Consider the following 57,671-nt stretch of genomic DNA (forward strand, 5'->3'; position numbering starts at 1 on the left):
CTTTGTCGTATAAAGTTGGGAAAGCCTTTGGTCGTAAGATCGGAGGCTTTTTTGTTTTAGGCGGATAAATGCTAACGCTTCGCTTACCGCATTTTCCCGCTTCCTATGGGTCACGCATCAGGTCGCGAGCTCGCAGTCGCAAGCCAATGCTGCTTTGTGCTCCGCTGGCATTGACCATTGAATGTATTCACTGTCGTATATTAGTTGAATGAGTAAGAAGCTCGGATCGTTAAGGTTCGGGCTTTCTTTATGTACGGAATGTATTTTCGAATTGGATCAGTAACCTTTTGCGGAATACGTTCCCAACGGAAGCGAAGCCCACGAGGGCGTAGCGCGCGAATCGGGACATGGACGTCCCGTGAGCAGGAGTTGGGAAGGGATGGAGCTTTGGCTTTCCCTAATTTGTTAAAGGATTAGGAAAGTGAAAAGGAGGGAAGAGGTGGTGAAGATCAGCAAGCAAGAAATACTTTGTCGTATAACATGTTGGAAAAGCCTTTGGTCGTAAGATCGGAGGCTTTTTTGTTTCCAGAGGGGGGAGCTAAATAATTCGAATAAAAAGCGCGAAGGTTTATTTGAATATAAATTTTAATTAGATTAGAATAATTTGTCCGACGGATAATTTAAAATAATTCATTGTAGTAAGGATCGGTGGTTTTAGGTGAATGTAATTGAATTCACTTAACATTTGCTTTTTGTTATTTAAATAAAATCAAATCAATTGACTTTATAGTAAAGTTTGTAAGAGTTAAGCGAAAATTAGTAACTTTAGAATAATTCTAGTTTGGAAAATTAAATGGTCACTGAGTTAGATATCGAACATAAGCTAATTGAAAAACTTGGTGATTTAAAATATACATATAGACCAGAAATTCGAAATAAGGAAACTCTTGAGCAGAACTTCCGAAGACATTTCGAAGAATTAAATAAAGTCAATTTAACTGACTCCGAATTTGCCCGCCTTAGGGATGAGATCGTCAATGCTGACGTTTACTTTTCTTCAAAACTACTTAGAGAAAGAAATACCTTTGAGAGAGAGGACGGAACCCCACTTCATTATACTCTTGTAAATCTCAATGATTGGTGCAAAAATAATTTTGAGGTCATCAATCAGTTTAGAATCAACACAGAAAAAAGTTATCATCGGTATGATGTTATAATATTGTTAAATGGAATTCCGATCACTCAGATTGAACTCAAAACTTTGGAAATCAGTCCACGAAGAGCCATGCAACAGATTGTTGACTATAAAAATGATCCCGGTAACGGGTATACGAATTCTCTTCTTTGTTTTATTCAATTATTCATCGTTAGTAATCAATCAAACACATACTATTTTGCAAATAATCAGAACCAACATTTTAGTTTTGATGCGGATGAACGTTTTTTACCTATCTATCAATTTGCGACAGAAGATAATAAAAAAGTTACTCACTTAAATGAATTTGCACAAAAATTCCTGCCTAAATGCACATTGGCCCAACTCATTAGTCGTTATATGGTTCTGGTTGCAAGTGAACAAAAATTGATGGTCATGCGTCCATACCAAATCTATGCGGTGAAAGCGATTGTGGATTGCATCGAGCAGAACCGAGGAAACGGATACATTTGGCATACTACGGGTAGTGGAAAAACACTTACTTCTTTCAAAGCCTCTACTTTGTTAAAAGATAATCCTAACATTGAAAAATGTTTATTTGTGGTGGATCGTAAGGATTTGGATCGGCAGACGAGGGAAGAATTTAATAAATTCCAAGATGGTTGTGTTGAGGAAAACACAAATACAGAAACATTAGTTAAACGACTTCTTTCTACAGACTATGCGGATAAAGTGATAGTAACTACCATTCAAAAATTGGGTCTTGCTCTTGATGGGACACAAAGAAACAACTATAAAGAAAGATTGGAGCCATTCCGCGACAAACGTATTGTATTTATTTTTGATGAATGCCATCGGTCTCAGTTTGGTGAAAATCACAGTGCGATTAAAGATTTTTTCCCCAAGGCGCAATTGTTTGGGTTTACGGGGACACCTATTTTTAGTGAAAATTCCAGTTACTTGCAGGTGCAAGGGGATCAGGCTTCTTATATTACAACGGAGGATGTGTTTCAAAAAAGGCTTCATGCGTATACGATCACGCATGCGATTGATGATAGAAACGTATTGCGCTTTCATGTAGATTATTTTAAAGAAGAATTGAGAGGGCAAAAAGGCGTAAAAGTAACAGATGCAGCTGCCTGGAAGGCTGTTGTTGAGGCTATCTTAGAAAAACACGATACAGCAACTCACAATAGAAGGTTTAATGCAATTTTCGCAACAGCTTCCATCAATGAGGCAATTGCATACTATGGGCTTTTTAAGGAGATCCAGAGTCAAAAAAAAGTGGAGGATGAAAATTACTCCCCTCTTCTAGTTTCTTGTGTCTTTTCGCCTCCAGCGGAAGGGAATAGAGACGTCCAGCAAATCCAAGAAGATTTACCTCAAGAGAAAGAGGATAATAAGGAGGCACCAGAAGAAAAGAAGGCCGCCTTACTTGCGATTATTTCGGATTACAACAAACAATACGACACCAATCACAAAATGGGTGATTTTGATTTGTACTACCAAGATGTTCAGAAGAGAATCAAAGATCAAAAATACTCTAACAAAGATTATCCGCGTCACAATAAAATTGACGTTGTGATTGTTGTGGATATGTTGCTTACAGGTTTTGACTCTCAATACCTAAATACTCTGTATGTTGATAAAAACTTACGATACCACGGACTCATCCAGGCCTTTTCTCGAACCAATCGAATACTCAATGATACAAAACCTTATGGGAATGTATTGGATTTTAGAAACCAAAAGAATGCGGTCGATGATGCCATTGCCCTTTTTTCAGGAGAAGAGGCCAAACGAGCCAAAGAAATTTGGTTAGTTGATCCAGCGCCTGTCGTCATTACCAAGTTCGAAAATGCAGTTTCTAACTTGAATGAGTTTATGAAGTCGCAAGGTTTGTCTTTTGCACCGGAACAGGTAAATAATTTGCAGGGGAATGAGGCAAGAAGTCAATTCATCAATCTTTTCAAAGAAGTGCAAAGAATCAAAACACAACTGGATCAATATACCGATATTTCCCATGAACAAACGGAAGCCATTGAAAAAGTGATTTCGCAGGATACACTTCGTGGTTTCCGGGGGGTATATTTAGATACTGCGCAGAGGTTCAAAGTTGAACAAAGACCTAACGAACTGGAGACGGTGATCCATCAATTGGATTTTGAATTTGTCCTTTTTGCATCTGCTATCATCGACTATGATTACATCATGGGGCTGATTGCAAGATACACACAAAAAACATCCAAACAAAAAATGAGTAGGGAGCAGCTCGTTGGTCTACTTTCTTCTAGCTCCAATTTGATGGAAGAACGTGACGAAATCATTGAATATATCGGAACTTTAAAAGCGGGCGAGCCTCTGAGCGAAGAGGAAATTCGAAAAGGATACATCCAATTTAAAGCAAACAAATTCCAGAACCAACTGGCAAGGACTGCAAAAGATCACGAACTAGAACCAGCCGCCTTACAAGGATTTGTAAAATCCATTATGGATCGGATGATTTTTGATGCGGAAGTTTTGAGTGATTTGATGGCTCCTTTTGAGTTGGGTTGGAAAGAAAGAACTAAAAAGGAGCTGGCACTTATGGAAGACCTGGTTCCTTTGCTAAAGAAGTTAGCCCAAGGAAGAGAGATATCGGGACTCTCTGTGTATGAGTAGGAATACCGAATATGCATAGAAAAAAGGGAAAATTATACAGAATCTGTTTGATATGTATAGAAAACGATGTTTTTTATACATATAGGGGTTTCTTGTGAATGCAGGTTTTGTTTTAGAAAAGTTACCTCCGTCCTTCGAATTAGAGACCAAGGCAGTTCTTCGGAAAGTGCCATCAGCCCAGAGATACTTAGCAGAATTGAAAGGAGTTTCCTCTAGCATTCCGAACCAGACCATTTTGATCAATGCTCTCTCCTTACAAGAGGCTAAGGATAGTTCCGCTGTAGAAAATATCATCACCACAGACGACGAACTTTTCAAAGAAGAATTATTTCCCGAGGAGACGAACCACCCGGCGGCAAAAGAAGTCGGGAACTATGCGACTGCTCTTCGAAAAGGATTTGCTCTCGTCAAAGAATCCAAACTTTTAACTGGAAATCATGTTTTGGAAATCCAAGAAATCTTGGAAAAAAATAAGGCAGGCTATCGAAAATTACCTGGAACGGATCTCAAAAACCAACTGACAGGAGAAGTGGTTTATACACCACCTCAAAGGTTGGATGAGATCGAAATCTTTATGAAAAATTTAGAGGCTTATATCAATGATGACAGTCTGTCCGAGGTGGATGATTTAATCAAAATGGCTGTGATTCATTATCAATTTGAAAGCATACATCCGTTTTACGATGGAAATGGAAGGACAGGAAGGATCATTAATATTCTTTATCTTGTATTGAAGGATCTTCTTACGCTTCCTATCTTGTATTTGAGTCGTTATATTATTAAAAATAAAATGCAATACTACGAACTCTTACAAGGTGTGAGAGACAAAAATGATTGGGAGTCTTGGATTTTATTTATACTCACTGGTGTAGAAGAAACTTCTAAACAAACCATCGAAACCATACAGTCCATCAAACTGGTGATGTTGGATTATAAACATAGAATCCGCACCTCTTGTAAATTTTATAGCCAGGATCTTATAAATAATTTATTTTATCATCCCTATACAAAAATTGAATTTATTGAAAAGGATTTAGGAGTGACTCGTCTTACTGCCGCTAAGTATCTAGAAGAACTTTGCAAACAGGGATTTCTCAAAAAACAAAAAATGGGACGAACCAATTACTATATCAATTTGGGACTCTTTCAGGTGTTAGCAAAGTGAGTAGGAATACTGCTGCCATCAATCCAAATTTGATCACTTGGGCACGGAAGGAGAAAGGCAAACTTTCTGTAACTTCGGTCGCTAAAAATATATGAAAAGATTGATTGGCCTGTTAGGTGGCATTGTATGAAACAAAAAGAAAAAATATCCCAAAAACAAAAAGTGCCTGATTTGCGGTTTCCTGAGTTTAAGGATGCGAGGGAATGGGAGGAGGTTAGCGGAGATTTTCTTTTTGCTTCAATTACAAATAAAAATCATGATTCAAATTTGCCTATACTTGCTATTACACAAGAGTATGGAGCAATCCCGCGTCATCTAATTGATTATCAAATTTCAGTCACAGAAAAGAGTATCGAGAGCTACAAGGTTGTCGAACCTGGTGACTTTATTATAAGTTTGCGATCATTCCAAGGTGGAATTGAGTATTCGAATTACCTGGGGATATGTAGTCCAGCTTACATTATACTAAGAAAAATTAAACCATTATACGATCACTTCTATAGGCATTTTTTTAAGACACCTAAGTATATTCAAGGACTGAATAAAAATATCGAAGGGATTCGTGATGGTAAAATGGTTAGCTTCAAGCAGTTTTCTGAATTGCATATTCCATTCCCCGCCTTCCCCGAGCAACAAAAAATCGCCGATTGCCTTTCCTTGTTAGATGAAGTGATCTCACTCGAATCCCGAAAATTAAAGTCGCTTCAGTCGTATAAGAAAGGTTTATTGCAAAAGTTGTTTCCTGCAGAAGGGGAAACAGTTCCTGAATTGCGGTTTCCAGAGTTTCAAGATGCAGGGGAATGGGAGAAGAGGAAGTTAGGGGAGGTGTGTGTCATGAAGGCAGGTCAGTTCGTCTCTGCAACGGAGATTAAAGAATTTTTTATCGAAGGTCTTTTTCCTTGCTATGGTGGAAATGGAATACGAGGATTTACTAAGACTTATACACATGATGGTTCTTATAGTTTAGTAGGAAGACAAGGTGCCTTGTGTGGAAATGTTAACTATGTAAAAGGTAAATTCCATGCAACGGAACATGCATTGGTGTGTGTTCCTGGCTTAGGCATTAATAATTTATGGTTATATTATCAGCTATTTAAAATGAATCTAAATCAATATGCTACCGGACAAGCTCAGCCAGGACTATCCGTGGATAATCTTGTAAAAATTTCAGTTTTTTCTCCGACAAACATACTTGAACAACAAAAGATCGCCGATTGTCTTTCTTCTTTGGATGCATTGATCCAAGAGCAGTCGCAGAAATTGGAAGGGTTGAAGTCACATAAGCAGGGTTTGTTGCAGGGTTTGTTCCCGGTGATGGGGGAGTGAGGGAATGGATCATAAAGAACTTGCTCAAACATTAGTTCATTCTTCAGAAAACATCATTTTGATTTATGCTTTCAATTCTACTGGAAAGACAAGGCTATCGATTGCTTATAAGGATGAAACCAAGCGTGAGGATGGTAGCAATACTGGTGTCTATTATAACGCGTTTAGTGAGGATTTATTTGTTTGGGATAATGACTCGGCAAATGAAGGGCGAAATGTTCAGTTAAAAGTGCAAAATAGCATATTCAATCGGTTCCATAGTTCACTCACTGAGGATCTAATTAGCGAAAATTTAAGAGCTTATTTACCAAAGTATAGATTTCGTTTTAATTTTAATGAAAATCCAGAACAAGGAATAGAATCTGTTTCTTTTTTCCCAATTCTACCGCAGAAAAAAAAAGACAATGAGGAAGAAATAAATCAAATTGAAATAGATGAGGAAGAGCCTGAGTTCCCGATAAAAATCTCTAGAGGCGAAGAAAGAATATTTGTCTGGTGCTTCGTATTAGCACTTTTTGAAATCGGAGAATTTTTCGACAATCAATCCGAATTTATTTTCATTGATGATCCCGTTTCGAGCTTAGATGAGCACAATATTTTTGTTACAGCAAATTTGATTTTTGAATTAATTCAAAATCATTTTAAAGAAAGGAAAGTAATCATCACCACTCACCACGCTGGGTTATATTCAATCTTGAATGATTGGCTAAAGAAAGGAGATCAAAAGCAAAAATTTGAAAATAAGTTTCAAACATTGATACTTAGGCAGGACCCATCCGCAAATCTGAAAATTGTGAAAGATAATAAAGATACTTTTCTTTATCATCTCAAACTATTTCAATTGCTGAATGAAGCAAAAGTAAGTAACGAAGTATCGCCATTTCATTTCGCCTTATTGCGCCAGTTGCTAGAAAATGTATCCTCATTCCTTGGAAAGGGATATTTTAGCTACGTTCTCGATAAAATTGAAATTGAAGATGTCAGTCAAACAGCAGATCGAGTGAATGCGCTTTCCCATAAGAAATTTTATACCGAAACATCATCCTTGCTAAACAATGATGATCGACGTATATTTGATGAAATATTAAGTAAATTAAAAACAAAATTCGATTTTTCTATTAGTTAATGGAAAGAAACTCTAAAAGTTTTCAATAAAAAGTAAATATTAACAACCATGACAGAACCTCAACAAAATCAACTCGGCAAAACTCTTTGGAACATCGCAGACCAACTACGTGGTTCTATGAATGCGGATGACTTCCGCGATTATATGCTTTCGTTTTTATTTTTGCGTTACCTATCGGACAATTATGAGGCTGCAGCAAAAAAGGAATTGGGAAAGGATTACCCAAAACTAGAAGCAGGTGACAATAGCACTCCTTTGAATGTATGGTATGAGGCCAATCCCAAAGATACCAAAGATTTTGAAAAACAAATGCGCCGAAAACTCCACTATGTAGTGGAACCTCAATTTTTATGGAGCCATATTGGGGAACTAGCCCGCACGCAAAACAAGGATTTGTTAAAAACATTACAGGCTGGCTTTAAATACATTGAAGAAGAATCGTTTGCGAGTGCCTTCCAGGGACTATTTTCTGAAATCAATCTTAGTTCTGAAAAACTTGGGCGAACCTACGATGAAAGAAATAAAAAACTTTGTGTCATCATTACAAAAATAGCAGAAGGAATCAGGCAGTTTTCTTCCGACTTGGATATCTTAGGTGATGCTTACGAGTATTTGATCGGGCAGTTTGCTGCAGGCTCGGGAAAAAAAGCGGGAGAGTTTTATACACCACAACAAATATCCAGTATTCTTTCTGCCATTGTCACTCTGGACAGCCAAGATCCAAGCACGGGTAAAAAGAAAAAACTAGAGAACGTTTTGGACTTTGCCTGCGGTTCCGGTTCCTTATTATTAAATGTGCGAAACCAAATTCTAAAAGAAGAAGGTAGTATTGGAAAGATATTCGGACAAGAAAAAAACATCACTACCTTCAACTTGGCAAGAATGAATATGCTCCTCCATGGGGTGAAAGATACTGAATTTGAAATCCACCATGGCGATTCTTTGTTAAACGACTGGGAATTACTGAATAACCCAAATCCGGCAAAGAAGATGCATTTCGATGCCATTGTGGCCAACCCTCCGTTTAGTCTGCGATGGGAGCCATCTGAGTCGTTAGGGGAAGATTTTCGGTATAAGAGCTATGGTCTTGCACCGAAATCGGCGGCAGACTTTGCCTTTTTACTCCACGGGTTTCATTTTCTAAGCGATGAAGGCACCATGGCCATCATCCTTCCGCATGGGGTTCTTTTTCGAGGAGGTGCGGAAGAAAAAATCCGTACCAAACTCATACAAGATTCGCATATTGATACTGTGATTGGTTTACCAGCTAACTTATTCTATTCGACTGGAATTCCTGTTTGTATCCTCGTTTTGAAAAAATGTAAAAAATTTGATGATATTTTGTTTATCAATGCGAGCGAATATTTTGATAAGGGTAAACGGCAAAATCAACTTTCGTTAGAACATATTGAAAAGATAGTTTCGACCTACCAATTCCGAAAAGAAGAAGATAAGTATTCGCGTCGTGTAGGAATGAAGGAAATTGAAAAGAACGATTATAATTTAAATATTTCTCGTTATATCAGCACTGCAAAGACAGATGAAGCCATTGAACTTGATCAGGTACATGCGGAACTTGTGGAGCTCGAAAAAAAGATTCTTGAGGCAAAGAAGAAACACAATGGATTTTTGAAGGAGTTGGGATTGGACGAGTTGCCGTAGGGGAATTTATTTTTGTTACAATAGATTAAAACCCGCTTAGTATTCCTAAGTTTTGAAGACGTAGAGTCATAGTCATCGGGCTTACCTGGAAAGATTTGGCAAGATTACTGATTAAATCTTTGCCATTATCGAGTGATTCCTCAAATACGCCGGCGCCATTTTCTTCGATAAACTTTTCGATTTCCTGGATTACTAAATCTTTTGGCATCAAAAGGGCAGCGGCAAATCAATTGGCTTCAATCTCTAGTCTGTCTAGAGCAGTAGAGGATAGAGGCGAACGGTAAAAAGACATTTTATCCACATGAATGGATTCCGGTTTGTGTAAAATGTAGTGACCCAATTCATGTGCTATTGTGAATCTTTTTCTATGATCGTGGTGGTCTTGATCCACGACGATAGAGTATAAATTGCCTTCGACATTGAGAATCCCTGAGACATCTTGGTGATTATCCTGGATGCCACACAATGGAAAAAGGGGAGGGATCTCTAAAAAATCTGGTTCCCGTTCGCTGGGGGCTATTCGCCTTCGTGAGTTTTTCTTCGGTTCCATTCTTATATTTCGAATACGGTTACATAATTTTTAGATACTTCCAAAAATCTATTCAGAGGGTCGAGTTACTTTAACAGCAGTAATGCTATTTTGTAAGGATATTAATATTAGAATAAGTAACCCTTAGCGAACTACGCTCCCAACGGAAGCGAAGCCACGAGGGCGTAGCTCGCGAATCGGGACAGGACGTCCCGTGAGCAGGAGTTGGGAATGTAGTTCGCTTTACGTAGGCTTTAATAACAATCGATCAAGTTCCAGGTAGCATTCTGACATGCCTTCGCAAGCGCCACCTTCAAGCATCATCTTGCGCACTTCGGCGGAAGCATATCTGCATACATGTGTTAGCAGCGTTGCATTGCCTTCGGTTGTGAAAGTACGCGACTCGACGGTAGCGTTCGGATCCTCGGGACCATTCGGATGGAAAGTCGATATGTCCATGACGTAATTTTCGGTATTGGCGACTTTTTCAGGCACCAGCACCTCCAGAAATTTCCCATAAACGCCAGATTTGTTTCCCTTTGCGTCCGCATAGAGATAGAGGTATTTGCCACCGACTTTAAGATCTTGCTCGCAAGTTTCCAATACCATGCCTTCGGGACCGATCAGCCATCGGCGCATCAGCTCGGGCTTGGTATGGCAGTCGAACACCAATTCACGCGGCGCGGCGAAATAGCGTGTAAACACGGCTTCGGTTTCACCTCGAAGTTCTACTTTCACTTCTTTTTGGTCTGTTTTCATTTTTGTTAATCTCCTTTTGTTTGTATCGTCTTCAGTTCTTCGAGCAATCCATCCAGTGCCTGGTATCGTTTCTCCCACATCTGGCGGTATTTTTCAATCCAATCGGTAGCGTTTTTGAGTGGTACGGTTTCGAGCCTACGCGGTCTTTCTTGCGCACGGATTGTTGTTGAGACAAGGCCAGCTTTTTCCAAAACCTTTAAGTGCCGCGAAATGGCGGGCTGGCTCATATGGAACGGTTTTGCGAGTTCCATGACCGTTGCATCTCCTTCTGCGAGTCGCATAAGGATAGCTCTTCTGGTCGAGTCGGCGAGAGCGGCAAATGTGGAATCGAGGGCTAGCATAAATGATACGTTATATAACGTATATGTTATATAACGAGAATGGTCAACCTTTTTTTATACTTTTATGTCTTACGGCTTTCTACTTGGTCGTGCTGAAAAATAGGCTATACCATCGAAAAGTCAAAGATCCTTGGGCAGCTCACAGTGTTTTGTGGTTTATCCGATGAATCAAAACTCTGCAATTTGATAGCTTAGAAAAGAAATTTTGTCGCCCTGGGACGGAAATCGGAAGACATTGATTCTTTATAATTCAAAAAGTTAATGTTTGTTAATCGGAAGTGACTTCCCGCGTTAGGGATACGGAGGGCGTAAGGTCCCGAAGGGACGGGAGCGTAAGCGCACCCCGAAGTAGCCCGACCCATTCTTGAGTAATTTTCACCTAACTGAAGATAACCGGGAACGCCCGAGCAAATCTTTAAAATTACCCCTTCACTATTTTACAATCCATCCGCGCCTTAAGTAACAACTAACGTATGTTTGCTTTTGTAGATAGAACCAGGAAGGAAAATTTTGGAGCTTGGGGCTAGCGTCCATGGATGGACGCGGTAGCGAATTCCGACCCGGATGGGAGGATGAGCGAGCCACAAGATACAAAATTGGACTGACTGTGAACTAAAGCAAACCGAAGTTCTACGGTTTCATTCCAAGATAAAGATGTTCAATCATATCATTCGTTATTGTTTTCGCATTTTTAAAATCAATTTTTCGAAACATCATCTGTTTACCAGAGAGTAGAACGGCAATTCCCTGAACCTATTTGATCTTGGACGGATCGGCATGAGGAATCTAATATTTTACCCAGCGAAGAGTTTGTCATAGTCATTTTATAAATCAATTAGTACGTCATACAATCCTAAAAGTTAAGTTCTGTTTCTGGAATATCATAAAACAGAGTTCAATCGTTCTACAAAACCGTATGTTTATACACAGTTTTATAAATGAAAACGGTTTTATGTTGGACTATACTCAATTCACCATTCTAAATTAGTAATGAAACAATCACCTTTGAATCCGCCAGTTTTTGATATAAGGATACGGGTGGGTTGCCATCTGGTTTATGAAGCTACCGGACCGTCGACTTTGTTACTTAACATTCAGCCATTACGTGATCGTCAGCATCTGATCATTGCTGAAACGTTAAACTTGGGCTCTGACCAGTCAGTGGAAGAATATGTTGATTCACACGGTAACCGCGTATATCGACTTGCACTGCGTCCTGGTAGTAACATCATTCATCACGATGCGATAGTTGCAGTTGTTTCAATGCCAGATAACTATGATTTTACGGATAGCTCTCCAGTTGCGGTTGAAGAACTCCCTCCTGAATTGTTACGCTACACTTTGCCAAGTCGCTACTGTGACTCCGACAAACTGACTAATTTTGCTTGGGAAAAATTTGGTCATATCGAACATGGTCTACCGCGAGTTCAAGCTATCAGTCGGTGGTTACATGATAATATTCAATATACTTACTTCTCTGGTCGTCCCGATTTGTCGGCGGGAGATGTGTTGAATCGCGGTTATGGTGTTTGTCGAGATTTCGCACATTTAGCCGTAGCTCTGAATCGTACTTTCAATCTGCCTGCTCGATATGTTACTGGTCATCTTCCGGACATCGGATTCCCTGATGTAAAAGGGCACATGGACTTTCATGCCTATGCCGAAGTTTATTTAGGTGGTCGTTGGTATATAAGTGACCCGCGGTTTCACGTGCCGCGCATCGGTCGAGTCAAAGTTTCTTGCGGCTTGGATGCTGTTGACGGAGCGTTTTCTACAATTTATGGTGGAGCGACTTTAAGTCACTTCGAGATATGGGCCTATCAAATTACAAAAGGTTCTGTTAATGTCGGCGATCCGATTGATCTTTCGCAACGCCTTGATAACCAATGGACGGTGCAAACGGATGTTAAACCTTAAATGAAGGTCCTTCTTACCTGCGAACATGCAAGAAATAGTTTTCCTCCCGATATGGAAAATATTTTTAAAGGGAAACAGAGACTACTACAATCCCATCGCGGGTGGGATGAAGGCGCTCTAGAAATGGCACGCGGATTGAAACGCAAGCTGAAAGCACCTTTATTGGAAGGTAGTCATTCAAGGCTTGTTATAGATCTCAATCGCTCGATCAATCATAGAAAAGCATTTTCAGAAATTACGAAACGCCTCCCTCAGGAAACAAAAGATAAAATTATCTCGACGATTCATCGTCCATTTCGTGAAAATGCAAGGGTAATTGTCGAAAAACAATCTCAAGTTTTGCACCTGTCCATTCATTCGTTTGTACCTATTCTTGATGGTAAAAAAAGAAACTGTGAAATTGGAATCCTCTACGATCCGCGTAGGCCACTTGAGACGAACGTTGCTAAACAACTCAAACTGTCTTTTCAAGCGAACGATCCAAATGTCATTATAAAAATGAACTATCCGTATCGAGGTACTTCTGATGGACACACAACTCAATTAAGACGTACATTCTCGCCTAAAAAATATCTAGGAATTGAACTTGAGTTCAATCAGGCCTGGCTAAAGAAATTAAAAAACAAAAATCGCGTGATAGAATGGATCGCTGACTCAATTCAAAACAGTCTTCTATGATAGATATGGATGCGTTAGGGAGCGACCGCATAGCCAACTCGCCAGTCCCTTCATTGCCTCCAAAAGCGTATCATGGATATAAGTTGCTTCTTTTGTTGGTTTCGTGATGATGACAGCTCCGTGTGCGAGGGCAAGTTCTAATACCTCATCTAAGTTGGAAACATAGACTTGCAAAAAGCTAGGTGTCAGCCTCCATTCTTTTTTTCTATCGGCTAACATAATGGTTGTGTTACCCCCGCACCTCGCTGTATAAGACCAAACCGTCGTCATCGTATATGAGTGCTTCTTTTGATTCGACTCCGCCAAAAACTTCTGTGATAAATTGAATCACAAGAGTTGCCTTGTCAGTAATCATGAAAGGATTCACCGTATTGTAACCTTCTGGGATGCTTAAGGATTTTTGTTTTTCCATAATTCAAACTCTCTTATTTGTTATGCTGGTATCATAACTAAGGAAAAAGAAATCGTCTTGAATAAAAACGACAAAGTTCTAATTCGGTGGTTGGATTTGCTCGGATTTTTTGCGGGTTAACACAACGGTGTTGCGGTAATGGCACTGGTTACTTCACCCCAATACTCATCTCCTATTTTGCTATCTAATACTCGATGGCCAAATGAGAAGGGCCGACCAATTCCGCTCGCCCCGGCTCGTTTCATAAATGCAAGGCCCCAGGTTTCCTTGGAAGGGTCCTCATACTCTCCTTCGGAAACAACAATCGCATGCCAAATGCATTGTATGGTAACCACCAAGGGTATGATTAACCGCTTAGGAAATTTCTTCGACTTTAGGTAAGACCGACCGATCCAAATTCATAAGGACCTATATTCAAAACAGATTCCTCATTAGAGGAAGCGAATTGGCTTAAAGGGAACTTTATTTTTGAAAAAATCGATAAAAAATTTCCACAGTTTTTCTTTTCAAACAGTTATTTTTTTCCTCCAAAAAATACTGTTTAAATAAGCAACAATGTACATCAGCGCCCCATAAATCATAATTCCTAAACTGATAGCAGAATCATCCCAAAGGAACTCAGCCAACACAAGGGCAATGGTTAAATTTCGAATTCCAGTAACTGCTGAGATGGCGGATTGAAGATTCATGGGAAGTTTATAAAATAAAAGTCCCGAGTTGGATGCAATAGAAGTGAGAATTAGAATAGTAAGGGTCACGTCCCAGCTAATTTCCAATAGGTGTCTATAGTTTTCAATGCTTAAACTCAGAATACAAAATAGTAAAAGTAAATTGGCAAATTGATTCAATTTGTGTGACCAAACGCTATGGTTGATATCCAATTTGTTCCGAACTAAAACTCCAAATAAAAGTGGTAGTCCTTGGATACCAATTCCAATGGACAATAGTTTTAAGATTATGAGATAGGAATCCTCTGCATTTAGATTCAAAGACAAAGAAACAATGATTGGGATAAAGATTGAACCAATTGTATTCAATCCTAGGATCAAAATACCTCCCAGGAATGGATCCCCCTTTGACTTTATGATGAATATTGCACCTGAAGTTCCTCCAGGAGAAATGGCACAGAGTAAGATGGCGATTTGATAAACATCTTCCAATTGAAATACCTGAATCAATAGATAAGCTATGCCAGGTATTAGAATCAAATTTAAAATGATTGCAAACAATGCTAAATTCTTATCTAATATTGTTTTTTTGTCCTTAGAAAATTGAAGACCAATTGAAAACATGGAAATCAGCGAAAGCACAATAAGCGGAATCTTTATTATCATGACTTTTGTTTATGAATTTATGATAGGATTAATTCAACCCAGGTAATGTTAGGCGGAATCGGAAATATTTTTCCCATCCGTGATCCTTGGTAAAATAAGGATGAAGAAGAATGATATGCAAAGTCCCAATGATAAAAGCACCTGGTAGTAAATTCCAAGCAATGAAGAAAGAGAGAGAATAATCTAAAAAGGCAATCCCCCCTTTAAAGCTTTGGAAATGGTTATTTTCTAAATGATAAAGAACAAACAAAGTCAAGAATACGGAGTGTAAAGATATTAAGATTCCATGGATTGTGTATTCTAATGAACTCAACCCTTCAAACCTTTGTCTTGCTTCCCGTTCTATCCACATATCCCAAGCTTGAAAGAGAAGATCAAAAACGACAATGGCTAAAAATAGATACAAAAAAATTCCTTGGAGTTGAAAAACCAACATTCCAAGAATGATAATAGGGAATAGAATAGAGCGTACGGTATGCAAAATATGCTCTTTTCGAGTTTCTCGGAATTTATACAATTGAAATTTCCATAGATGCAAAATGATGGCATCAAAAAACCCAAACATTGCGTAGATAACAATCAATATGGCAATCATATTTAAAAGATTAACAATTTCCATAATCTTCATCCCCTGCATGCATATGCATAAATGCACACTTATACATATGTTAAAAATGACAAACCCTTTTTTAATTATTCTTTACATTTTCGAAATCGTTGGTTTGATTCAATCTATATGCTTAGCCCCAAATCGAAAGGCAATGATAGCTCTGCCCTTTCTAATGCTAGAAGAAAGGGAAATCCCCCCAATCGAAAGCATACAAAATCCTCAAAAGAAATTCATTTGGATCTTTTAGATCAAATACTTGACTCAAAGTTTTTAAATTCTTTATCGGATTCGAGCCGAGTGACGGTTTTAAAGAAAGTGATCCTTTTGGGCCGAGCTGATGTAAGCCAAATTGCAGAAGATCTTCCTTTGGACAAATCTGTAGTTTCACGGCATTTAACTTTCCTTTCCGAAGCTGGTATTTTAAATCGAACCAAAATAGGAAAACAAGTTTTCTATGAACCAGATCCGCAGAATATTTTAAAACGCTTCCAGGCCATCATTGACGGAGTCCAACAAGTCATCGCTAATTGTTGCCCGATCGTTTTTCCATTCCAAAAATAGCAATATATCAACTAATGATTATTAACTTATTTTGTGTGGTTATGGAATTTTTCAACACTGCTCATACCATTCCTTGCGTTTTTAGTTTATTGATAATGAAGGACTTCCGTAGATAAAATCATATATTGTTTTCTACTTCTTATACCTAGCATAATTGTTCTAAAGCTGCCTATATACGTGTCCACTTTTGGGAGAAGGGCCAAAATGGGGAAGTGAGCGAAATTGATTTTTGCTTGCATGATTAAATCCAAACCTTCCGAATTCAATACTATGAAGCAATTTTTGATTTGGGATGATTTTGCTACATATCGCGGCGATGGATTTTCAACCGGTCGGCATAGCCATTTTTATATTCAGATCAGTCTACCTGATTCCGGCATCATTGAATTACGGACGCAAAGCGGTGAGTGGAAGACATACAATGCAGTCTTTATTCCCTCCGGTGTGAGTCACGAAATGAGACGCGTGGAAGGCAATCTAACTCTGCTTTTTTTGAATCCATTAACAACAGGATATCATCTTTTCCATGATAGAAGTTTGGAAGTAAATCATTCATCGTTTGAAGTCGGAGATCTATTCACAGAAACTGTAAAACATCGAATCAAACAAATTCTAAATTCATCGGATACGAAAGTCCGCACGCAACTTCTTGACATTATCAATAAGGATTTTGCAAGAACTACAAGTCGCGAAATTGATGCACGCATTCAGAAGAGTATTAAAAATGTAGAGCTCGAGGATTTTTCGCTCACCCGCTTGGCAGCAGAAGCTCACTTATCAGTAGAACGTTTTCGTCATCTTTTTAGCAGGGAAACGGGTGTTCCCTTTTCCGCTTATCGACTTTGGTTAAAAACAAAGAAGGCGGTAGATTATTTGGCGAATCATCCGCACTTGCTTGACGCTGCGCATGAGGGAGGATTTGCGGATCAGTCTCACTTTACGCGTGTTTTTCGCCGATCATTCGGTGTCGGCCCTTCCGATTTTACAAAAATGAAAGAACCCTTCAATGCCATTTTCTTTTCGAAATAGCCGCTGCGTTCAAGATCGTTTTTCAAAAATCTGATATTGTATTTCTGATATTATATTTGATATCGGAGAGCAAGAAGATATGAGTTCAAAAGTCACAGCCAAAAATCTGGCGGAATTGTATTACGATAGTGCCAAGAAGTATGGCGATAAGCCGGCATTCGGAACACGAAACAAAGATAAACAATTTTTTACGATAAGCTTTCGTGACGTATATGAAACTGGTGTCGCGCTTGCCACTGGGTTAATCGACCTTGGATTGAAAGCTCGTGATCATGTAGCCGTTCTTTCGGACAATAGAAAAGAATGGATCATCACCAATTATGGGATATTACTCAGTGGAGCTGCGGATGTTCCGCGTGGCACTGACGTAACGGACGGCGATATTCGATACATTCTACCGCATTCTGATGCAAAAATGGTATTCGTAGAAAATGAAGTTACGCTGCGAAAGATCGAGAAGAATTTTGCAGATCTTAAAAACATAACTCATGTTATCCTTATTGATGGCGACTCCATTACTACAAACGGAAAAGGCAATCCGAATGGTAAGGTGCAAATAGACCCGAAAGCCGGGCCAATTCCTAAAACAACAAACATGGCTGATCTCATCGCGAAGGGAAAAAATTTACGGGAATTAGGTGACCGAAGGGTAGAAGAACGAGTCGCTGATATTAAACCTGACGATTTATTTACGATCATTTATACTTCCGGAACCACGGGAGAACCCAAGGGAGTCATGCTAACTCATGCAAACATGATTTCGCAGTTACGCAATATTCCGATTGATATCGGTCCTAAAGATCGATTTCTTTCCATTCTACCTGTGTGGCACAGCTTCGAAAGGGTTTTTCAGATGGGAACGATCGCCATGGGCGCCTCGCAATATTATACCAACGTGAAAAATATCCGCGAAGATTTATCGATTGTGAAACCTACTTTCATGGCCTCGGCGCCAAGGCTTTGGGAGAATCTCTATCAAGGTATACAGTCGAGGATCCAAGAGGGTTCTTTTATAAAGAAGATATTATTCAAAATAGCCTATGGCAGCGCTCTTCGCGTTCAAAGGCCGCTGCATTTCTTTAAAGGGAATAGATTGGATCTTAGCGGCCGGAATCTTGTGCAGTCCATCACACTCGCTGTCTTCTCTTTATTTTCAATCATCGTGTTCCTCATTCCTTATCTCATTCTTAATGCGATCGTATTAAGGAAAATCAAACAAGCGACAGGTGGGAAATTGCGAGGCTCGGTTTCCGGCGGGGGATCTTTACCCTTTCATATCGATGAATTTTTTAACACGATAGGAATTCCAGTGCTAGAGGGATACGGATTGACAGAAACTTCACCGGGACTCGCATTCCGTACACCCAAACATTTGGTAGTTGGCAGTGTAGGGCCGATAATTCCTGAAACCGAAATCCTATTGAAGGATATAGAGACTGGTGAAATATTATATCCACCAAAAAAAGGAGCAAAAGGTGAAATATACGTGCGTGGACCGCAGATCATGAAGGGTTACTACAAACGACCCGAAGTCACCGCCAAGGTTCTTGCAAACAACGGTTGGTTTAACACAGGAGATATTGGAATAATGACTTACAACGATACTCTTAAAATTGTTGGCAGAACAAAAGAAACGATTGTGCTCCTCAACGGAGAAAATATCGAACCTGTGCCGATTGAAAACAAACTCGTCCAATCACCATTTATCGATCATGTTATGGTCGTCGGCCAGGATCAGAAATTTTTAGGCGCTCTTATCCTGCCCGCGCTCGAAAAGTTTGCAGAGTACGGATCTACTTACGAACAGCTTGCAGCTAGCAAGGCAGTTCACGAGAAGATCCTGCAGGAAGTAAAGAACTCGATTCGCACAGAGAACGGATTCAAGAGTTTCGAAAAGATTGTCGAAGTGCGGTTAATTCCAAAGGCTTTTGATGTTGGCGATGAATTGTCGGCAAAACTCTCTGTTAAGAGGCATGTAGTCACTGCCAAGTATCAGTCGCTGATCGAATCGATGTATGAAGTGAAAGCGCAAGGGCAGGCTTACGCACGACGGTAAGCTTCTCATTAAAGGCGACTAAATCCATTGAATACAACAATGAATTGAAATTTGGTCGTCGTACGTTTTGTTCAGTGGTGTACATGTTGATAGTTAGGCGGATTTTTGTTATTCTGTTTTTCCACCTTTTATTATCAACCATATTGCAAGTCCGGGTTCTCCGAGTGCCATTGGCAGTGCAAGTATATTGTTAGTCCGAATATCCAAATAGTTTTGAAAGAAATAAAATTGTTCTTTAGTATTTCGTTATCGTTTCCTTGTTTCAAATTCGCAACTAAGAAGTATGTAGCTATGCTAAAAATAATGGTGTAAATTATTCTTAGGATAATTGATTGATAGAGTAGTGTGTTTTCTAAAAAAATCCTATGCGTAAATTCAAGTTGGTTTTTATCCGCTCGCAGATTGTTGAACCAATAAAAATCAACTATTCACTAACAATCGTTCTAATTCCATTTGGTATTCTTCTGACCTCTTAAAACGTTTGGACTTTTTATACAATCGAACTAGAAGTTTTAGGACAGGGATCACATCTGGTTTCCGACTATAAATTCTTTCCGCCATATCAATCGCATTTTCTATGCGACCTGCCTTTGCATACTGTACAGCACCTTCCAGAATCATTTGTAGCCCGGAAGGATGGAGGTTAGAAAACACCTCTGCTGCTTGCCCTGCTTCCTTCGCATGATTTAAAATTTTATGTGTGCGAAATAATAATTTCCATAACGCAGGATCTAACGAATTTTTTTCCGTTGATTCAGTGAGGATTGCTAGCGCACCCTCAGTTTCATTGTTTTTCAATAAAAAAGCAGACTTCTTCAAAGAGCTTTCGTCCCTGATTTCTTTTATGCTCTGCTTAGGTTCGAAACGTATATTAAGAAGTGATAAATCATCGGTCAGTTCTCCTGTCTTTTCAAGAATCTCACCTAGCAGCTGCAAATCTCCTTCCGATTTTTCGACCAATTGTAAAATTATCCTGTGGTCTTCATTCATAATTTTAGATTCGGAGATTTCATCCCCATATTTCCAATCATCCCGACCATCGGAACCGATGATGATAGTATCTCCAGGTCGAATCCAAGTGGTTTCTATCCTTGCTTTTTCTCTAAGCAGCCCCAATTTAAAATTGGTTGCTTCTTCAGTTAAAAAACTTGCTTTACCTCCCCTTAACCGAATGGGGAAAGGATGTTCCGCATTGATATAATACATAAATCCATTTTCTTCATCTACAAGGCCAAGGATTAATGACATTGACATCGAACCGGCAAAACCTTCGAACACTTTATTCAAATCATTAAGTGCGGAACGTAACCATCGTTCTGGAAAATAATCAGAAAGTATTCCTTCACGATGTGTTCGTTCGATGAGCGCGCGAAAGGCAGTTCCAAAAACGAGTACTCCGCCCGCTCCTTGCATCGATTTTCCCATCGCATCACCATTTGCAAAAACAGAATAACTTCTGCCACGAAGGATAATTTGGTCTGCGACTGATATATCACCACCTAACTCGTAAATTTTATCTTTAATTTGAAATGTTTTTTTCTGTTTAATGTATGAAGATATTTTTAAAGTATTGGATTGGACACGAATCCCTGCGAGCGGATTGATCAATAAAGATGTTAGAAAATAATCTGCATCTTGTTGGTCTTTGAGTTTCCGAATTTCACTGATTGCGTCTTCATAGGAGCGATTCAATGTTCGAAGCATGAGTCCGGTTAATAATAAAACGGAAATTGAGGTGATCAAAAAATCTTCACTGCGTGCAATACTGGATGAATAATCGGAAAACCAATCCGGACTTTGATTTTGTGAGATACTAACGCCTAATACGATTGCGACAAAAAAAACGATAGCCATCCAATCAAATTTTTTGCCAAGGATTAACATATTCAATATCAATATTGGTGAAAATAACATTATGTTTGCACTGACGATACCACCACTGTATTTGATCTGCAATAACGCAGTCATTGTGCTAATGATAAAAGTGGGAATGACTAGAGTTCTAAATAAAGATAAAAACCTTGCCAGGTAATAGAATACAAATGCAAATCCAAAAGCAATCCACAGGGCAATGAGTCCACCTGTTTCAAAACCCTCTCTAAAAAATTCGGAGCCTAACCCCACTGCCATGGCAAAAATTCCCGCAAACAAAGTGCCATTCAGAATTCTGTGTCGCATTACGAAACGTTCGGTGGGACCTAGAACAAACGATACAAATTTGGCAAAGCCTTTTTGCAGACGATTCCAAAGAAACCCAATTTTTGCCAACATCACTTAAATTTTCTCCTCACCGTTGTTTGTCATCGGACGTAAAAAATTTTAAACTTTGCCTGGAAATTCAGCGACTCCATCACCCATCTGTCAAGGAAGAAACCAAACACTTGTCGAGTTTTAGGAAATTTTTTTCCAAAGGATCGTTACGGGAATTGATAAGTGGCGAGAAGTAGATGTAATAATGAACATCGTTCACCGAAAGGCCCACAGTTTGAATCGAATGATTTCCAATTGTATGCAAGTGGACGAATGTTATCCTTAAAATTGTTTTCTAATACTTCGCTCTACTTCTTTTTCATTAATTAGGTCGAGGCTTTTCGCAGAAGGTGAATAATATATATCTTCTCTTCGATTGCAAAAAAGAAAAATCGAATGAGTGAGATTATCCATCTTTATTTCCGATTGAACCAAATAACCAAGAGTAAAGCATGAAAGAGATCGATAGTTTCCGGTTTGTTGATTACGGATTTCTAATCTTTTAAAAGAACTTTTTCATCATTCATACAGAAGTCGGTTTTGCAAAAAGGCTTGTCAGACTCTGGAGGTTGAGGCGTAAATTGTGTGCGATGAAAAAAATTTCCTGGATGTTTTTCTTATTCCTAATGTTGACAGGAATTTCTTGCACGCCGGATCACCCGGGAGATCATAATGTAACCAATCTTTTCGAATTCTTTTTAGACCCTAGTACAGATATTTCTTTTGATCAAATTCAAAGACAAAAATCTTGGAAACAAATTTCCAAAACCCAACTCTCATTTAATTTTACAAGTGATGTCATCTGGCTTCGGGGAAAAACAGGCGAAGGTGGGTTTTCACCCGATAGAATACTTTCCTTCGAATGGAAAGCACTCGACTCTGCCATTCTGTATTACCCAGTGAATCGAAAAGAATTCCAAACCTTCGAAACGGGAGACACAGTCCCTAAGTCGAAGTGGACTCTTCCGGAAGCCCTTTACCCCGGCTTTAAAATACCTAAACATTCGGAAGGTTCCTATTTTTACATTCGATTGCAATCAAAATCCTTAATTTCTTTTCCCATTCGTTCGATGGAAGAAAGATCATTTAATAAACGTATGATTCTGGAAACGGCAATCACCTGGCTTATATTAGGTGTATGTGCCGTTATGATTGTTTTTGCTCTTTTTTATTATTTTGCTTTTGGCTTAAGTGAATTTTTTTTCTACGCAGGATATGTAGTCTGTACTGTATTATGGTATAACGGTCAATATGGGAACGCTTATGATGTTTTGTGGCCCGAATCCACTTGGTGGCAAAACAAAGCCATTTTAGTATTTGCTACTTTGGGGATTCCCTTCTCATTCCAATTTGTGCGAATGTTTTTAAATACAAAATTACACAACCCTCGGATTGATCGGATTTTACTTATCATTGGGATTGTGGCTCTCCTTTGTGTTCCTGCAATTCTTATCTCTTATACGACCAAAATTTTCTCAAGAATTGCTACTTATATTTATCTTTTCTCCATTCCTATGATTCTCGGAACCGGAATACAAATATATTTCAAAGGGGAAAAACGAATTCTTTTCTTTCTTATAAGTTGGGGATCGTATTTTATCATTAGTTACAATACGATCTTTTATTTTTTGGGAATCCTGCCTTATTCCACACCACTGTTATATTCTGCTGTGTTTATTTTTCCTATCGATCTATTCTTCTTATTGTTTAATCTCTTGCAAAAATACGAAAAATTAGAGGGGGAAAGAAATGAGATTCTCCATCGTATTATTACATTAAGCACGGATGCAAGCAAAAGCACTCGTTATGCGAAGTCAAAACTAAACTCTGTCAATACAGAAAAATCACTCGCAAAACTGGAATCATGGATGCGGGAAACCAAACCCTATTTAGACGAAAAACTTGATTTAGAAATCGCTTCTCTTGCCATTGGCCTTACGGTCCAACAAACTTCTGAATTGCTCAATTCCAAACTAGGTGTGAGTTTTCGAGGTTATCTCAATTCTTTTCGTATTACAGAAGCTAAAAGATTTCTCAAAGACAAACCGGAGACGTCTATCCTTTCCATAGCCTACGATACCGGATTCGGTTCCAAAACTGCTTTCAATGTGGAATTTAAAAAAGCCACGGGACAGAGCCCATTGCAGTATAGGCAGGCTGTCGATTCGATAGAATGATGATCATCGGCACTATTGTTTTGCAATACAAGCCCGTTTTAGACAACGGGCTTGTAATATTTCCCGAAATTTTCAATTTCAGAAAAATTTAAACTTTGGTTTCTTTCCATTTTCCTTTGGTAAACAACCATAGGGTAAAAACCCCAACGGAAGATTCTGTCACCATCATGGACCAAAAAACTCCTTCATAACCAAAATTGAAATTTTTACCTAGAGTGTAGGCGAGTGGAATTTGAATGAGCCAGAAAAATACAATATTGATTTTAGTAGGAGTCATCGTATCACCAGCTCCATTAAACGCTTGTGATGCGGCCATCCACCATGCATAAATAAAGTAGGAATAGGAAACAATCGTTAACCATTTCCCGCCAATTTGAATCACAAGAGGGTCACTTGTAAAAATGGAAATTAAACTTTCTGCCAGAAAAAAATATACAATGGAGACCAAAATCAAATACCCCATATTACAATAGCCTGTAAACCAAACAGATTGTTCTGCGCGGTCCGGTTTGCCTGCTCCCAAATTTTGTCCGACAAGTGTGGCTACGGCATTGGACATTCCCCAAGACGGCATCATCGTAAACATCATCACTCTAAGTGCAATGGTAGCACCTGCGACTGTTTGGCTACCAAACTCGGCAAGAATTCTCATGATAAAAATCCATGAGGTCATCGCCACAATCATTTGACCAATGCCTCCAATCGATGTTTTTAGAATTCCTCCAATGGTTTCCCATTCGATTTTTAAATGAGAGGCTAAAACTTGGATGTGTTTTCCTCCACGGAACAATAGCCAAAGTTGAAAACAAACACCAGTTCCACGGCCGATCGCGGTGGCAATCGCCGCTCCGGTAATTCCATACGCAGGAATGGGGCCCCAACCGAAAATAAGTATGGGATCAAGTATGATATTGAGACCATTGGAAATCCAAAGTACCTTCATGGCAATGGCAGCATCTCCGGCACCCCGAAAAACAGCATTGATCATAAATAACAAAACTATTACAACATTGCTGCCAAGCATCCATTGCATATATGGGTATCCTTCCGTAAGCACCCAAGTGTCCGCCCCCATCAAAACTAAAAGTTCTTTTGAATAAAATATTCCTGCAATTGCAAACGGGATAGATGCTACAAAAGCGATGAATATGGCCTGAACAGCAGCTGTCCCTGCTTTCTCTTTTTCTTTTTCTCCAATCCTTCGAGCGATAATGGCGGTGACAGAAAAAGTGAGACCCATCGCTATGGAATACAATAAAAACAAATATGTTTCCGTGAGACCAACTGTGGCAACAGCCGAGGCACCGAGTTTTCCCACAAAGTATATATCCACTACAGCAAACACCGATTCAAGTACCAGTTCTAGAACCATTGGAACGGAAAGCAGGAATATCGCCTTACGCATGCTAACTTCGGTATAGTCTGCTTCCGAACCTGCGAGGGCATCTTTTAATTCTGCCCATAAGGAAGCAGAAGTGATGCGTGATTGTTGTTTTGAATTTCCTGATTTAGTTTCCAATATTCATGCCTTTAGTTAAAATTTATTAATTTAAATTATTTCTTTTCTACAATTTCGATAGCCAGTATCCAAATAGTAACACAACGATCCATGTTTCTACAAATAAATGGTCGTTTGGGAGAAGTCCGTAGGCTTTAAATAAGACATCAACAGCAGTCGAAAGTATTACATTTTGACCATCTAGGGACTTTGTGTAAACCTTCCCTAGCATAAGATCGTGTCCGCCCAACCGTAAATCAAAAAGTTGATTGAGTTTTGCCTTGAACCCAGGAATTGGTTTGGTCCCGTAGGTTGCAAAAGTAGTCACCCAAATGGATCGATTCAAATGGCATTAAATGTTTTCTAGTCCTTTTACGGAAAAGCAAAAAGTAAGCTAGTGATTTTTTCATTTCAATAAAAGATCCGCCATATTCTCTTTTTCCGATCAGTTGAAGTTGTCTGTGAAGATAGGAAGAGTTTTAGCAGCTAAATCTTGGAAAACATCCATTCAAACCCTTTAAGAGTTCCAAAACCCAATATTTTCTTGGTTCCATTGCGCTTGATACAACAAGCAAAGATAACAGCCTTTTGATTTTTCCTATTTTCATTTCTCGTTTGAGAATGACGTTCATCAATAAAAACAGCCGTTCATATTTCAAATCTATTGAATTAAATTCCTGATGTCGCTTTAATTTGTCCGACCATCACGTGTTTAGTGGCGAAAGATAGAGATTTATTTTCGTTTAGCGACTGTAATATTTTAATTAATTTGTTGATTCATTTTTTGGAATTCGCGGTTATATAATCTTCGATGAGGGGCAGCATATGAAAGCAACATCCATTTGGGACAACTTTACTCGTAAATATTCCGTATCTAAAACACTTCGGTTTGAATTGAGGCCAGTGGGGAAGACGGAAGAGAATATTGTGAAAAAGGAAATTATTGATGCAGAGTGGATCAGCGGAAAGAATATTCCGAAGGGAACTGATGCTGACCGGGCAAGAGATTATAAAATTGTTAAAAAATTACTGAATCAACTCCATATTTTATTTATTAATCAGGCATTATCCTCTGAAAATGTGAAAGAGTTCGAAAAAGAGGATAAAAAGAGTAAAACATTCGTTGCATGGAGTGATTTACTTGCAACTCATTTTGACAACTGGATTCAATATACTCGTGATAAAAGTAATTCCACTGTCTTAAAATCCTTAGAGAAATCGAAAAAGGACCTATATTCAAAACTTGGGAAACTACTCAACTCTAAAGCCAATGCCTGGAAGGCAGAGTTTATAAGTTATCACAAAATTAAAAGCCCGGACAATATAAAGATTAGATTGTCTGCAAGCAATGTTCAGATACTATTTGGAAATACATCGGATCCCATTCAATTATTGAAATATCAGATTGAGTTAGATAATATAAAATTTCTAAAGGATGATGGATCCGAATATACTACAAAAGAATTAGCCGACTTGCTTTCTACGTTTGAAAAATTTGGAACTTATTTTTCTGGATTCAATCAAAATCGAGCAAATGTCTATGACATTGATGGCGAGATTTCTACCTCAATTGCATATAGACTTTTTAATCAAAATATAGAATTCTTTTTCCAAAACATTAAAAGATGGGAGCAATTCACTAGTTCTATTGGTCATAAAGAAGCAAAGGAAAATCTAAAATTAGTCCAATGGGATATTCAATCAAAACTCAAAGAATTAGATATGGAAATAGTTCAACCAAGATTTAATCTTAAATTTGAAAAATTACTCACTCCACAATCGTTCATTTATCTACTCAACCAAGAAGGCATTGATGCATTCAACACTGTCCTTGGTGGAATTCCCGCAGAAGTGAAAGCTGAGAAAAAGCAGGGAGTAAACGAACTAATCAATTTAACTCGACAGAAATTAAATGAAGACAAGAGAAAATTCCCTTCTCTTCAGATTATGTATAAACAGATCATGAGTGAAAGAAAAACAAACTTCATTGATCAGTATGAAGATGATGTAGAAATGTTAAAGGAAATCCAAGAATTTAGTAATGACTGGAATGAAAAAAAGAAAAGGCATTCAGCATCAAGTAAAGAGATCAAAGAAAGTGCAATTGCCTATATTCAAAGAGAGTTTCATGAAACATTCGATTCATTGGAAGAACGCGCTACCGTAAAAGAAGATTTCTATCTGAGTGAAAAGTCAATTCAGAATCTATCAATTGATATTTTTGGAGGTTATAATACCATCCACAATCTTTGGTATACAGAAGTAGAGGGAATGTTAAAATCCGGCGAACGACCACTCACTAGAGTAGAAAAAGAAAAACTCAAAAAACAAGAGTATATTTCTTTCGCTCAAATCGAAAGGCTTATCTCAAAGCATTCACAACAATATCTAGATTCAACGCCAAAAGAGGCCAATGATAGATCTCTTTTCAAAGAGAAGTGGAAAAAAACGTTTAAAAATGGATTTAAGGTATCAGAATATACAAATTTAAAATTGAATGAGCTAATATCTGAAGGTGAAACATTTCAAAAGATTGATCAAGAAACTGGGAAAGAAACCACAATTAAAATTCCTGGTTTATTTGAAAGTTACGAAAATGCAATATTAGTCGAATCCATAAAAAATCAATCGCTTGGAACAAATAAAAAAGAGTCTGTTCCGTCCATTAAAGAATATCTTGATTCCTGTTTGAGATTATCTAAATTCATTGAATCATTTTTAGTCAATTCAAAGGATCTAAAAGAAGATCAATCCTTAGATGGTTGCAGCGACTTTCAGAATACGCTTACACAATGGCTCAATGAGGAATTTGATGTTTTCATTTTGTACAACAAGGTAAGAAACCATGTAACCAAAAAACCAGGAAATACTGATAAGATAAAAATAAACTTCGACAACGCTACGTTATTAGATGGTTGGGATGTAGATAAGGAAGCAGCAAACTTCGGATTTCTACTTAAGAAGGCGGATAACTACTATCTAGGAATAGCTGATTCCAGCTTTAATCAAGACTTAAAGTATTTTAACGAAGGAGAGAGATTGGATGAAATTGAAAAAAACAGAAAGAATCTTGAAAAAGAAGAGAGTAAAAACATTTCGAAAATCGACCAGGAAAAAGTAAAAAAATATAAGGAAGTAATTGATGACTTAAAAGCAATTTCCAATCTTAATAAAGGACGTTATTCGAAAGCATTTTATAAACAAAGCAAATTTACTACTTTAATACCAAAATGCACCACACAGCTAAATGAAGTGATAGAGCATTTTAAGAAATTCGACACTGATTATAGAATTGAAAATAAAAAATTTGCAAAACCTTTTATAATCACAAAAGAAGTCTTTTTACTTAATAATACAGTTTATGATACAGCCACCAAAAAGTTTACTCTTAAAATAGGTGAGGATGAAGATACAAAAGGATTAAAAAAATTTCAAATCGGATATTATCGTGCGACAGATGACAAAAAAGGATATGAGTCCGCCTTACGAAACTGGATAACTTTTTGTATTGAGTTTACGAAAAGTTATAAAAGTTGCCTTAACTATAATTACTCATCCTTAAAATCTGTGTCCGAATACAAGTCACTAGATGAATTCTATAAAGATTTAAATGGAATAGGGTATACGATTGATTTCGTAGACATTTCCGAAGAATACATAAATAAAAAAATAAATGAAGGAAAACTATATCTTTTCCAAATCTACAATAAAGATTTTTCAGAAAAATCAAAAGGAAAAGAAAACCTCCATACGACCTATTGGAAGTTGTTATTTGATTCGAAAAACCTTGAAGATGTAGTTATAAAACTAAACGGACAAGCGGAAGTGTTCTTTCGACCAGCTTCTATTCATGAAAAAGAAAAAATCACTCATTTCAAAAATCAGGAAATACAAAATAAGAATCCTAATGCTGTGAAAAAAACTAGTAAATTTGAATATGATATAATCAAAGACAATCGATTTACGAAAAACAAATTCTTGTTTCATTGCCCTATCACATTGAATTTTAAGGCAGATGGAAATCCGTATGTAAATAACGAAGTTCAAGAAAATATAGCAAAAAATCCAAATGTGAACATCATTGGAATCGACCGTGGAGAAAAACATCTCCTTTATTTTACAGTTATCAATCAGCAAGGGCAAATACTCGATGCTGGTAGTCTGAATTCCATTAAATCCGAATATAAAGATAAAAACCAACAATCAGTCTCCTTTGAGACACCGTACCACAAAATCTTAGATAAAAAAGAGTCAGAAAGAAAAGAGGCAAGGGAATCTTGGCAAGAAATTGAAAATATCAAAGAACTAAAAGCAGGATATTTGTCACACGTAGTACACCAATTATCAAATTTGATCGTTAAATACAATGCGATAGTGGTACTCGAAGATTTAAATAAGGGATTTAAAAGAGGTAGATTTAAAGTTGAAAAACAAGTTTATCAAAAATTTGAAAAGTCGTTGATAGAAAAGTTGAATTATCTGGTTTTCAAAGACCGCAAAGAATCAAATGAACCTGGGCATCATTTGAATGCTTATCAATTAACAAATAAATTCTTAAGCTTTGAAAGATTAGGTAAACAGTCAGGAGTCCTTTTTTATGCAACTGCGAGTTATACATCAAAAGTGGATCCTGTCACTGGCTTTATGCAAAATATTTATGATCCATATCATAAAGAAAAAACAAGGGAATTCTATAAGAATTTTACCAAGATTGTTTATAATGGAAACTACTTTGAATTTAATTATGATTTGAACTCAGTAAAGCCTGATTCTGAAGAAAAAAGATATCGGACAAATTGGACAGTATGCAGTTGTGTGATTCGATCTGAGTATGATTCAAATTCCAAAACTCAAAAAACTTATAATGTAAATGATCAACTTGTAAAACTATTCGAGGATGCCAAAATAAAAATTGAGAACGGAAACGATCTAAAATCCACCATTCTAGAACAAGATGATAAATTTATCCGAGACCTCCATTTTTACTTTATTGCAATACAGAAGATGAGAGTTGTTGATTCAAAAATAGAAAAAGGAGAAGATTCGAATGATTATATTCAATCGCCCGTTTATCCTTTCTATTGTTCCAAAGAAATTCAACCGAACAAAAAAGGATTCTATGAACTTCCAAGCAATGGAGATTCCAATGGAGCCTACAATATCGCGCGGAAAGGAATTGTAATTTTGGATAAGATTCGTTTGAGAGTTCAAATCGAAAAATTGTTTGAAGATGGAACGAAAATTGATTGGCAAAAACTTCCAAACCTTATTTCAAAAGTAAAAGATAAAAAACTTCTCATGACTGTCTTTGAAGAATGGGCAGAACTGACACATCAAGGGGAAGTTCAGCAAGGTGACTTGCTTGGGAAAAAGATGAGTAAGAAAGGAGAACAATTTGCTGAATTTATAAAAGGACTCAATGTTACAAAGGAAGATTGGGAAATTTATACTCAAAATGAAAAAGTAGTACAAAAGCAGATAAAGACTTGGAAATTGTTTAGCAATTCTACCTAACATATGGAATCCTACATTCCCATATCGTTCTTGAATGACTTCATCTTTTGTCCTAGATCCATTTACTTTCACCAAGTGCATGGATCTCTCAGTCAGAGTATGTACCATGCCAAGCCGCAGATAGCTGGTAAAGTAGCTCATGAATCTATAGATAAAGGAACTTATACTACAAGTCAAAATGTGCTCATGGGTATGGATCTCTACTCGGATAAGTATGGGTTACAAGGTAAAATTGATATTTTCTTTATTGATTCTGGGTTGTTATTGGAACGTAAGAATCAGATTTCCAAAATTTATGACGGGTACGTTTTTCAAGTGTATGCACATTTCTTTGCTCTGGAAGAGTTAGGTTACCGAGTTAAGGAAATTAAAATCCATGATAGAACCCACAACCAATCTTATCCAATTTCACTTCCGAAAGATGACCCAGAAATGTTTGCAAAGTTTGAATCAACAATAGAAGCATTGAAGAATTTTGACTTAAATGATCCAAATTTTAACCCCAACCCTGAGAAATGCAAAAATTGTATCTATTCTCATTTATGTGATTACAGCCTATGCTAAGTTTACCAGATTTCCGTGAGAAAAATATTATAGTCTCCTTTCCTAGTGAAGGTCAATCCATTTCGTTTAAGAACGATAATTTGATCATTAAAGATGGAGAAAAGAACACCATTTTACAAACTTCTTGTCATCGAATCTTTTCGGTTATTATCGTTGGTGGAACAACGATTACGACCGGGATTATTGAGAGAAGTAAAAAATTCGGATTCTCCATCTACTTAATGTCTTATGGCTTAAAACCGATAGGGGTTTGGAATTCTTCAGCTGAGGGAAATTTTCTATTAAGGCAGAAACAATATTTATATACCAATACAGATATTGCTCTCCATATTGTAAAAAATAAAATTCAAAATCAAATTGCATTACTTAAATCCGTTCGATTCAAAACGAATCGAGTCAAAGATGCAATTATAAATTTGGAAACTTATAAAGAAAAATCAGAAAGGGATTTAAAATCCATTCTGGGAATGGAAGGAATTTCTTCGCGAGTATTTTTCCAAGCATGGTTCGAAGAATTGAACTGGAAAGGCAGAAAACCCAGATCTAAAATTGATATAACCAATACGATCATGGATATCGGGTACACTTATTTATTCTACTTTTTAGAAGCAATGCTAAATCTATACGGCTTTGATATATACAAAGGAGTATATCATCAGAATTTCTATCAGAGGAAGTCTTTGGTCTGCGACCTAGTTGAACCTTTTCGTTGTATCATTGATAGGCGAATTAAATCAGCTTATGGATTGAATCAGATACAAGAGAAAGATTTTACACATAACAGAGGACAATGGTTTCTTAAAATCGATCAAAATAAAAAGTACAGCCAGTGGATAGTTCAAGATATATTAAAATACAAAGAACCTATATTTCAATACGTTCAGGAATATTACAGAGCCTTTATGAGAAATAAACCAATAGAAGAATTCCCTATTTTTGAAATTATCACCAAGGAGTAAATTGTGCTTTTGATTTCCTACGATATAAGCGATACGAAGCTACGAACCAAATTTGCGAAATTTTTGAAAAAATATGGGGAAAGGCAACAATACTCGCTTTTTGAGATACAAAACAGCGAACGGGTATTAGAAAATATACAAACTCAGATAAAATATTATTTCGAAAAAAGATTCTCACAGGATGATAGTATCATGATATTTCAAATGAGCAAACAGTGCAAAATTACGAGGTATGGGTATGCTAAAAACCAAGAATCAGATTTATTGATTATATAGAATGCAAACCTCCGTCTTTATGAGAAAATTCGACGAAAAACTAAGAAATCTTTCTGAAATATGTCCAATTTATACGCAAATAAACATAAAATCCATTGCAAATTTCCCTCAAATCAACTTTAATATACAAATACCTCTCTAAGAGAGGATATAAATTTCTACTGTTGTAGATACAATAGTATGATTCCCTTTAAGAAACTCTAAGAGAGGATATAAATTTCTACTGTTGTAGATGTACACCGTTTTGCGACATCCGCATCCGCTCTAAGAGAGGATATAAATTTCTACTGTTGTAGATTGGTTAAGGGCAAGTATGCTCAAATCTCTAAGAGAGGATATAAATTTCTACTGTTGTAGATAAAAATATTCTTGGTGCTACATGTCTACTCTAAGAGAGGATATAAATTTCTACTGTTGTAGATTGTGTCGAGACCACTAAAGAAAAGGCTCTAAGAGAGGATATAAATTTCTACTGTTGTAGATGTGAACTTCATCGATTGTAATGAGAACCTCTAAGAGAGGATATAAATTTCTACTGTTGTAGATGATTATGGATGGTTTAAGAGTAGAATCTCTAAGAGAGGATATAAATTTCTACTGTTGTAGATCGATGTAACGACAATCAGAACCATACTCTCTAAGAGAGGATATAAATTTCTACTGTTGTAGATAATACTGGCTTACAAAAATACGACCGCCTCTAAGAGAGGATATAAATTTCTACTGTTGTAGATGTCGATGCCGCACACTACCTACCGCATCTCTAAGAGAGGATATAAATTTCTACTGTTGTAGATGCGGCAGGGGTTCCGCCAAATCCTGGACACTCTAAGAGAGGATATAAATTTCTACTGTTGTAGATCATTGATTGGTCGGCAAGGCCCGCCCCTCTAAGAGAGGATATAAATTTCTACTGTTGTTACTAGTGCTATTCATAGTATTACTCCTATCAGTTAGGAGCTAGAAAACTGTATGGTTTTCGATGGGGTAAGTCCACACACTGCTATGAACAACCAATTTTGGATTAAGTGTGGGTTGATAAATCTTTCTCTTCTGCATCGTGAGATTCGTAAGAGTTGGTGAACCGCTATACAACTTTTTCCATAAGGAAAAGTTGTGGCGAAGACCTGGATCCGTACGTACAGTGGTGTGAGAGGACGGCGGGTAATTCCCGCCTCCTACTTGATCGAATTCCGACCCGGATGGGAGGATGATCGAGCCATAACTCCAAAATTGAACTGACTCTCTAGAAGAGAAGCCGGAGTTCTGGCGAAGCTTACGAACCTGAGACAGGACGTCCTGTGAGTAAGAATTGGGAACGTAGATTGCTTTCCTGCTTGGAATGATTGAATTTAGCGCATATATGAGCTTAGAAAAGGGATTTACTTAGACATGAGATTTTGTTTATAATGAATTCAGTTCTTATTTATGCAGATCTTCCAAACTCTTACAAATGAATACATTCACAAAAGTAATCAGCTGTCGATAAGCGAGAGACTTGAATTTCTAGAAGAATATCGTTTGTTGCTTCCCGAATCTTTTTTTATCGAATACAAGCAGAAATGTTTAGAGAAGTGGTCGCAGACAAGAAATCACTCTGGTTCTGATCCAGAATGATTTTTGCTTAGCTATGTTTCTATCCAGGATCCAAAACTTATTTACCAAAGAAAAAATCCCTTTTGCAGTCGTTGGAGGATATGCAGTCGCAATCCATGGGGTAGCTCGTGGAACATTTGATGTTGATATCATTACGGAAATAAGCGAAGAGAATTTTTTAAAAATAGAATCCGCTTTAAAATCTATTGGAATGAACTCATTGCTGCCTGTTGGCGCTAAGGACTTGTTTCTCAACTTAGGAACCTATCAAAAAGAGAAACATTTGGTCGCATGGAATTTTGTGAATCCAAAAAGATTCAGAGATTGTTTGGATATTATTATCACGGAAGATGTCAGAAATTACAAAACATTCTTTGCAGAAACAGATTTCGGGCCTTTGTCTGTAATCAGTTTGGATGGTTTGATACAAATGAAGTCAAAAACCGGTCGGCTTCAGGATGTAGAGGACGTTCAAGCGTTAAAAAGACTGAATTCGTAGCTTGCGCATTATTTTTTATTTCTTGTGTAACATCCTTTTGAAGAACGGAATCACGCTACGGTTTCATTCCAAGATAAAGATGCTCAATCATATCTTTCGTTATTGTTTTCGCATTTTTAAAATCAATTTTCCGAAACATCATCTGTTTGCCGGAGAGTAGAACGGCAATTCCATGAACCATCGTCCAAGATGCCATCGATGTTTTTTTTACATCACTTGTCACAAGTAGTCCGTCTCTTTTGCAGTCTGAAATAATATTTACGAGTACATCAAATGTTTCTTCCTCGGCCGCGATAAGAGTATCATATTTCGAATGATCATGGATTTGATTGCCATACATGATTTTAAAAAGATCGGGATTTTTCAGAGCGAATTCAACATACCGAATCCCGGATTCCCTGAATTGTAGTAACGAACGGTTTGCAAATTGGGTGCGTAATTTCTTTAATTTTTCCGCTAATAATTTGAATCCCTCCGTAGCGATCTCAGCCATGAGAGACTCAAGGTCGGGATAATGTCTATACGGAGCCGATTGGGAAACCCCTGCCAATTTTGCGACTTTTCTTAAGGATAGTGCTTGGTAACCGTCTTCCTTTAAAAGTTTTAAGGAGGCTTCAATCAGTGCTCTTTTTAAAGCACCGTGATGATATGTGGATTTTTCAGTATTTTTTTTCATGTTGACATGTATTACATTTAATTGACGATAGGTTGCATTGAATGTGTTCTGTGTAAACATTGCGCATGGGGAGAATAAGGTCAATGAAAAATGAAAATTTAAACGACAATTTTGATTTAATCTGTATAGGTTCCGGAATGGGTAGTCTTACGGTCGCTAGTTTACTTTCCCGATACGCAGGAAAAAAAATACTCGTTATAGAAAAACATTTTCAGGTGGGCGGTTACACTCACGCATTCGCCAGAAAGCAAAATAAATTTCATTGGGACGTAGGCATTCACTATGTAGGTGATATGCATTCAGGTGGTTTTAGTCGTTTGCTTATGGATAAAATTACAAATAAGAAAGTGGTATGGAATAAGATGCCGGAACCTTTTGAAAAATTTGTTTATCCGAACAGAACCTTTGAACTTTTCGGAAACGAAGAAAAATTCAAATCCGATTTAATCGCAGAATTTCTCGATGAAGAAGAATCGATTCATAAATACTTCAAAGATTTGCATAAAGCATCGGCATTGTTCGGTAAGTCGATGATGATGAAATCAACTACTCCGGAGTTGAGCGCATTTACCGCCCAAATGGAAAATCCTGAAATCGTGACTTTGAAAGATTATCTCGATCATCACTTTAAAAATGAAGACATCAAAGCAATCCTTGCTTCGCAATGGGGAGACTATGGTCTTCCACCTTCCAAGTGTTTGTTTGCGACACATGCCGCACTTGTTGTGCATTATTTTAACGGCGGATTTTATCCTGTAGGTGGTGGTGGAAAAATATTTGAAAGCGTAGAGCCGATCATTGAAGGGAATGGTGGTGCGGTCATTAATACGACCGAGGTGGTTAATATCATTATTGAGAACGGCAAAGCAATTGGTGTGAAGACAAAGTTTCTTCGAGGCGAAAAAAAGGAACGGGATTATTTTGCTCCGATCATTGTATCTTGCGCCGGTGCTTATCCGACTTATATGAAATTAATTCCTGAATCCGTGCCAATTCCGTTTAGAAAATCATTAAGTGAATTTTATAACAAAGAAAAGATGGCAACGAGTGTTTGTGTGTATATGGGTCTTTCCGAAAGCCCTGCAAAACTTGGATTTAAAGGAGAAAATTATTGGATCTTTGCTTCCAATGATCATGAAGAAAATTTTAGGAAAAGAAACGAATGGCTTGAGAACTTTGGTGAAGTCAAAAATCTATATATGTCCTTCCCGAGTTTAAAAGACCCGGATGCAAAAAATCATACTGCGGATATGATCGCATTTACCGATTATTCTCTATTTGAAAAATGGAAAGACCTTCCTTGGAAAAAAAGAGGAGAACAGTATGAAGAATTCAAAAAGAAAATTGCAGACTCGGTTGTTGATACAATAGAGATGAGATTTCCCGGATTCAAAAATATCGTTGAATACATCGAAGTATCGACTCCCCTAACAAATGAACATTTTACTTCTCATCCGGATGGTGCGATCTACGGACTCGCCTGTGTTCCTGAGCGTTATGACAAAACAAAATCTCCCTGGTTTGATGTAACAACACCAATCGAAGGTTTATTTCTAACAGGAGTAGACGCTGGGGGCTCACCTGGGATTGCGGGTGCTATGATGGGCGGGCTTGCAACGACTCTAAAAATTTTAGGAAGCCGGGATATACTCAAAAACATTTTAAAAGAGTAACTAAAGTATATTCCAATTTGATATTCTGGCAATTGCCTCGAGAGCCGATGTGCCAACAAGAGAGTTGCCGTTATTATTTAATCCGGGAGACCAAACTGTAATCACACCAACGTCCGGAACGATGGCAACGATTCCGCCTCCAACTCCACTTTTACCAGGCAGCCCGACTCTATAAGCGAAATCACCGGAAGCATCATAATGTCCGCATAACATCATTATAGAATTTATACGTCGGGCAAGTTCGGGGGATATGATTCTTTTATTTGAGATTGGATCAAATCCTTCTTTGGCGAGAAATAGCATGGATCGACTCAACTCTTCACAACTCATTGAAATGGAACAATGGTTACAGTAAACTTCTAAAACATCGGATACTGTGTTCTCTATATTATTGCAACTTTTCATAAAATGAACCAAACTGGCATTTCTATGTGCATTCTCTAATTCGGATATAGCAACTTCATGATTAATGCCAATTCGACCTTCTCCACTTATCTCGTGAAGGAAATTCAAAATAGTTTGAATACTGGCTTCCGGTGTCCTGTCCTTTAAAAGAATATCACTTAGAACCAGAGCACCCGCATTGATAAACGGATTTCTGGGAATCCCGCGTTCCATCTCAAGTTGAACAATCGAGTTAAATGCATTTCCTGAAGGTTCATGATGTACTCTCTTCCACAGTTTGTCTCCAATTTGATTTAATACTAAAGTGAGAGAAAAAACTTTCGAGATGCTTTGGATTGAGAATGATTCGTATGCATCGCCGAAAAATGCAGATTCTCCGTTCAATGTCAGAATGGCTGCTCCAAATTTTTTTATATCAACCCGTGCCAGTGCCGGAATGTAATTGGCAACTTTCCCTGAGCCTATTTGGTTTTGGATTGATCGGCATGCGGAATCCAGTATTTTACCCAGCGAAGTGTTTGTCATAGTCATTTTATAAATCAATTAGTACGTCATACAATCTCAAATTTAATCTTTATCCTATCAATTAACGTAGGTTTATTTCCTGAGTAATAATCTTCCTGGGCTCTATTGAATCAAAGCTGAACCGAAGTTCTGTTATTTTACACCGAATAGCTCTTTTATATTCTCTCGATTTTTGATATGATCCGCTGTAGAACTGCCTAAACTTGCCAGTTGGTTTAATGAATTTGAATCAGAGCTATCAAGTTCGATTGGATAGCTTTTCTTTTCTTCCACTCTTTCATATATTTTTAATGGGGTTGATTGCGTTCTTTGTAGAATTGACAAAGTATAATCCACTCCGGACGATTGAGAACTAAAAATCAGTTCAATTAAAGGCGTTAACCATCTAATAGCGGAAATGAAATCTGATTTTAAAGCGATGGGCTTAGAAGAGATATTTCCGATGGATAAAATTCCCAAGGAATTATTCTTTTTACTATTATAAAAATATTCGATAAATTCTATAAATCCGATTAAGGAAGGATTATTATAACATAAGCCGCCATCCGTATATCGGTTTAGGATTTTTGTTTGGTTATGTTCAAAGCTATGTATGGGAAAATAGGTCGGTGCTGCGGACGTTGATAAGGCAACGTCTACAAGATAAGTTTCGTTATCTCGTGTTAAGTATGGGCGATGATCCTTTTTAAAGATAATAGGTTTGCCCGTATTTATATCAACAGCAGGAATACAAACATTCGTTTTTAAATCTTTCATTGTGTGATTATGGAAGATTGATGTCAACGCGTCTTTGAGCGGGGTTTGTTTGTAGGATGGCCCGATGAACCGATTTAAGATTTTGAAACGATTACGATGTTTTGGAAATATTTGGTTAGCAAATTTTAAATAAAATTGGAGAATGTCGGATGCTGAAATTCCAAGAGACAAACCTAAAGAGATGATCCCGCCTGTTGATGTTCCGCAAATCAGATCAAATTGTTCGTGGATCTTTATTTTATAATGTTTTTCTAAGGTTGCTAATAAGGAAGCAGCGTATATGCCTTTGATACCTCCGCCATCAATGGAAAGTACTCTATAAATTTGATTTTTTGCTTTCATATTACTTAACCTGGCATGATTTAGAAATAGCCCTTAAAAATACTTCTTATGTTCGATAATCAAACATCGATTAGAGACAACTCGGATCCCTGCCTTTTCTGCACGGGTCTCCGCTCCAGGATGGGAAATTCCAAGCTGGAGCCATAAAATCTCTACACCGCCTACGGACAGTATTTCATCGACCACTTCGGGGATGGACTCCGAACTTCGGAATACATCTACAAATTTCCTGAATGCAAGCGGTACTTCACTCAGGCTCTTGTAAATTGTGAATCCGCTCACCTCATGAACCTTCGGGTATATTCCTACGATCTCCCAACCTTGCCCTCTCATATAAGCAGGGACATAGTGACTTGCTTTTTGCGGATCATGGCTAAGGCCATACACTGCAATCTTTTTATAATTTACTAATATATCTTTAATCTCACTGTCTTTGACATTCATATCTTTTCCATCATAAACATTATTAAATTTAGACTTCTATTTTAATTTTAAAGTTTCCTTATAACGGAAACATTCTTCCAAGTGATCATTTACCAAACCGGTGGCCTGCATATGTGCATAAATTACCGTGCTGCCTACAAATTTGAATCCTCGTTTGATCAGATCTTTGCTCAATGCGTCCGACTCTTTCGTTGTAGCAGGCACATCTTTTAAGGTTTTTCTGCGATTGACAATGGGTTTGCCGTTTACAAAACTCCAAATGTATTTGTCGAAGGAACCGAATTCTTTTTGGATTTCCAAAAATCGTTTGGCGTTGTTGACTGCGGCATAAACCTTCAAACGATTTCTCACGATGGAGGGATCGAGTAATATTTTTTCCAATTTTTTGTCGGTGAACTTTGCAACCTTCTCAGGATCAAAATTGGCGAATGCTTTTTTATAACCTTCCCGTTTTTTCAAGATAGTGGCCCAACTGAGACCTGCTTGTGCCCCTTCCAAAATTAGAAATTCAAAATGGGTTAGATCATTATGAACGGGAACACCCCATTCTTCGTCATGATATCGGATGTACTGATCGAACTTCAAACACCAGGGGCATCTTTTTTTTTCAATAGAGTCAAAGTTCAAAACTGCATGCCCTCCGCATCTGCAAACGAAGAATGTCCATGATAAATTTCATATATCATTTTATCCGGGATGGAAATCTAAAAAAAGAAATACCTTAAAAATTATTCGAATTTGTTCGCAAGTTCCGCGTTAGGGATGCAAAGGGCGCGCAAGCGGTCGCGTTTTGCGACCGAAGCGTAAGCGGAGCCCGTAGTCAGCCCGGCCCCTAATCAATATTAGCTTTGTATTCCGTCGGATCGGGAACGCCCAACTTCGAATGTGAACCATATGATGTTTCGGAAGGAAGAGAGCCCCAAGCAAAGCCGTTTGAAATTGATTCTATCATTCCGCAGGATAACCCGAATATGTCATCTTTCCGGTGAAGTAAACGGGACTTTTTTGTTCCGAGAGAATCCTGTTGTTTAACTTGGATTGTAAGTCCTGCAAGACGGTGTTGGAAAAAGAAACTCCCTGTGCATCGACTAACAATACATAATGATAAGTAGAGTTCGGATCTTCTTCCGAATCCTGGTCGTCCCATAAGATTACGATATTGCCCGAGCCAGTCTCTCTGTTTCTATCGCTTATAAAAATCGCTTCGTTTGATTCCTGGTTCGGAGAGAAGGGAATGGATTTGTTATAAATTCGTTTTTCGGAAATGAGCACTGTTTGATTCGGATCGAAATGAGGAGGAAGATAGATTTCTGTCGGAGCTTCGGAGTTTCTTCCTTTCCAAATAAGAATTGTAAATCTTCTGTCTCCGAAGTATTTTGTTTCCGTATTGCCCGGTCTGATCGCAGCCCATTGAAAAACATTATTCCAGGTATCGTATCCGATTGCGTTATAATGAGAACTCATCACACGGCCTTGGGATCTTCGAAAATAAGATCTTTGCAATACGTGATAATCCACATTGAAACTTGTTCCGTAATTTCCAACAACGGAAAAGTCCTCTTCGTTCCATGCATCTTTTGTTGTGATCAGCTTGGAACTGTTTCCGTTCATATATTCGTGGTGGTTGTTGTAATAATAATCCCAATGCCACTCCGTTCCCGATACGACCGGATTATAAAAATCGGCGAATCTTGTTTTGGAAGATTGGTTTCCATCTGAGACTTCCATCGCTTGGTAGACCGCATTGAGCATTCTGGGAGTGTCTTTTGCGCCCGTTCCTTTGAGCCACATACCGAATTCACTTAAGAAAACCGGAATATTCAAAAAACGTGATTCTTTTCGGATCTCGTCCAGATATTTGAAATAAGTAGCATTGTCGATTCCGGTTAAATCCGTTCCCATTCTACCTGCGTCATAGAAGTGAGAGTTGAATACGAAGCCGGGACCCGGTGGAGTAAGAAGATGACCTCCTCCTGTCGCCGGAACAATCGCAGAACCTATGTTTGTGTTCCAAAATACGAGTGGCTCGGCGAATACCCATTTGTTTTCCCAACCGTTTTGGTTCAAGGTGGTTCGGACTTTCCTATACATAGGCCAAAGTTTTTGATTGTCCCACTGCGCGGCTGTTAAACCTTCCATTCCTCCGTCAACAGGCTCGTTGAACGGATCAAGACCCAATACATAAGTGAATTCTTCCGCACTCAACTTTTCCTTAATGTAAGAAGAAGCTTTTCCGATCTGCCAGATGAATTCGTTTTGCATATTTCTTGTGCCGGCAGAAGAGGAAAGAGAAGCGTTGTTCCAAAAATTGCGAAACCCTCTTCGAATTGCTTCGTTCGTAAGATTGTTTTGACTCCAGCTTGCGCAAATGAATCCGCAATATTCCGTCGGATAAGATCCGCCTTTCGTGATCCATGCGGGCGCTCCGTTTCCGGTATGCCAGGAATTCTTATTGAATAGATGTCTGGAAAATAAATCCTGATGGTAGTCCAAAAGAATGTACATTCTTTTTGCGGTGGCCTTTCGTATTTGTCCGATGATTGCATCTAAGTAAGAGTAGTCGATCGTATCGACGGAAGGATGAACTCCTTCCCAGGCGATCGTAAACCGGATGATATTGGAACCGGTTGTTTTGCCGAGTCTTGTGAATGCTATCTCTGCGTCCGACTCGTTTTTAAAAGGTTTGAAACCGTGTTCCGCAAGTTTCATATTTCCTGAAATATTGAAACCCCGAAAGGATACTTCCCGTCCCAAACCGTCTACGAAGATCTTATCAGTTGTGATATTGTTGGTTTTTTCCGAGATGAAAATTTCCCTTTCCGCAGTTGTATCCGAATAATCCAAAGAATGAACCGGAACCGAAACATTGATAGCTCTTGAGCTTGCGGATTGATTTAGGATATTGGCATTTTCACTTTGTCCGGAACTTTGTTGCAATAGATTGAAGACTGAATTTTTCAATTTGCCAGAATCGGGTGAACAGGCTACCAGAGAGAGTAAGATCGTGGCAAACGCGGATAGGTGGGTTCTCTTCATGGGAAGTGATCTTAGCCGGTCGTTTTTAAAATGCCAACTCGTTTTTTTAAAAATCAGAATATTCTCAGGGAAGTAAAACAAACGGATTCGATCTTTCTTCCGTTCTAACGGATAAATTCGATTGTATGGTTTTTCAAAAAAGAGAAATCTGCCATGTAAGAAATTTGTTTGGAATTTGATGTTAGCCCAAATCGAACGATAACTGAAAAGGATTTATAATGAATAACGAATACAAAGGCAAAAAGGTCTTCATCACCGGAGGATCTGTCGGCATCGGAAAAGGAATCGCGCTCGCTTTGGCAAAAGAAGGAGCAAACGTAATCATCTGTGCGAGAGATCGGACAAATTTGGAAAAAGCGGTAGCCGAATTGAAAATGGTCGGTCATGCCGAAGCTGTTTTTGGTTATGTGGTGATGGATGTTTCCGATAAAAAACAGGTAGAATCCGTATCCAAGGATGTTATCAATACTTTGGGTGGTTTGGATTTATTAATATGTAATACCGGTTATGCGCAAGTGGGAGAGGCAGCAAGCCTGGACGATTCCGTTTATCGTAAACTTATGGATGTAAATTATTTCGGGCATGTGAATACTGCTCTTGCTTTCCAAAATCAATTCATCCGACAAGGATCGGGAGAAATCGTTTTTCTATCTTCCACTCTCGCGTTTTTTTCCATCTACGGATACGGAGCCTATGCTGCGAGTAAACAAGCGATCGTAGGATTTGCACAAGGCTTTCGCCAAGAGATGATGTTTCATAATGTGAAAGTAAAATTATTTTTTCCCCCGACGACGGATACTCCCGGGCTTCTTCGGGAAAATGAAGACAAACCGCCCATTACAAAAGAAATGGAAATGGGTTCCGCTCTGAACAAGGTGCATTCCGTCGAAAGCGTAGCTAAAGCAATTGTTAGATGGATTCCGAACCGAAAATTTATCGGATACACCGGTTGGGATTCCTGGTTGCAGTACTTTTTATTCAGACATTTTCCGGAATGGGCGATTCGACTGACGGATTCCGAATTGCGGGGAGCCAAGGCTCGCTTGGAAAAGAAAAATAAAATCCGTACATAGGCAACTTGATCGAAAAGGACCAATCCTTTCCGATCAAGGAGTAAAGATCGCTTTGTTTTGATTAGGCGCGGATTAATGTGACTTCTATATTGCCGCGAGTGGCGTTGGAATACGGACAAACCTTATGAGCTTCCGCAATGAGTCGGTCAGCTGTTTCAGGATCGATGCCTGGCAGAGAGATTTTTAAGGTAACTTCTAGCCCGAAACCCGCAGGGGTTGGTCCGATTCCAACGCTGGAATCGATGGACGCATCGGAGGGTACTACTACTTTGTCGCGACCACCGACGAATTTCAATGCACCTATAAAACAAGCTGCATAACCGATGGCAAATAACTGTTCCGGATTTGTTCCTTCGCCTCCACCGCCACCTAGTTCTTTAGGCGTGGATAGTTTTACAGACACCTTTCCATCATCGGTTGCACCTGTTCCTTCGCGGCCACCGGTAGCCTTTGCATGAGCCGTATATAGCGCTTTGATTTTTGTCATTTGAATATCTCCTTACAGTAGGACGGGAGCGAGTTGTTGCCCGTCAATTAGATTGTTCAAAATTAAATTGTGCGCAATCTTTATGCAATCACATTTTACAAATTTTATTCAATTTTTTCATAAAAAACACGCCATCGGTTGTATATTAATCGATGCGGGCGATCTCTTTTAGTTTATGATCCAGTAGATAAAACCGGCCGTCTAACGACTCTGCGATGAATGTACAGCTGTCTACCCAATCTCCGTCATTCATGTAGATGGTTGAGCCGATCGTGGTCATACTTGGCGTATGAGTGTGACCGCAAATGACTCCGTCTACATTGTGGTCATTGGCATATTGAACCAGGATGGATTCGAATTTTGTAACATTGGCAAGAACGGTTTTGACTTTTGATTTTAAGTATCCGGAAAGAGACCAATATTCTTTTCCGAAAAATTTTCTTAACCGATTCAATACAGAGTTAAAGAAAACGACAAGGTCGTATGTTTTGTCGCCTAGATGGTACAACCAACCTAAATTTCTCATAAATCCGTCGAACTGGTCGCCGTGGATGAGTAGCAGATTTTTTCCTTTGACCGTTTTGTAGATTAGGTAATCGCTTAATGGTATTTCACCGAATTGGAAGGCATTCTTTAACAAAAGATTTCGGAAAATCATATCATGGTTTCCCAAGATATAATTTACGTTTCGTTTTCTGCTGTATTTTAAAATTTTTTCTATTACTTTTCCATGGTCTTTGTTCCAATACCAATGCGAATTGAGAGCCCAAAGGTCTACAATATCACCGATCAAAAATAAATTTTCAAATTTAATTTTTTTAAATAGTTCCAGTAGCAACGCAGCTTTGCAATGTGAGGTACCCAGGTGAAGGTCTGAAATGAAAACGGATTTGTATTTTATTTTTTTCATGTCGGAAAGATTGTATATAAGTTACTAAGTATTGATTTCCGATTTAAAATCGGTCATTGTCAAGTAAGAAGTATTTACTGGATCTTGCGAATCCGATGATTCAATGAATCGGAAATATAGAGGCTAATGCCATCGGTTGTAATTCCTTGTGGAGTATTGAAGGTTGCCGAGGTTCCGTTTCCATCCGCATTGCCCGCAGTTCCTGATCCTGCGATTGTTGTGACAACACCGGTTGCAATCTCCATTTTTCGAATTAAGTTGTTTTGTCTGTCCGCAATGTAAAAGTAAGTTCCGTCCATTAATATATCTTGGGGTAAATTGAAACTTGCTGAAAGGCCTGTGCCATCGGAAGCACCCGCAGTACCTGACCCGGCAACCGTCGATACCGTACTGGAAGATACAACCATTTTGCGAATTTGATTGTTTTGATAATCTGCAATGTATAGGTTGGTTCCGTCAAAAACTACGTCGGCAGGAAAATTTAACTGCGCAGAAAGACCGTTACCATTCGTATTTCCGGGAGAGCTTGCAATGCCTGCAATAGTAGTAACTGAATTTGTTGCTAAATCTATTTTTCTGATTGTATGTAAAGCAAAGTTGGTTATGTATAAATTCTTTCCGTCGCTTGCTATTCCCAAAGGATTGGCAAATGTAGCATTTGTACCGATTCCGTCTATATTGCCGGATGCTCCCGATCCTGCGATCGTTGTTACTTCTCCTGATGCCAAAACAATTTTTCGAATCAAATTGTTTAAGACATCGGAAATATATAGATTCGTTCCATCATAGAAAATAGTTTGCGGACCGCTAAATGATGCGGTTGTACCTATTCCATTGGCGAAACCGGAAGAAGCACTTGTAGAACCTGCAATCGATGTGACAAGTCCTGTTGCCAAATCCATCTTACGAATGTTATTGTTTTGATTGTCGGCAATGTACAGATTGGTTCCGTCACTTGCCAAACCTTGCGGCATATTGAACAGTGCGGAGGTTCCGGTACCGTTTGAAAATCCTTGGGAATTTCCCGCTATCGTTGTCACATTTCCCGCAATCGAAAGAGTTTTCAAAGAGCAGCTAACGGAGATATTCGATACATCGGCGATTGCTTTCCCTGATCCGTTGGAAATGATACAATCAGCTAACGGAGATGATTTGACCGTTACATTATATGAGCTTGTTTTTGTAGGAAATAGAAAAGAGTTACCCAGATATTCGACCGCTATGTCATCGGATTTATTATTTTGTAGGACTAGCTCCGTTGTCAACAACCCGGAGATAACTCCGCCAATTTTAAAATTAGAAGTAGAAAGCGAGGCATCGAGCAGTCGTCCGCAATGGGGAGAAACATCCCCCGAAATCGCTTTCCAAAGAATTGATAGGGTATAATCTTTGTTATTCGGATCACAAACATTGGAAAAGCGAACTGACTGGCAGTTTAGAACCAGTGTAGAGGCAAGCAGGGGGGCGAATGAATAAAATCTCTTCCATTTCCAGCAAATTCGCAATTGATCTTCCAACACATTCACCATTCTGGAAATTTTTTGCTAGGAGTAATACACCGTCAATCAAACGTAATCACTTCATTCTCTTTTTTTCATCCTTCCGCAAGATATTCAGGAGATTCGAAAAAATGCATTTGAGAATGATGAACATTCCGGTATACTTTGGTTTTTGGAAAGAAACCCGAATATCGGACAAAAGGTAAAAATATGAGCTTGAAAACTTATCACGGAAGTTGTCATTGTGGAGAAGTAAAATACGAGGCGGATCTGGATCTCAGTCTAGGCACGGGGAAATGCAATTGCTCCTATTGCAAAAAGGTAAGAAACTGGTCTACCATTACAAAGCCAACCGCTTTTCGTTTGTTAAATGGTGCAGATAGTCTGAGTTTCTATCAATTCGGAACAAAATCCAACGCACATTATTTCTGCAAAAACTGCGGAATCAGAGTTTACTCCAAGGGTTATGTGGAAGAAATCGGCGGGGATTATGTCTCTATTTCAATTTCCAGTTTGGATGATGCAGAACCTTTGGAGTTGGCAAACACCCCCGTTAGATTTTCTGACGGCTTGAATAATAATTGGATGAACGAACCTTCCGAAACCCGTCATCTGTAAACAGTATTGAAATCAAATGTTATAAAAATCGGCAGTGTTCTCTTTTTGGGTCTCTTCTTCCTCTGGAAATTTTCCAATTACCTTACAGGTGCGGAGCCTGTCGGTTGGGATACGGGAGGTCATTACCAGTTAGCAAACGTTTATCGGGAGTCGTTTGAAAATTTCGATTCTCTTGCCTGGGACGACGGTTGGTTCGGCGGGTTCGCTGCTTTTTACTTTTATCCTCCTTTCTTTTATTTTTTAACGAATATTATTTCCATCTTCTTGCCTGTTAGTTTTCCTTTTGCTTTCGGGTTTGGTATTTTTTTGATCATCCCTCTTCTTAGTTATTCAATCATTCGTTTTTTGAATGTATTTGTTTTGAACCGACTTCCTCTTTCCTATCTGCTTCCTATTTATGGAACGTCTGTTTTGTTTTACTTTTCTTATTCAGGTGACGGGCTGCAAGGAACAAGTGCGATCGGAATGCAGCAGGGAACTTTCATCTCTTCGCTGGCTCATGGATTTTTATTGATTTCTCTCACACATTTGGAAGTTTTTCGTAAAACCAAATCCAGGGAAGAAGGAATTAAGTTTATCTTAATATCTTCCTTACTTATATATACGCATTTCCTAACATCTTTTTTCTGGGGACTGGCGGTCTTGCTTCATTTGATCGTATTTCGCAAAGATTGGTTTCAAAACCTTAAAAGCTATTTTTTCTTTTTTATCGCCATACTGATGTTATCATTTCCCATTCTGTATAATTATCTGAAATTCAGCGGATACACTAGCGGAATATTTTACGGATATACTTATCCTCCTCTTTTGTCGATTTTGGGAAAAGATGCTTATGATGTGGCATTGGCGTCTACTGGCAACGGCGAAAATTTTCTGATAGCATATATTCGTGAACTATTGTTGAGCGGAAGAATCGTCTCAATATTTTTATTATTCGGTTTTGTTTCCTTATGCGTTCGGTTTTTAAAACATAGAAACGGAAGAAGATATGCAACTGTTTTTACCTTCTTTTTTCTTTGGTTGTCTTTGGACAATACTTTCGGATATATTATCCCAGGTCTGATGATTCATAATTACCGGGCATTCGATTCCGCCTTTTTAGGATTTTCCATGTTATCTGTGCTAGGTGTTACTCATATAATGATGCGCTGGAAATGGAAACTTCCCGTGCAATGGGGACTTGTCTTTTTATTTTTATTTACATTGAGAAATTTTATTTTTTTTCAACCAAAAGAAGTATTATCCGATCGGAATGTTTCCAAGGAAATGGAACTTCATCTTCATGAAGCCGAAAAAGCTTTGGAACTACTTCCTAAGGGGGCGCTTGTATTTCCTGAAATCGTTCGAACGAGTATTATTTTGGATACCCCGCATTTTTGGTCGAATTTACTTAGAAAGCACGGACTTAGAAACGCTTTGGGTCTTACTGTGGAATCTTCGTTGTATCCGACGCTCGCTTTTAATTGGGAGGAATTCGGACTGGAGCATACTTTCCGTTGGGGAACGAATCTCTCCTGGAAAAATCTCTGGGTATCCAGCCTAACGGGTGATAATGAAAATGCTCAACTGCCTGAATTTTTGAGAAGATCCGGAGTGAGATATCTGACTGGGCATACTGGAGCGTTTTATGAATTTATAAAAAATAGAAAGAACGATTTTAAGATTCTATTTCGATCCGGTCCGTTTCTGATTGTAGAATTGCTTTATCCTTCCGAAAAACCGAATCTTCCGGGAGGGTATTTATCCTACTCTTGGTTACACTCCAAGACTGCAACCAAACCGGATGTTTTTTTAAGAGATTCAAATACGATTCTCGCCCGATTGGTTTCCCATAACATTCTCATAAGAATTGTCAATCTGGAATCATCTTCCGAATTTTCGGATGATGATTTGAAACAAAGTTTAAGTTTTCTATTTCTTTCCGTTGATCCTAAATACAGTCTGGACGGAATTGCTTATGCAAAGTCATTTGCACAAAAGGGGATCCATATCATTTTGCTTGGCGTACCTGCACCGCCTAATGATCCTTATATATGGGATTGGAGTCCTGATGTAGAGGAAAAAATGAAAACATATTTGAAAACCTTGCAGCTAAAAACAAATCCTTGGAAGTTCCATAATATAGGATATTTTCCGGAATTGAAAGAGAGTGACGGGAAATCCCTTTATCAGTCGGATTCACACCAGCTAGCAGTAATTAATGGAAAGGAAAGGATTAATGTTTCTCTTTCGGGTTTTCGTTCCAAATGGATCACATGGGCTTTGATCTTACTTCCGATCTTTTATTTATTAGTTCCTATCATACGAAAGACCCGATATCTCTCGTTTTCATAAACAAGCTCCGCTTTTTTTGAGCGTTTCAAAGCATCTGCGACGGGCTTATAATAATGTAGATTTACAACTGCATATTTATAACCTAAAATACCCGGAATCTGTTCGTAATCCAAACTGCTTCCTTCAAAAAAAGACCTTTGCAACGTATATTTTTTCTGGTCATAGGCCCATGAATAAATCGGATTTAGTCCGAATAAATAATTCTTTTCGGGAGCTCGAAAGACAAAGTAAGGATAATCCCCCCAAGACAAAAAAATCTTTTTCTCTTCCGGCAGATTTTTTGTGATCCAGTCGGCAGTACTGAACGCGGGATTCGGGTCTGTAAATTCATACTGTATTTTCATTTTTCCGTAAGTGATTGGAAACAGAATCAATAACAATGCGGCGATTCCCGCATAATTGATTTGCCTTGGGCTTGGCTTTCCGCTAAAGCAGAATAAATACCCGAATAAAAAATAATATTCAAATAATCTTAAAGATGAAATCCCGAATATCAGATAAATGATTGTTAGGCTAAGAAAAATCTTTTGCGTTATGGAAAATTCATTTCCATGAAAGATATGATAAATGATAAAAAGCAATAAATACCAAATACCGCCCCAGATCAAACTTCTTTCGGGGGCCAACCATTCTGCAATTGCCTCGGTATCTGCAGGAGGAAAGGCTTGGACTATCAGTTCTAAAAAGTATCCTTCAAACTGATTGGGAAAAGAAGGATGAAAGATCATTCCTAAAGCTAAACCGGAAACCGTATAAAGAACAGGTTTATATGTTAAATCTTTTGTTTTAAAGTAGTCTCCCAATAAAAAGAAAAAAGAGAAGATGAATAGAATTGGAAAACCTGCGTAAGTCCAAACCGAAAAAAAGGAGATCAGAAAAACATGGATCCATTTTTTTTCTTTGTACTTTCTGAGATAAAGAAAGATGAATCCTAAAAACAAAACGATTCCTCTTCCGAAAAGCAGTCTTCCTGTAAAAAGAGGAGATCCTAATGTAAAGAATAAAGATGCGAATAAAGCGGAAAAGGATTCCGATTCCTCTTCTAAAAAAGAATACATCTGATGCAATGAAAAGCTTAGGCAAACAAGTAAAAATATTCTGATCGAGTTTGTTTCCGAAAGAGGAAGTAACAAAAAAGGCATTTCAAAAACATGAAAAAGAAAATGATAATCCGTAAATGCGATGTTTTGTATTCCGAATTCCGGCCAGCCGAGCGTTCTTACGAATCCATCATTTAAGTAAAGTTTTGCGATTGCGGAATGATAATAAATATCCGCATCCGGTAGGTGATTGCCGGAGAAAAAATAAATCGTATAGAAAAAAATCGAAATTCCGGTTGCGATCGAAGAAGGTTTGGATATTCGGATCAGGGATATTCGCCCGGTTTGACTTTCATTGTTTTTGTAACGGAAACAAGTCCTCTCGGACTGAATGAAGAAATGGTTCCTAGAATAACAGGAGATCCGGGAGTTGCAGTCAATTGTCCTGTGGACGCAACTTTGTAAACCTCAAGTTGTCTTTCGCTACTGGCTGCACCCGTATCGGAAAAAAAATAAATGAATCTACCGCTTTCATCCCAAGTTAAGCCTCCGGGAGCGTTCCCCACACCGATGGGAAATCCCGTAGGACTGAGTGTGCCTGTGGATGAATCTACTTTCAAAAGTTGAAGCCTGTTGCCTGACGAATCGGAATAGGCAAAAGCAACGAATCTTCCGTAAGGATCGATTGTTAAGGTTTTGCTCGACGTGGCAGTTGCCGAATAACTACTAGAAGGTGTAAATGGAGATCCCGGGATTGCACTTACCGTTGAATCCTGGTTGTAGATAAAACCTATAATCGGAGCCGCGATATTGGCAATGGTGGTGTAAACGTAATTTCTTGTAGGATGTAATGTCAGATTGTCGTTTAACGTTGGTGCAGCGGGCATGGCCAATGGACTGCCGGAACCGATAGTTACCGTGCCGGTTGAAGTATCCTGGAAATAGATACTCAAATAAGAAGGATTGGTGATGAATATATTCTGTTCTGTCAGCGAAACAAGAAGCGAAGAAGGACTGCAATAAGTCCCGAAGGGATACGATGATAATGTACTCTGAGTTAGATTGCCAGATGTGTCTTTTTGGTAAAGATAGACATTGGTAGTGCTGCTCGATATAGTGGCGTAGACGTTCGTTCCTGATATGTTAGGTGTAATCGTATTCGGCAAAATACCGGAAGGAGAAGATCCTGTTTCTGAAACGGATCCGTCGTCCTGAATTTTGAGAAAATAAATTTTATTGAATGTTGATGGTGATCCGAAGCCGGAAGAAGCAAGCAACTCCCTGCTTTTCGGAACTCTTTTTAAGTTAACCGGGCTATTACCCGGGGCATTGGGCGGAACCGCCTGCATCCCGACTGTACTTGTTAGTTGGCCGGACTCCGGGTCAACGTTCCAAACTTTGATTCCTGTTTCGCTTGGACCGGTTTTCAGATAAAGCATTGCTAAGAATTGGGGCACTTCCGCATCAACAAGTTCCGCATCCTTAATCAAACTTCTGAGATATGTGGAAACCAAATTTGTTTTGAAAAATGCCAAACTGGAAGGATCTGCAGGGTTGTCGAAACCGGGCCGACAATGTTCTGTTATCAGCACTAAAAGAAAAATCAAGGAAGGGATTGGTAAAAAGGATAATCTTTTTTTTCCGAGGAACATACTTTATAATTAGAAGATGTATTTTTGGATTTTGCAACGAAAATCCGAAAAAAATACCGACTGAAAGTTATTGACTGATGATTTTTCAAGGTTAAAATCAAAACATGAAAGTAGCGAATTTCCCCGCAAACTCTTTACAGGTTGAATATGGGCTCATTTTTATTCTTTTGTTTTTGTCCTTCGGATTTGGTTGCAGCCTCCTTAAGATAGGAAACCCCTGTGATCCGTCGTCGGAAAATTACAACCTAACCCTGATTACAAAATCCATTCTTCAGGATACGACTGCCAATTGCGGAGTTGGATCTTCCGGGACGAAAACAAATTCGATTTCCTCGTTTCTTTTTGACAACACTATGAACGGACTCAGTAAAACTTATACCGGGACGATTTCAGGGAATGCTATCATAGTTTCTTTGCCGTATGCGGTTCGGGAAAAAAGCGAAAGGCTCGTGGGTAATCTCCACCCTTGCGCTTGACAGCTAGTAAAAAGTAGGTCAATTTAACATTCTGTTTCGATTCCTTTTTCTAAGGAGTTGGGCAAAGGCGAAAATCGTGAAATCCCACATATCAATATTAATCCTCACTCTCATTACATCTTTCTCAGGCTGCACTGAACTTTTAATTCCTAAAAGAACCGAATCAATTTTGCTTTCCAATATTCCTTTCTTGGCTTTGTTCTTTTCATCTTCCTCTTCCGGGAATTCTTCATCGGCAAACGTAGGAACTGAAGGAGGGGTAGTTCAATCCCTTGACGGAAGTTTTAGTTTGGAAGTTCCCTCCGGAGCACTAAGTGAAACAAGACTTATTACGGTCACAAAAGATGCTTCTCCAATCGGAAACATACCGGAAGGATATGGAAAAGGAACAGCAGTATATAAATTCGAACCGGAAGGTTTAACATTTATTAAACCAGCTTCATTTACAATTTATTATGACCAAGGTCAGATGACTGAGGGTGGGTTTGAGGAAAGGGCAATCTCGTTTTATTATGTAAAAAACGATTCTACTTTAGAAAAGATGAATACACTTTCTGTGGACTACGCTCAAAACAAGATCGTAGTTGAAGTGAAACATTTTTCTTTTGGCGTTGGCCTTTCGGTTCAGGTTTGGCTTGTCGCAAGTGGTGTCATTTCCAATTCTGTTCCTGTTTCGAACATCGCAAATAACGTAATTGCCGAACTTTCCGATTTTGCTGCAAACGGTTATGCGAGTGTCGGCGCTTATTTCCAAGCAAATGCTTCTGTACTAGGTCCTTTTTTGAATCAATTGGTAGCAGTACTTGGTCATGATCCGGTGAGCACCGTTTTTCCAAACGAAGATTTTGATGGAGATGGTATTTCAAATTCTGAAGATCCTTATGTGGCTTCAACAGGACCGCAAGTAAGTATAGTTTCCTCGGGATCTACTTATGTGAGCGCAAATGGGGGAGCGATCAATACAACCCAGTTCGTTTGGAAGTCGACGAAAGCGGGGACATATTCGATTCGTAAGGGTGCTACAAACTGTTCTACCGGAACGGTTATCAATTCTGGTTCTGTAATTGCAAATACCAATCAAAGCTCCGGTACACTTACAGCATCCAGTGACTTGTTGATTGGATCCAATATTTATCGTATCTGTGTCGTGAGTAGCGGAGTTACGGGAGCAATTACCCAGTCTTTTGTTCGCGATGATACTGCACCGACTGTTTCGGTGACTCCTTCATCGGGGAGTTATGGAAACATACAAAATATAACATTGAATTGTGGTGATGTCGGGGGTGCCGGTTGTTTTCGGATGGCCTATACGACAAACGGAACAACACCTGCTTTCGATTCTACTTGTGCAATCACAAACGGTTTGTTATATTCTTCGGCGGTTGTTACACCTGATGCATCTATAACCACATTAAAATTCAAATCTTGTGATTCAGCGGGTAATGTATCCGTGTTATATACCGAATCCTATATTGTTGATTCGATTCTTCCCTCCATCACAATCAACTCGGTCTTGCCAGGATCTACCATCCAGGGAGGGGTCAGCCCCCAATTAAATTGGCAATCCGATAAGAGTGGAAATTATACAATAAAAATCGGATCGGATTGCAGTTCCGGAATACTTGCGTCAGGCACTAATGTAAGCGGATCCGTTGTTAACGGCGTTGCGATAGCAACAACAGTCAGTGCGGGTGCTCAATTATCAGACGGTGCTCGAAAAGTTAATATTTGTGTGAGCAATCTTATTAATAATGTAGGAACTTCCGCTTCTACAATTACCGTAGACAGTGTAATACCTGCCATAGCCGTCACTCCGAGTTCAGGAACCTATAACCCTGTACAATTTGTAACTGCAACTTGTACGGATGCGACTTCGGGCTGTCAAAAAATTGCTTATACAACGAATGGAACGGATCCTTCTTTTGATGTATCGGGGATAATCACAAACGGTAGTCTATATACGGGAAGTTTAGCTACACCGAATAATACTACAACGTCTTATAAATTTATCGCCCGTGATAATGCAGGACTTGTTTCAGGGATAACGTCAACCGCATATAATATAGGAACACCTCCCGTATCAATTGATTTCAATACAAGTTCGACTTACATTCGTGTAGGTAGCGTTAATTCCGGAACTATTCCTACCCAGCTAACTTTAACAATGTCAAGTCCAGCTACGTCGGATACAGTCATCGGAATCAATTCAAGTGATATCTCAAGTTTGTCTGTTACAAATAATGGTGTAACCATTTTAACCGGCCAGACAAGCGCTAACGTGCTGTTAACCGGAATTGTGCAAAACTTGGCGGTTACATTGAGCGCAACTTATAATGGTGTGACTAGAACTACTTCGGTCAGAGTTGTAGGTGCTTCTGAAACTCCTCAGCTTGCTTCCATGACTTCTGTAAACAATTCCGTTCCGATCGGAAGCGGCCTTCTCTTTATGGTAAATCTTGATATTCCCGCATCGTCGGGAGGTGAAATGATTAGTTTGACTCTATCCCCCTCAGTTAGCGGAACCGTGCCTGCGGTCGTCACAGTGCCACAAAATCAAATATCTGCGAATTTCACTTTTAATGCGATGGTAGGCAATAGTACGACTGTCACCGCCACGTTAGGAATGATTTTTAAATCTCTTAATATTACTATTTATTGAAGAGCACATAATGTTCGTTGTGTCACCGATCTTTAGATTTTTTTTCCTTCTTGAATTCGGAAGGAGTAACGCCCGTAAGTTGTTTGAATACTTGATTGAAATTGGATTTGGTGTTGAACCCGGAAGAATAGGCAATGGACAAAAAGGTTTCTTCGGGATGATTTAAAATCCTTTCTTTTGCTTCCTCCACTCTGTATTTATTGATCAGTTGGAAATACTGGGTTTTTTCTTCCAAATTCAGATATTCGGACAATTTGTGAGTCGTGATTCCAAGAAAGGAAGAAAGTTTTGCCAAGGACAGATTTTCATCCAGATATACTTTATCTCTTTCCAATAGATCATTTAGCTTTCTACCGATAGCTATCAAATCGAGATTTTTTAAATGGGATTTTCTTATTTGTCTTTCTTCTTCAACAACTCTCTTTACTTCAAGGAAAAGTTCGGGATAACGTTGTTTTATCAGATATAGTAAAATCGGAATCATTCCTACAAAGATCAGGGGCACTCCTTGTCCAATTTTTACGAAGGAAAACAATTGTAAGGTAACAACCAGAACGATAAACAAAATGAAAACGGATATGTAAAAAACAATCCGCAAGTTTGCTTCCGAACGAAACCTAACAAAACGTATGTTTGTAAACACTTTGACAACAATGAATGCAAATTGAACGAATAAAGAGAAAAATGCAATCACTAGAGCGATCTTCACATTCCGGGGAGCGAAGATCCGAATCATACCATCTTCTTTCCATAAGTAATCTTTTTTGGAAACATCACTCAACATAAAAGGCATTAAGCTCAAAACCACGATTCCTACGGGAATGCATCCTAAAATCCATGCTCTTTTGGAAAGGTCTTCCTGATTCAAGACCAAAGAGATATAAGAACGCACCAAAGGTCCGAGTAAAGTGACGAAGGGGAGAGGTGTCAAAAGAAGAAGTGGAACGGAAAGTATATGTCCGGAAAACAAGAGAAACGAATGAAAAAAATAATAAGAAAGAATTAAAAAAATCGCCGAAAGTCTTTTTTCTTTTTTTGAATTGGGTCGTAAGGAAATCTCGCCTACTGCGAAAAGCAAAGACAATCCGCTGAAAAAGAACAATAAATATGTTAAATAAATTTCATTCGGGAAAGTCATTTTGATTTCACTAAAATTAGAAATAACCCAAAGAATCCAGTGAAATTTCGTTTTTTAGTCCAAATTGTTCGGATTGGACGAACTGTTTTCGGTAACCCTTTATACTGGAAAGATGTTTAGAACTTCAAACTTAAAACAAACGATTCTTATCTTTTCCCTATTAATTTCATTTTTGTCGAATTGCCAGAAAGAACCGGAGCGTCAAAATGATGGCCTCGGAATTTTGCTTCTGTATTATTTGCGCAGTTATCAAAACCCGGACAGTCCTTCCGTATATTTCTCAACGGTTAGGCAGTTAAATCTGGAAGTTGCTTACGAACCGGGTGCAGAGCCGGAAATCGGCAACTTTGTATTAGGGGGAAGTTCCTACTGGTCAGTTACGGAAGACAATCTAAAGGCAATATTTGCTGACAGAGGTTATTCGGTCGGATTTTCAATTCCTTCCAGCTTGGAAAATATGAAGTCGATTCCTTCGCAAAATAAATCCCTTTGGAGCATAGCCGATATACTTGCTTTGAGCGCAAAATACCAATCGCAAAAGTCTGATTATACGACTGCAAGATTTTTTTTAGTTTTTGTTCGCGGATATTATAGTGATAACGGAACCGCAAGTCAGTCGACGATAGGCGTAAATATCTCCGGAACTCCTGTCACGGTAGTTTTTAAAGATGTGGTAAATATTTCTTCTACGGCTACAAGACCGATTGCAGAGCAGGTTACCGTCATTCACGAAATAGGTCATGCTTTGGGATTTGTAAACGGAGGAATTCCTCTTTCCTCAACCCACCAGGATACCGCAAATGGAAAACACTGTACCAATACGAAATGCGCAATGTACTATCAGGTGGAGTCGCAAAACAGTATTGTCAACTTTGTCCAGTCTTACATAAACAAAACGGATAAAATTGTATTTCAATCCGAATGCCTTGATGATGCAAAGAACTACAAACCGTAACTAAGACAGAACGATAAAAATACCTCCTTTGCAGTTCTTTTTAATTGAAAATTGATAAAATAAATATTTTTATCGTTTGAATTTTGCGGTCTTATTGTGAAAATCACATTGGAACCGACCGAATCCGATGCCAGACAGCTCAGAAAATCCTTTAGAGAATTTTTCCTTAGAAGACTCTACCATTTCCCAAAAAGAGGAATGGAATTCCGGGGCTGCTATTTTAGGATTACCCAAAAACCAAGGGAGATTTTCTCTTACTGCGCAATTGATATTGGAAGAATTGCGAGTGCGTCATCAAAGGCTTGCGATGCACGGTAGTTCCGAAATAGCTCCGTCTCTTCTTTTAACACTCGATAGTATTTCAGAACTTCTGCTAAA

Annotated in this window: 46 protein-coding genes and 1 CRISPR repeat array (1 of these 47 running past the window's edge); of the genes, 24 read left to right on the forward strand and 22 right to left on the reverse strand. The window is 38.5% G+C overall.

From position 1 onward, the window contains the following. Nucleotides 1-793 precede the first annotated feature (793 nt). From EHS11_RS12390 to EHS11_RS12410, 5 genes are all read left to right on the forward strand, one after another. Nucleotides 794-3,757: a type I restriction endonuclease subunit R gene (locus tag EHS11_RS12390; protein WP_135764731.1), complete on the forward strand. Its 2,964-nt coding sequence runs from the start codon at nucleotides 794-796 to the stop codon at nucleotides 3,755-3,757. Nucleotides 3,758-3,923: 166 nt separating this feature from the next. Continuing rightward, a complete protein-coding gene (locus EHS11_RS12395) occupies nucleotides 3,924-4,922 on the forward strand; it encodes a Fic family protein (protein WP_425460586.1) in 999 nt (332 codons plus the stop codon). 126 nt (nucleotides 4,923-5,048) lie between these two features. Further along, nucleotides 5,049-6,248 (forward strand): restriction endonuclease subunit S, encoded by a 1,200-nt coding sequence (locus tag EHS11_RS12400; RefSeq protein WP_135764733.1) that lies wholly within the window; start codon nucleotides 5,049-5,051, stop codon nucleotides 6,246-6,248. Nucleotides 6,249-6,252: 4 nt separating this feature from the next. Continuing rightward, complete coding sequence (locus EHS11_RS12405) at nucleotides 6,253-7,374, forward strand: AAA family ATPase (RefSeq protein WP_135764734.1); 1,122 nt, start codon at nucleotides 6,253-6,255, stop codon at nucleotides 7,372-7,374. A gap of 48 nt (nucleotides 7,375-7,422) precedes the next feature. Continuing rightward, the gene (locus EHS11_RS12410) at nucleotides 7,423-9,036 is read left to right on the forward strand and encodes a type I restriction-modification system subunit M (protein ID WP_135764735.1); all 1,614 of its coding nucleotides are present in this window, start codon (nucleotides 7,423-7,425) and stop codon (nucleotides 9,034-9,036) included. A 226-nt stretch (nucleotides 9,037-9,262) separates the two neighbouring features. Here EHS11_RS12410 and EHS11_RS20340 read toward each other — a convergent pair whose 3' ends face one another. The 3 genes from EHS11_RS20340 to EHS11_RS12425 form a co-directional block, all read right to left on the reverse strand. Next, nucleotides 9,263-9,586, reverse strand: coding sequence for an ImmA/IrrE family metallo-endopeptidase (locus EHS11_RS20340; RefSeq protein WP_135764736.1), 324 nt, complete (start codon nucleotides 9,584-9,586; stop codon nucleotides 9,263-9,265). A gap of 222 nt (nucleotides 9,587-9,808) precedes the next feature. Continuing rightward, on the reverse strand, nucleotides 9,809-10,324 hold the full coding sequence (locus tag EHS11_RS12420) for an SRPBCC domain-containing protein (RefSeq protein ID WP_135764737.1): 516 nt from the start codon (nucleotides 10,322-10,324) through the stop codon (nucleotides 9,809-9,811). Nucleotides 10,325-10,329: 5 nt separating this feature from the next. Continuing rightward, nucleotides 10,330-10,665 carry an ArsR/SmtB family transcription factor gene (locus tag EHS11_RS12425; protein ID WP_135764738.1) on the reverse strand — a complete coding sequence of 112 codons (336 nt, stop codon included), beginning with the start codon at nucleotides 10,663-10,665 and terminating at the stop codon, nucleotides 10,330-10,332. Nucleotides 10,666-11,655: 990 nt separating this feature from the next. Here EHS11_RS12425 and EHS11_RS12430 point away from each other — a divergent pair. Together EHS11_RS12430 and EHS11_RS12435 are read left to right on the forward strand one after the other, a co-directional pair. Further along, complete coding sequence (locus EHS11_RS12430) at nucleotides 11,656-12,582, forward strand: transglutaminase-like domain-containing protein (protein WP_135764739.1); 927 nt, start codon at nucleotides 11,656-11,658, stop codon at nucleotides 12,580-12,582. Then, complete coding sequence (locus EHS11_RS12435; RefSeq protein WP_135764740.1) at nucleotides 12,583-13,260, forward strand: N-formylglutamate amidohydrolase; 678 nt, start codon at nucleotides 12,583-12,585, stop codon at nucleotides 13,258-13,260. Here the strand turns inward: EHS11_RS12435 and EHS11_RS12440 are convergent. The 5 genes from EHS11_RS12440 to EHS11_RS12455 form a co-directional block, all read right to left on the reverse strand. Then, on the reverse strand, nucleotides 13,255-13,479 hold the full coding sequence (locus tag EHS11_RS12440) for a VOC family protein (protein WP_135764741.1): 225 nt from the start codon (nucleotides 13,477-13,479) through the stop codon (nucleotides 13,255-13,257). The two genes, EHS11_RS12435 and EHS11_RS12440, sit on opposite strands and share 6 nt — an antisense overlap. Before the next feature lie 10 nt (nucleotides 13,480-13,489). Further along, entirely contained in the window at nucleotides 13,490-13,672 is a 183-nt protein-coding gene (locus EHS11_RS12445) for a hypothetical protein (RefSeq protein WP_135764742.1), read from the reverse strand. Nucleotides 13,673-13,788: 116 nt separating this feature from the next. Further along, nucleotides 13,789-14,010 (reverse strand): hypothetical protein, encoded by a 222-nt coding sequence (locus EHS11_RS19860; protein WP_167884433.1) that lies wholly within the window; start codon nucleotides 14,008-14,010, stop codon nucleotides 13,789-13,791. A 168-nt stretch (nucleotides 14,011-14,178) separates the two neighbouring features. Continuing rightward, nucleotides 14,179-15,006, reverse strand: a complete 828-nt coding sequence (locus tag EHS11_RS12450; protein WP_135764743.1) for a hypothetical protein — start codon at nucleotides 15,004-15,006, stop codon at nucleotides 14,179-14,181. 28 nt (nucleotides 15,007-15,034) lie between these two features. Beyond that, the gene (locus tag EHS11_RS12455) at nucleotides 15,035-15,625 is read right to left on the reverse strand and encodes a hypothetical protein (protein WP_135764744.1); all 591 of its coding nucleotides are present in this window, start codon (nucleotides 15,623-15,625) and stop codon (nucleotides 15,035-15,037) included. Nucleotides 15,626-15,913: 288 nt separating this feature from the next. Here EHS11_RS12455 and EHS11_RS20025 point away from each other — a divergent pair, with 288 nt between their 5' ends. The 3 genes from EHS11_RS20025 to EHS11_RS12470 all read left to right on the forward strand — a co-directional run bounded on the left by EHS11_RS20025 (nucleotide 15,914) and on the right by EHS11_RS12470 (nucleotide 19,262). Next, a complete protein-coding gene (locus tag EHS11_RS20025) occupies nucleotides 15,914-16,177 on the forward strand; it encodes an ArsR/SmtB family transcription factor (protein ID WP_210413686.1) in 264 nt (87 codons plus the stop codon). 270 nt (nucleotides 16,178-16,447) lie between these two features. Further along, on the forward strand, nucleotides 16,448-17,206 hold the full coding sequence (locus EHS11_RS12465) for a helix-turn-helix transcriptional regulator (protein ID WP_135764746.1): 759 nt from the start codon (nucleotides 16,448-16,450) through the stop codon (nucleotides 17,204-17,206). 79 nt (nucleotides 17,207-17,285) lie between these two features. Further along, a complete protein-coding gene (locus tag EHS11_RS12470; RefSeq protein ID WP_135764747.1) occupies nucleotides 17,286-19,262 on the forward strand; it encodes an AMP-dependent synthetase/ligase in 1,977 nt (658 codons plus the stop codon). A 420-nt stretch (nucleotides 19,263-19,682) separates the two neighbouring features. Here EHS11_RS12470 and EHS11_RS12475 read toward each other — a convergent pair whose 3' ends face one another. Beyond that, entirely contained in the window at nucleotides 19,683-21,533 is a 1,851-nt protein-coding gene (locus EHS11_RS12475; RefSeq protein ID WP_135764748.1) for a PP2C family protein-serine/threonine phosphatase, read from the reverse strand. A gap of 587 nt (nucleotides 21,534-22,120) precedes the next feature. On the opposite strand from EHS11_RS12475, the gene EHS11_RS12480 reads away from it, so the two are divergent. Then, nucleotides 22,121-23,689, forward strand: a complete 1,569-nt coding sequence (locus tag EHS11_RS12480) for a 7TM diverse intracellular signaling domain-containing protein (protein WP_135764794.1) — start codon at nucleotides 22,121-22,123, stop codon at nucleotides 23,687-23,689. 88 nt (nucleotides 23,690-23,777) lie between these two features. On the opposite strand, the gene EHS11_RS12485 is transcribed toward EHS11_RS12480, so the two are convergent. Beyond that, on the reverse strand, nucleotides 23,778-25,169 hold the full coding sequence (locus EHS11_RS12485; protein ID WP_135764795.1) for an MATE family efflux transporter: 1,392 nt from the start codon (nucleotides 25,167-25,169) through the stop codon (nucleotides 23,778-23,780). Nucleotides 25,170-26,012: 843 nt separating this feature from the next. Here EHS11_RS12485 and cas12a point away from each other — a divergent pair. The 5 genes from cas12a to EHS11_RS12520 all read left to right on the forward strand — a co-directional run bounded on the left by cas12a (nucleotide 26,013) and on the right by EHS11_RS12520 (nucleotide 34,595). Next, nucleotides 26,013-30,701 (forward strand): type V CRISPR-associated protein Cas12a/Cpf1, encoded by a 4,689-nt coding sequence (gene cas12a, locus EHS11_RS12495; protein ID WP_135764749.1) that lies wholly within the window; start codon nucleotides 26,013-26,015, stop codon nucleotides 30,699-30,701. 3 nt (nucleotides 30,702-30,704) lie between these two features. Beyond that, nucleotides 30,705-31,265 (forward strand): type V CRISPR-associated protein Cas4, encoded by a 561-nt coding sequence (gene cas4 / locus EHS11_RS12500; protein WP_135764750.1) that lies wholly within the window; start codon nucleotides 30,705-30,707, stop codon nucleotides 31,263-31,265. Then, on the forward strand, nucleotides 31,259-32,224 hold the full coding sequence (gene cas1 / locus EHS11_RS12505) for a type V CRISPR-associated endonuclease Cas1 (RefSeq protein WP_135764751.1): 966 nt from the start codon (nucleotides 31,259-31,261) through the stop codon (nucleotides 32,222-32,224). Before cas4 ends, cas1 begins: the two co-directional genes overlap by 7 nt. Nucleotides 32,225-32,227: 3 nt before the next feature. Next, on the forward strand, nucleotides 32,228-32,500 hold the full coding sequence (gene cas2, locus EHS11_RS12510) for a CRISPR-associated endonuclease Cas2 (protein ID WP_135764752.1): 273 nt from the start codon (nucleotides 32,228-32,230) through the stop codon (nucleotides 32,498-32,500). A gap of 136 nt (nucleotides 32,501-32,636) precedes the next feature. Beyond that, nucleotides 32,637-33,424: a CRISPR direct-repeat array (repeat unit 36 nt; unit sequence CTCTAAGAGAGGATATAAATTTCTACTGTTGTAGAT). A gap of 706 nt (nucleotides 33,425-34,130) precedes the next feature. Continuing rightward, nucleotides 34,131-34,595 carry a hypothetical protein gene (locus EHS11_RS12520; protein WP_135764754.1) on the forward strand — a complete coding sequence of 155 codons (465 nt, stop codon included), beginning with the start codon at nucleotides 34,131-34,133 and terminating at the stop codon, nucleotides 34,593-34,595. A gap of 55 nt (nucleotides 34,596-34,650) precedes the next feature. Here EHS11_RS12520 and EHS11_RS12525 read toward each other — a convergent pair whose 3' ends face one another. After that, entirely contained in the window at nucleotides 34,651-35,271 is a 621-nt protein-coding gene (locus EHS11_RS12525; RefSeq protein WP_135764755.1) for a TetR/AcrR family transcriptional regulator, read from the reverse strand. An 83-nt stretch (nucleotides 35,272-35,354) separates the two neighbouring features. Here EHS11_RS12525 and EHS11_RS12530 point away from each other — a divergent pair, with 83 nt between their 5' ends. Further along, nucleotides 35,355-36,944 (forward strand): phytoene desaturase family protein, encoded by a 1,590-nt coding sequence (locus EHS11_RS12530; RefSeq protein ID WP_135764756.1) that lies wholly within the window; start codon nucleotides 35,355-35,357, stop codon nucleotides 36,942-36,944. Here the strand turns inward: EHS11_RS12530 and EHS11_RS12535 are convergent, their stop codons facing one another. The 5 genes from EHS11_RS12535 to EHS11_RS12555 form a co-directional block, all read right to left on the reverse strand. After that, complete coding sequence (locus EHS11_RS12535) at nucleotides 36,945-37,874, reverse strand: glutaminase (RefSeq protein WP_135764757.1); 930 nt, start codon at nucleotides 37,872-37,874, stop codon at nucleotides 36,945-36,947. A gap of 132 nt (nucleotides 37,875-38,006) precedes the next feature. Beyond that, nucleotides 38,007-38,972, reverse strand: a complete 966-nt coding sequence (locus EHS11_RS12540) for a CBASS cGAMP-activated phospholipase (RefSeq protein ID WP_135764758.1) — start codon at nucleotides 38,970-38,972, stop codon at nucleotides 38,007-38,009. Nucleotides 38,973-39,005: 33 nt separating this feature from the next. Next, entirely contained in the window at nucleotides 39,006-39,416 is a 411-nt protein-coding gene (locus tag EHS11_RS12545) for a CoA-binding protein (protein ID WP_135764759.1), read from the reverse strand. Nucleotides 39,417-39,452: 36 nt separating this feature from the next. Continuing rightward, nucleotides 39,453-40,043 (reverse strand): DNA-3-methyladenine glycosylase I, encoded by a 591-nt coding sequence (locus EHS11_RS12550; RefSeq protein WP_135764760.1) that lies wholly within the window; start codon nucleotides 40,041-40,043, stop codon nucleotides 39,453-39,455. Between the two features lie 321 nt (nucleotides 40,044-40,364). Then, nucleotides 40,365-42,452 carry a glycoside hydrolase family 5 protein gene (locus EHS11_RS12555; RefSeq protein ID WP_135764761.1) on the reverse strand — a complete coding sequence of 696 codons (2,088 nt, stop codon included), beginning with the start codon at nucleotides 42,450-42,452 and terminating at the stop codon, nucleotides 40,365-40,367. 218 nt (nucleotides 42,453-42,670) lie between these two features. Here EHS11_RS12555 and EHS11_RS12560 point away from each other — a divergent pair, with 218 nt between their 5' ends. Then, complete coding sequence (locus EHS11_RS12560) at nucleotides 42,671-43,525, forward strand: SDR family NAD(P)-dependent oxidoreductase (RefSeq protein ID WP_167884434.1); 855 nt, start codon at nucleotides 42,671-42,673, stop codon at nucleotides 43,523-43,525. A 61-nt stretch (nucleotides 43,526-43,586) separates the two neighbouring features. On the opposite strand, the gene EHS11_RS12565 is transcribed toward EHS11_RS12560, so the two are convergent. The 3 genes from EHS11_RS12565 to EHS11_RS12575 form a co-directional block, all read right to left on the reverse strand. After that, the gene (locus EHS11_RS12565) at nucleotides 43,587-44,012 is read right to left on the reverse strand and encodes an organic hydroperoxide resistance protein (protein WP_135764763.1); all 426 of its coding nucleotides are present in this window, start codon (nucleotides 44,010-44,012) and stop codon (nucleotides 43,587-43,589) included. Between the two features lie 145 nt (nucleotides 44,013-44,157). Further along, a complete protein-coding gene (locus EHS11_RS12570; RefSeq protein ID WP_135764764.1) occupies nucleotides 44,158-44,922 on the reverse strand; it encodes a UDP-2,3-diacylglucosamine diphosphatase in 765 nt (254 codons plus the stop codon). Nucleotides 44,923-44,996: 74 nt separating this feature from the next. Continuing rightward, complete coding sequence (locus tag EHS11_RS12575) at nucleotides 44,997-46,451, reverse strand: NHL repeat-containing protein (protein ID WP_135764765.1); 1,455 nt, start codon at nucleotides 46,449-46,451, stop codon at nucleotides 44,997-44,999. 180 nt (nucleotides 46,452-46,631) lie between these two features. Here EHS11_RS12575 and EHS11_RS12580 point away from each other — a divergent pair, with 180 nt between their 5' ends. Together EHS11_RS12580 and EHS11_RS12585 are read left to right on the forward strand one after the other, a co-directional pair. Continuing rightward, the gene (locus EHS11_RS12580; RefSeq protein ID WP_135764766.1) at nucleotides 46,632-47,039 is read left to right on the forward strand and encodes a GFA family protein; all 408 of its coding nucleotides are present in this window, start codon (nucleotides 46,632-46,634) and stop codon (nucleotides 47,037-47,039) included. Nucleotides 47,040-47,045: 6 nt separating this feature from the next. After that, entirely contained in the window at nucleotides 47,046-49,373 is a 2,328-nt protein-coding gene (locus EHS11_RS12585; RefSeq protein WP_135764767.1) for a hypothetical protein, read from the forward strand. Here the strand turns inward: EHS11_RS12585 and EHS11_RS12590 are convergent. Together EHS11_RS12590 and EHS11_RS12595 are read right to left on the reverse strand one after the other, a co-directional pair. Then, the gene (locus tag EHS11_RS12590; RefSeq protein WP_135764768.1) at nucleotides 49,322-50,515 is read right to left on the reverse strand and encodes a hypothetical protein; all 1,194 of its coding nucleotides are present in this window, start codon (nucleotides 50,513-50,515) and stop codon (nucleotides 49,322-49,324) included. The two genes, EHS11_RS12585 and EHS11_RS12590, sit on opposite strands and share 52 nt — an antisense overlap. Nucleotides 50,516-50,739: 224 nt before the next feature. Next, the gene (locus tag EHS11_RS12595) at nucleotides 50,740-52,065 is read right to left on the reverse strand and encodes a lactonase family protein (protein WP_135764769.1); all 1,326 of its coding nucleotides are present in this window, start codon (nucleotides 52,063-52,065) and stop codon (nucleotides 50,740-50,742) included. A 104-nt stretch (nucleotides 52,066-52,169) separates the two neighbouring features. Here EHS11_RS12595 and EHS11_RS12600 point away from each other — a divergent pair, with 104 nt between their 5' ends. Together EHS11_RS12600 and EHS11_RS12605 are read left to right on the forward strand one after the other, a co-directional pair. Beyond that, a complete protein-coding gene (locus EHS11_RS12600; protein WP_135764770.1) occupies nucleotides 52,170-52,541 on the forward strand; it encodes a hypothetical protein in 372 nt (123 codons plus the stop codon). Nucleotides 52,542-52,617: 76 nt separating this feature from the next. Next, nucleotides 52,618-55,200, forward strand: coding sequence for a chitobiase/beta-hexosaminidase C-terminal domain-containing protein (locus tag EHS11_RS12605; protein WP_135764771.1), 2,583 nt, complete (start codon nucleotides 52,618-52,620; stop codon nucleotides 55,198-55,200). Nucleotides 55,201-55,222: 22 nt separating this feature from the next. Here EHS11_RS12605 and EHS11_RS12610 read toward each other — a convergent pair whose 3' ends face one another. Then, a complete protein-coding gene (locus EHS11_RS12610) occupies nucleotides 55,223-56,338 on the reverse strand; it encodes a helix-turn-helix domain-containing protein (RefSeq protein ID WP_135764772.1) in 1,116 nt (371 codons plus the stop codon). Nucleotides 56,339-56,450: 112 nt separating this feature from the next. Here EHS11_RS12610 and EHS11_RS12615 point away from each other — a divergent pair, with 112 nt between their 5' ends. After that, complete coding sequence (locus EHS11_RS12615; protein ID WP_135764773.1) at nucleotides 56,451-57,293, forward strand: hypothetical protein; 843 nt, start codon at nucleotides 56,451-56,453, stop codon at nucleotides 57,291-57,293. 127 nt (nucleotides 57,294-57,420) lie between these two features. After that, a protein-coding gene (locus tag EHS11_RS12620; RefSeq protein WP_135764774.1) for a hypothetical protein crosses the window boundary here: on the forward strand, nucleotides 57,421-57,671 show its 5' portion. 1,957 nt of this gene lie beyond the right edge of the window; 251 of the gene's 2,208 nt are visible here — the first part of the coding sequence; the start codon lies at nucleotides 57,421-57,423; the stop codon falls past the right edge of the window.

Origin of the sequence: Leptospira ilyithenensis, from assembly GCF_004771005.1 — a bacterium.
GTDB classification, from domain to species: Bacteria; Spirochaetota; Leptospiria; order Leptospirales; family Leptospiraceae; genus Leptospira_A; species Leptospira_A ilyithenensis.

Excerpts from the sequence above, each read along its gene's own strand:
- EHS11_RS12540 (WP_135764758.1), bottom strand. The coding sequence starts at position 38,972 with ATGAAAGCAAAAAATCAAATTTATAGAGTACTTTCCATTGATGGCGGA.
- EHS11_RS12565 (WP_135764763.1), bottom strand. The coding sequence starts at position 44,012 with ATGACAAAAATCAAAGCGCTATATACGGCTCATGCAAAGGCTACCGGT.
- EHS11_RS12425 (WP_135764738.1), bottom strand. The coding sequence starts at position 10,665 with ATGCTAGCCCTCGATTCCACATTTGCCGCTCTCGCCGACTCGACCAGA.
- EHS11_RS12600 (WP_135764770.1), top strand. The coding sequence starts at position 52,170 with ATGAAAGTAGCGAATTTCCCCGCAAACTCTTTACAGGTTGAATATGGG.
- EHS11_RS12545 (WP_135764759.1), bottom strand. The coding sequence starts at position 39,416 with ATGAATGTCAAAGACAGTGAGATTAAAGATATATTAGTAAATTATAAA.
- EHS11_RS12455 (WP_135764744.1), bottom strand. The coding sequence starts at position 15,625 with ATGGAAATTGTTAATCTTTTAAATATGATTGCCATATTGATTGTTATC.
- EHS11_RS12445 (WP_135764742.1), bottom strand. The coding sequence starts at position 13,672 with ATGGAAAAACAAAAATCCTTAAGCATCCCAGAAGGTTACAATACGGTG.
- EHS11_RS12570 (WP_135764764.1), bottom strand. The coding sequence starts at position 44,922 with ATGAAAAAAATAAAATACAAATCCGTTTTCATTTCAGACCTTCACCTG.
- EHS11_RS12430 (WP_135764739.1), top strand. The coding sequence starts at position 11,656 with ATGAAACAATCACCTTTGAATCCGCCAGTTTTTGATATAAGGATACGG.
- EHS11_RS12590 (WP_135764768.1), bottom strand. The coding sequence starts at position 50,515 with ATGCCTTTTTTGTTACTTCCTCTTTCGGAAACAAACTCGATCAGAATA.
- EHS11_RS12435 (WP_135764740.1), top strand. The coding sequence starts at position 12,583 with ATGAAGGTCCTTCTTACCTGCGAACATGCAAGAAATAGTTTTCCTCCC.
- EHS11_RS12470 (WP_135764747.1), top strand. The coding sequence starts at position 17,286 with ATGAGTTCAAAAGTCACAGCCAAAAATCTGGCGGAATTGTATTACGAT.
- EHS11_RS12560 (WP_167884434.1), top strand. The coding sequence starts at position 42,671 with ATGAATAACGAATACAAAGGCAAAAAGGTCTTCATCACCGGAGGATCT.
- EHS11_RS12440 (WP_135764741.1), bottom strand. The coding sequence starts at position 13,479 with ATGTTAGCCGATAGAAAAAAAGAATGGAGGCTGACACCTAGCTTTTTG.
- EHS11_RS12520 (WP_135764754.1), top strand. The coding sequence starts at position 34,131 with ATGTTTCTATCCAGGATCCAAAACTTATTTACCAAAGAAAAAATCCCT.
- EHS11_RS20340 (WP_135764736.1), bottom strand. The coding sequence starts at position 9,586 with ATGGAACCGAAGAAAAACTCACGAAGGCGAATAGCCCCCAGCGAACGG.
- cas1 (WP_135764751.1), top strand. The coding sequence starts at position 31,259 with ATGCTAAGTTTACCAGATTTCCGTGAGAAAAATATTATAGTCTCCTTT.
- EHS11_RS12615 (WP_135764773.1), top strand. The coding sequence starts at position 56,451 with ATGTTTAGAACTTCAAACTTAAAACAAACGATTCTTATCTTTTCCCTA.
- EHS11_RS12480 (WP_135764794.1), top strand. The coding sequence starts at position 22,121 with ATGTTTTTCTTATTCCTAATGTTGACAGGAATTTCTTGCACGCCGGAT.
- EHS11_RS12555 (WP_135764761.1), bottom strand. The coding sequence starts at position 42,452 with ATGAAGAGAACCCACCTATCCGCGTTTGCCACGATCTTACTCTCTCTG.
- EHS11_RS12420 (WP_135764737.1), bottom strand. The coding sequence starts at position 10,324 with ATGAAAACAGACCAAAAAGAAGTGAAAGTAGAACTTCGAGGTGAAACC.
- cas4 (WP_135764750.1), top strand. The coding sequence starts at position 30,705 with ATGGAATCCTACATTCCCATATCGTTCTTGAATGACTTCATCTTTTGT.
- EHS11_RS12580 (WP_135764766.1), top strand. The coding sequence starts at position 46,632 with ATGAGCTTGAAAACTTATCACGGAAGTTGTCATTGTGGAGAAGTAAAA.
- EHS11_RS12530 (WP_135764756.1), top strand. The coding sequence starts at position 35,355 with ATGAAAAATGAAAATTTAAACGACAATTTTGATTTAATCTGTATAGGT.
- EHS11_RS12610 (WP_135764772.1), bottom strand. The coding sequence starts at position 56,338 with ATGACTTTCCCGAATGAAATTTATTTAACATATTTATTGTTCTTTTTC.
- cas12a (WP_135764749.1), top strand. The coding sequence starts at position 26,013 with ATGAAAGCAACATCCATTTGGGACAACTTTACTCGTAAATATTCCGTA.
- EHS11_RS12465 (WP_135764746.1), top strand. The coding sequence starts at position 16,448 with ATGAAGCAATTTTTGATTTGGGATGATTTTGCTACATATCGCGGCGAT.
- EHS11_RS12525 (WP_135764755.1), bottom strand. The coding sequence starts at position 35,271 with ATGAAAAAAAATACTGAAAAATCCACATATCATCACGGTGCTTTAAAA.
- EHS11_RS12405 (WP_135764734.1), top strand. The coding sequence starts at position 6,253 with ATGGATCATAAAGAACTTGCTCAAACATTAGTTCATTCTTCAGAAAAC.
- EHS11_RS12400 (WP_135764733.1), top strand. The coding sequence starts at position 5,049 with ATGAAACAAAAAGAAAAAATATCCCAAAAACAAAAAGTGCCTGATTTG.
- EHS11_RS12390 (WP_135764731.1), top strand. The coding sequence starts at position 794 with ATGGTCACTGAGTTAGATATCGAACATAAGCTAATTGAAAAACTTGGT.
- EHS11_RS12475 (WP_135764748.1), bottom strand. The coding sequence starts at position 21,533 with ATGTTGGCAAAAATTGGGTTTCTTTGGAATCGTCTGCAAAAAGGCTTT.
- EHS11_RS12575 (WP_135764765.1), bottom strand. The coding sequence starts at position 46,451 with ATGGTGAATGTGTTGGAAGATCAATTGCGAATTTGCTGGAAATGGAAG.
- EHS11_RS12595 (WP_135764769.1), bottom strand. The coding sequence starts at position 52,065 with ATGTTCCTCGGAAAAAAAAGATTATCCTTTTTACCAATCCCTTCCTTG.
- EHS11_RS12535 (WP_135764757.1), bottom strand. The coding sequence starts at position 37,874 with ATGACAAACACTTCGCTGGGTAAAATACTGGATTCCGCATGCCGATCA.
- EHS11_RS12450 (WP_135764743.1), bottom strand. The coding sequence starts at position 15,006 with ATGATAATAAAGATTCCGCTTATTGTGCTTTCGCTGATTTCCATGTTT.
- EHS11_RS12410 (WP_135764735.1), top strand. The coding sequence starts at position 7,423 with ATGACAGAACCTCAACAAAATCAACTCGGCAAAACTCTTTGGAACATC.